Genomic DNA, 56,257 nt, shown 5'->3' with positions numbered 1-56,257 from the left:
CTGGGCCGAGAAGCCCATGGTGGAGGTCTGGGCGATGTCACGGGCGCCGATGTTGGACGTCATGATGATGACGGTGTTGGAGAAGTCGACGTGGCGACCCTGGCCGTCGGTGAGGCGACCTTCCTCCAGGATCTGGAGCAGGACGTTGAAGACGTCGGGGTGCGCCTTCTCCACCTCGTCGAAGAGGACGACCGAGTACGGGCGCCGGCGGACGGCCTTGGTGAGCTCGCCGCCCTCGTCGTAGCCCACGTAGCCCGGGGGCGCGCCGACGAGCTTGGAGACGGTGTGCTTCTCCATGAACTCGGACATGTCGAAGGAGATGAGCGCCTCCTCGGAACCAAAGAGGAACTCGGCGAGCGCCTTGGCGAGCTCGGTCTTGCCCACGCCCGAGGGGCCGAGGAAGATGAACGAGCCGCCGGGGCGACGCGGGTCCTTGAGCGGGCTGCGGCTGCGCCGGATGGCCTTGGCGACCTTGGTGACCGCCTCGTCCTGGCCGACGACGCGCTGGTGGAGCACGTCCTCGGAGCGCAGGAGCTTGGACGCCTCGGCCTCGGTGAGGTTGGAGACGGGCACGCCGGTCATGGCCGAGACCACGTCGGCGATGTCCTGCTCGTCCACGGTGACCACGTTGGCCGCGAGCTCCTCGCGCCAGGCGTGCTCGAGCTCGTCGCGGCGGGTGACGAGGGACTTCTCCTCGTCGCGCAGGCGCGCGGCGTCCTCGAACTCCTGGGCGGCCGCGGCAGCCGACTTCTCCTCGCGGACGCGGGCGAGGTCGGCGTCCACCTGGGCGATCTCGGGCGGGAGCGCCATCTTGTGGACGCGCGTGCGCGCGCCGGCCTCGTCGAGCACGTCGATGGCCTTGTCGGGTAGGAAACGGTCCTGCACGTAGCGGCTCGAGAGGGTGACGGCGGCATGGATGGCGGCATCGGTGTAGCGGACGTGATGGTGCTGCTCGTAGCGGTCCTTGAGGCCCTCGATGATGCTGACGGCGTCCTCGGGGCTCGGCTCGCCGATGTTGACCGGCTGGAAGCGGCGCTCGAAGGCGGAGTCCTTCTCGACGTGCTTGCGGTACTCCTCCGCCGTGGTGGCGCCGATGACCTGGATCTCGCCGCGAGAGAGCGGCGGCTTGAGGATCGAGGCCGCGTCGATGGAGCCCTCCGCGGAGCCGGCGCCGATGACGGTGTGGATCTCATCGATGAACAGGATGTCCTCGTCGGAGGCCTCGAGCTCCGAGACGACCTTCTTCATGCGCTCCTCGAACTCGCCGCGGTACTTGGACCCGGCGACGAGGCTCGCCAGGTCGAGCGTCCAAATCTGCTTGCCGCGCAGGATGTCCGGCACGTTGCCCGAGGCGATGAGCTGGGCGAGGCCCTCGACGATGGCGGTCTTGCCCACGCCGGGGTCGCCCAGGATGAGCGGGTTGTTCTTCTGGCGGCGGGCGAGGACCTGCATGACGCGCTCGATCTCGCGGTCGCGGCCGATCACGGGGTCCAGCTTGCCGTCGGAGGCGAGCTTGGTGAGGTTGCGACCGTACTGCTCGAGGACCGAGCCCTCCTCGCCCTGCGGGGAGGGGCCGCCGAACCCGGCCATGCGCACGTCGGCCGTGGCGGGGCCGGGGGCCGCCTCGGGGGTCTTGCCGGAGAGCTCGTTCACGGCGTTGCGCACCGCGTCGCCCGAGACGCCCATCTGGCGCAGGGCGTCCATGGCCCGGCCGTTGCCCTCGGCGACGATGCCGAGCAGCAGGTGCTCGGTTGCGATGTAGGTCTGGCCGTGGGTCATGGTCTCACGGTAGGCGCCCTCGAGCACGCGCTTGGCGCGCGGCGTGAACGGGATGTGCCCGCCGGGGACGGGCTCGTTCTCGCTGGCGGTGAGGCTGCGCACGGTGGCGAGCGTCTCGTCGTAGGTGACGTCGAGCTTGGCGAGCGCCTGGGCGGCCACGCCCTCGCCCTCCCTGATGAGGGCGAGCAGCAGGTGCTCCGTGCCCACGTACATCTGGCCGAGGTTGCGGGCCTCGTCCTGGGCGAGGCTCATCACCTTGCGCGCCTTGTCGGTGAACTTCTCGAACATGGGTGCGTCCTTCCGCACGGTGGATTCACGGTACTAGTTTGTACCCACGGCGCCGCGCGCGCAAACGCGCTAAGCGACGTCGCGTCTCTCGCGGGCCGCGCGTTCTTCTCGCCCGCACTCATGGGTGCCGGCTATTGAGCGTAACAGCGCCCGCACTCCGCGCAAAAGCGCGAGAGCATGCCGACACTCCCTCGGATAAGGCGTCAACTAAGCCGACACTCATATGTGCGGCAGGGAGGGACGAGGAGAACGACCGCCTGAGACTCACCCTACCAGTCGGGCTTCTCGCTTGGAACGGCGGGCAGCATCTGGCTGAGAAGAACGCGCCGCATGAAGCTCGCGCCCTCGTCCGCAAGCGTCCGACGCACCCGAGCCTCGAACTCCGCGCCCTCGGTCTGCGCCAGCGCATGCGCGACGCGCGCAAGGTAGGCGTTCAGCGCCGACAGGGTGCTCACGTTCTTGTAGCTCGCCGGAAAGACCGAGATCCCGCAGGTCTGGTAGTCCCGGACGCGCCGCTGGTCCTCCTCGAACGCCTCCTCGCTGACGTGTTCCTTGCCGTTGTACTCCGACGCGGTCCGGTGACGCGCCCAGTGAAAGTCGGGGCGCATCCGACGGTGCTCTATGAGGTGGAGCACGTCGCTCGGCCACTCGATTGGCTCGTTCTCCGAGAAGGGCGGCGCCTCTATGCCGCCGAGCTCGGGCGGGAGCTTGAAGGCGAACGAGAGGAGCGTCTCCTCCGGAGAGCCCGCCCCGTCCTGGACGAGCGTCGCCACGCGACGGGCCTGGCGGAGCCCCCTGATTCCCGTCGCCTCGCCAAGAAACGCGCTCAGGTCGTCGGCGCGACAGAGCGCCGGAAGCTCGAAGGCGCAGCTCCCGAACGCCGGGTCGCTCGGGTCGCGCGCGTAGGAGCCGCACGCCTCCATGGGGAAGGTGAGCAGCCGGAAGAACGCGGCATTGGGGGAGAGCGCACTGCGGCTGACCAGCGCGTCAAGCTGCTGGCACATTCTGATCAGGCTCAGCGCGGGAGACTCCACGAACAGGCGCAGCGCGCCCTCCCCCGCGTAGTCCCACGGGTTGCCGTCCGCGTGGACCACCTCGAGAAACGACGCGCTCGGCAGCCTCGAGAGCAGGCAGCGCGACCGCACGAGCGCAGACTCGCTTCTCGCCTCGCGCGAGAAGAACGTCATCTCGAGCGGCGCGCCCGGGGCGATCGGAAGGAGGATGTCGGGCAGCGACGACCGCAGCGACGGCAGGTCAATCGCGGTCTGGCCTGTTCGCAGATGCTCGTCGGGGGCGGGAACGAGCAGCAGGCCCGGATCGCGGCGAGCGGCGCGGGTGAGCCGGAGCGAGTGCTGTCCGGCGAGGAAGACGTCCTGTCCCATAGCACCCCTTTCGACGTGGTGTAACCAGAGGCTAGGCAGGGACGCTTTCACCAAAACTTCCGCTGGCGCGCAGCAAGCTGTCACCCGGCGGGCTCATTCGGTCTCCGAGGGGCGAGCCGCCTGCTCAGACGCCGCGCCGTCGCGCGCCACGCACGAAGGTCCCAAGGGGCGGGACGTGCCGACGGCACAAATTCTTCACGGTCGTACTATGCCGACACATATGAGTGCCCGCGCGGAGTGTCGGCTTGGTTGACGGATTATGGGAAGGAGTGCGGGCAGCCTCTCGCGTTTTGCGCGTAAGTGTCGGCTCAAGACAGGTCGACGGCCGGCACTCATGAGTGCCGGCCGCCACGGAGAGACGGGAATTGTCGAGCGAGAAGGACCTCGGTCGAGAGGCTACTTCCCAAACGTGTCGCGGTCGGGCGCGATGGCCTTCATCGCGTCGATCGTGCGCGAGAAGAGCTCGTCGAGCTCCCACCCGCAGAGCTCAGCGCCCTTGCGGATGATGTCGCGGTTGCAGCCGGCGGCGAAGCGCTTGTCCTTGAACTTCTTCTTGAGCGACTTCACCTCGAAGTCCATGACGGACTTGCTCGGGCGCATGATCACGGCCGCACCGATGAGGCCCGTGAGCTCGTCCACGGCGAAGAGGACCTTTTCCATGGGGAGCTCGGGCGCGGGCAGCTCGGGGTTGTTGTCGGAGTTGTGCGACTGGATGGCGCGCACGAGCTCGGCGCTGCCGCCCGCGGCCTCGAGAAGCTCCGCGGCGTAGACCGTGTGGTTCGCCGGATCGTCGGCGTGCTCCTCCCAGTCGAGGTCGTGCAGGATGCCCACGACCTCCCAGAAGTCGGCGTTGTCAGGGTCCATCTCCTCGGCGAAGACACGCATCACGCCGCCCACGGTCTCGCCGTGCTCGATGTGGAACTCCTCGTGGTTGTGCTCAGCGAGAAGTGCGAGCGCGGCGTCGCGGTCGATGCCGGCGACAAGCGCCGCCGGAGCTTCCGCCGCCGCAGCCGTGACCTTCTCGGAGTCCTCGGCGATCGCGTCCACGGAGGCGGCCGTGTTGTCGGTCACCACGCCCGCGACCTGCGCCTCGATGTCGGCCTTGGTGATGGTCTCCGGCTTCATGGCCGGGAAGAGCAGCACGTCGCGGATCGCGGGCTGGTCGCAGAACAGCATGACCATGCGGTCGATGCCGTAGCCGATGCCGCCCGCCGGCGGCATGCCGTACTCGAGGGCGCGCACGTAGTCGTAGTCGTAGCCCATGGCCTCGTCGTCGCCCAGCCCCTTGGCCGCCACCTGCTCGGCGAAGCGGCCGGCCTGGTCGACGGGATCGTTGAGCTCGGAGAAGGCGTTGGCGTACTCGTGGCCGGCGATGACCAGCTCAAAGCGGTCGGTGAGGCGCGGGTCCTCGGCCTTGCGCTTGGAGAGCGGGGAGACCTCCTCGGGATAGTCGCACACGAAGGTGGGATTCACGATGGTCTTCTCGCCCAGCTCGTCGTAGAGCTCAAAGAGGAGCTTGCCGGCACCCCAGCTGGGCTGGACCTCGATGCCGTTCTTCTCGCAGAGCTCGCGCAGGTGCTCGACGGGCGTGTCCATCGTGAGCTCCTCGCCCACGCACTCGGAGGCGATCTCGGACAGCGGGCGGCTCGCCCAGGTGCCGGACATGTCGATCTCCTGGCCCTGGTAGGTGATGACCTCGTGGCCCTCCGCGCAGCCGCAGACCTCGCGCGCGATCATCTTGAAGAGGCCCTCGGAGAGACGCTTCATGCCCTCGAGGTCGGAGTAGGCGCAGTAGGCCTCCATCGAGGTGAACTCGGGGTTGTGCGTGAGGTCCATGCCCTCGTTGCGGAAGTTGCGACCGATCTCGAAGACGCGCTCGAGGCCGCCCACGATGAGGCGCTTGAGCGGTAGCTCGGTGGCAATGCGCAGGTAGAAGTCGCGGTCGAGCGCGTTGAAGTGCGTCACGAACGGCTTGGCGTTGGCGCCGCCGAGGATGGCGTGCATCATCGGCGTCTCGACCTCCATGTAGCCGTCGGCCTCCATGTAGCGACGGATGAGGCTCACGATCTGGCTGCGCTTGCGGAAGACGTCGCGGACCTCGGGGTTCATGATGAGGTCGACGTAGCGCTGGCGGTAGCGGACCTCGCGGTCGGTGAGGCCGTGGAACTTCTCGGGCAAGGGGCGGAGGGACTTGGAGAGCACCGTGAGCGAGGTCGGCGAGACGGAGAGCTGGCCGCGCCTCGTGCGCAGCACCGCGCCCGTGGCGCCGAGGATGTCGCCCAGGTCGAGGTTGGCGAGAAGCGCCCAGCCCTCGTCGCCGAGCACGTCGTGGCGGCAGAAGAGCTGAATGGAGCCCGTCACGTCCTCGAGCACGATGAAGGCGGCCTTGCCCTGCTTGCGCAGCGCGCGGATGCGGCCGGCGACGCTCACCACGTCCTCGGTGTCGGTGCCGTCGGCGAGCTCGGCGTACTTTGCCTCGAGTTCGGCGGCGTGCGCCGTGACCTCGGAGGCGATGGGGTACGGGTTCACGCCCGCGTCGATCAGGGCCTGGCGGCGGGCGCGGCGCATGCTCCGCTCGTCGGTGGTGGTGGCGTTCTCGGCCATGGGGGTCCTTTCAGATAAGGCGCCCCGCACCTGCTTTTGCAGACACGGGGCGCCACGCTTGCTTGGGTGAGGAAGTAGCCTAGCGGGAGATCCCCGTGATGGTGTACTTCCGCGTCTTGCCGGACGGCGCGACGACCTCGATCTTGTCGCCCTTCTTATGGCCCACGAGGGCCTTGCCCACGGGGGACTCGACGGAGATGCGGTGCTCGAGCGAGTTGGTCTCGGTGGTGCCCACGATGCTGAACGTGGACTTCTTGCCCTTCTCGTCCTTGAGCTCCACGGTGGTGCCGATGGAGACGGTCAGCGCGTGACCGCTGTCCTCGACGACCGTGGCCACAGAGAGGATCTGGCGAATCTCGTTGATGCGGGACTCGTTCTTGGACTGCTCCTCCTTGGCGGCGTCGTACTCGGAGTTCTCCGAGAGGTCGCCAAAGCCGCGGGCCTCCTTGATGCGCTCGACGATCTCGTCGTGCTTCTCGCCCTCGCGATACGCGAGCTCGTCGACGAGCTTCTGACGGCCCTCGGCGGTGAGCTCGATCTTCTTGGCGTTGTCCATGTGCGCGCTCCTTCTACCTGCCGCTTGCCGCTAGTTGAGCTTGGCGCCGCACTTGGAGCAGAAGGCCGCGCCGGCGGCGTTCTTGGCGCCGCACTGGCTGCAGAAGACGGTCTCGTCGGCGACCTCGGGGGCGTCGGCGTCATCCTCGTCCTCGACGACCTCGACGTCGTGGGACTCGATCGGGGAGGCGTTGTCGTCGGACTTGTCCTCGGAGCCCTCCTCCATGCCCTCGCGGACGTTCTTCACGGTCTTGCCGAGCGCGGAGCCGATCTTGGGCAGGTTCTTGGGCCCAAAGATGACGAGCACGACGACGACGATAAGAACGAGCTCAAGGGGACCCATGCCGAAAATCATATGATGTCCTTCCAGTGTGTAGACGTGCGAGCGGGCCCTAGGCCCAATACAGCATCAGCTAGTATAACCGAGGTTACGCGCTACTCACAATCTCTAAACGCGAGAAATGCGGCGGCGCCCGCCCTTCTCGCCCCCTGGGAGGCCCCTTGAGAGAGATCCTCATCGCCCTGGCCGTGCTGACGGTCGTGTGCACGGCGTTTCTCGCCGCGATGCCGTGGCTGCTGCGCAAGCGCAACGTGGAGATGCGCCGGACCAAGTTTGGCATGACGCTGGTCTTTGACGCGGAGAACGCCGACGGCACCCCCGTGCGCCTGATCAACGTCAACGGCACCTTCCAGAGCGGCTGCTACGTGCCCGAGGACCTGCGCTTCCAGCTGGCGTGCGAGTACCACCGCGAGATGGCGCGCGTGATCGAGGACCTGGTCGCCAGGCGCGGGCGCACCCCCGACGAGCCGCTGAGCGTGCTGGTGATGGGCGGGGGCGGCTACTCGCTGCCCAAGTACCTCGCCGCGTACGTGCCCGAGGCCCACGTCGACGTGGTTGAGATCGACCCGGCGATGACCGCGCTGGCGCGCGAGTTCTTCTTCCTCGACGAGTGCCTGGAGAGGACGGGGGCCGAGAAGGACGGGCGCCTGCGCCTGGTGACGGGCGACGCCTGGGACTTCGTGCGCTCCGCGGAGGAGCCCTACGACGTGATCGTGAACGACGCCTTCTCGGGCAACCGCCCGCTCGGGCCGCTCACGAGCGACGAGGGGGCGCGCACGGTCCGCGGGCACCTCGCCGCGGACGGCGTCTATCTGGCCAACGTGCGCTGCGCCTGTGAGGGGCGCCGGGCGCGCGTGCTGGACGACGTCGCGGACGCCTTTGGGCACGAGTTCGACCACGTGGGCTACGTGCCCGAGTGGCCCGAGGAGCCCGGCAAGCCCGGCAACAACGTGCTGGTCGCGACGAGCGCCAGGGGCGTCATGCCCCGCGGCGCGCGCGTCGTACGGTAGCGGGCGCGAGGTTCTTCTCGGCTGCCCCGCCCTTCTTGCTCCGCGCCGCCCTGCCCCTGCCTCACTCGCCCCTCACTCACCGCTGCTGTTTTGGCCCTCCGCCGCCGACCTGTGGGCCCCTCACCCCCCCTGCCCCTCACCACTGCTGTTTTGGGGCAAAGGATTGATGCGGGGGGCAGGAAACGAGAGGTTTTGTATCAACTCTTTATCCACAACCCCGTAGAACGTGGAAAAGCGCGGATCTTGGAGTCGCAAATATAAAACGTTCGCCCCAAAACCGAAGAAAACGCCTGAGATTCGGCCACCCCGCAGACACGGGGTGGCCGTTTTTGCAAAACCACGGTTTTGTGCGCGTTCGGCTGGGGCATGACCGGCGTTCGGCGGGCGCTCCGCCAGCGTCGGGCCGGCGCCGGCCGAGAAGAACCTCAGCGCAGCGGACCCTCGCGGCGGACGGTCGCCAGCATGTGACGCGGCACCGCGTGCAGGGCGCAGCTGCCTATGACGTTTCCGGCGGCGCACTTGGCGGCGTCGCTCCCGTTGCTCGTGGCGTAGGCGTGGTCAAAGCGCTCGAGCATGGCCAGGTCGTTGCCGCCGTCGCCGTAGACCGCGACTTCGTCCTCCCCCAGCCCGAGCTCGCGCGCGAGCCACGCCACGGCCTCGCCCTTGTCGACGCGCGCGTCCGTGAGCTCGAAGAGATCGCCGTCAAACGAGGCGTTGACCACCGCGTCCGCATGCTCGGCGACAAACGCCTCCAGCTCCCGGCGCTCGCCGGGGTCGCTCACGCGGAAGTTCAGCTTGCAGACGTCCTGCGCGAGCACGTCGGCGTCCGTGCAGTCGAAGCGCTCCTCGTCCGTGGGGGCGGAGCGGCTCATGCGGTAGCGCAGGACAATGCCCTTGAGGCCGCGCGGCATGAGGTAGCCCGCCGCGTGGGCCTCGCGCGTGCCGCGCACGTAGGTGTGGTCACGTCCCACGCAGCTCACACAGACCTCGGGAAAGCCCGTGAGCAGCTCCTCTATGACGGCGGGGTCAATCGTCACGTGCCGAAGCACCTCGCCGCCGCTTCCCACTATGTGCGCGCCGTTGGCGCCGACGGACTCGATCGGCAGGTCCGCAAAGCCCAGGTCTGCGGGGCGTCGGACGCAGCGACCGGAGGCCAGCGCCACGTGGCGCCCCGCCTCGATCGCGCGCCGCAGTCGTCGGAGAATGCCGCCGTCGGTCTCGTGGAGCATGTTGAAGAGCGTACCGTCGAGGTCGCTCGCAAAGAGCTTGATCAAGGGTCCGTCCGTTCCTCTCGTCTGTCTCACGGCGACAGTATAGGGCGTGCGAGCACGTACAATGGGGGTGAACTCGTCCAGAGAGGGGGCCGCATGAGGAGCGCGCCGAGGTTCGTCTTCGCGTCCGACTCGCTCAAGGGCACGCTGTCGTCCGCGGACGCGGCGCGCCTGTTGGGAGCCGCCGCCGAGCGTCACTTCCCCGGCTGCTCGTGGGCTGCCGTCCCCATGGCCGACGGTGGCGAGGGCACGGTGGACGCCCTTCTCGCCGCATGCGGGGGCGAGCGGGTCCTCGCCGCCGCCTCCGACCCGCTGGGACGACCGGTCGAGGCTGCCTACGCGCTGCTCCCGGGCGGTCGCGCGGTCATCGAGATGGCCGCGGCGTCGGGCCTGCCCCTGCTCGCGCCCGACGAGCGCGACCCGCTCGCGACGAGCACCTACGGCACCGGGCAGCTGGTCATGGACGCGCTCGCGCGCGGGGCGCGCGACGTGACCGTCGCCCTGGGCGGCAGCGCCACCAACGACGGCGGCATGGGCCTCGCCCGCGCGCTCGGGGCGCGCCTGCTCGACGCGGACGGCCGCGAGCTCGCTGGATGCGGCGCCGACCTCGAGCGCGTCGCGCGCGTGGACCTCTCCGGCGTGAGCCCGCTCGTCGCGGGGGCGTCGTTCACCATGATGTGCGACGTGGACAACCCGCTCGTGGGGCCCGAGGGCGCGAGCTTCGTCTTTGGCCCCCAGAAGGGCGCCTCCCCCGAGGTCGTTCGCAGGCTCGACGACGGCATGGGGAACTGGGCGTGCGTGCTGCGGGAGACGTTCGGCCGCGACTTCGACGTGCCCGGCGCCGGTGCGGCGGGCGGCCTCGGCGCGGCGTGCCTCGCGTTCCTGGGCGCCGAGTCGGTCTCCGGCGTGAGGCGCGTGCTGGATCTTGTGGGCTTTGACGAGCTTCTCGCCGGCGCCGACCTCTGCGTCACGGGCGAGGGCCACGCCGACGCGCAGACCGCGCGCGGCAAGGTGGTCTCCGGAGTCGCCGCGGCGTGCGAGCGGGCAGGCGTGCCCTGCGTGGCGGTCGTGGGCGGAATGAGCGCCGACGCCGGTGCCGCGCCCGGCCTCTGCGCCATGGTGCCCACGGCGATCGACGCGATGCCGCTCGACGAGGCGCTCGCACGGGCCGAGGAGCTCTACGCCCTCGCCGCCGAGCGTCTCTTCTCGCTCATCGCCCTTGGCTGCGAGCTGGGAAAACGCCAGTAGCTCGCACATGACTTTCGGTTGTCTGCCCATCGTTTCCAAAATGCCTGATGACTCCGACTTTTGTGGCCTCAAATGACAGAACTTCTTGATTGACAAAAAATCGCGGCGCCTCAACCTGCGAAAATAGAGTTAGACGAGAAGAACTGTGCGATTTGGGGCCTCAAATCTCGCGCGAGAAAGCATGCCGGTGTCACAGCGCGCTCGCAGAGTCACGTCCGGGGACGTCCCGCACATGCTAGCCTCCGGACATGGAAGCCACCATCTGCGACACGTCCGCGTTCCTCTACTGGAGGACGCCGCCCCTCGTCCGCCTGCTCGCGTCCAAGCCCGAGGACAGCCCGCTCCTGCGCGAGCTTCTCTCCCCCTCCGAGGTCCGCGCGTTCCGGCAAGAGCTCGCCGCATCCTCGCCGCTCTGCGTCCTCGCGAGTCGGGCCGACGGCGGCCGCGCACATCCCGGCATAAGAGCTGGCGCGGTCGCGGCCTCTGCGAGGGCGCTCTCGGTCGCCCTCGAGCCGCCCGTCGACCTTCTGGTCTGTCACCCATCCGAGCGGAGCGCGTCCGCACTCGTACGGCCACGCCTCTGCTCGACGCCGGCCGAGCCGGGAGGCTGGCGCAGCGTCGCGCCGGGCGTCACAGCCGTCTCGCCGCTCTTCTCGCTCCAGCAGATCGCGGCGCGGGCATCGCTGCCCCGCGTCGTGATGCTGGCCTCCGAGCTCTGCGGGTCCTTCTCGGTCTACGTCGCGCCCGAGCCCGTGCGCGCCCTGCTCCAGCGGCTCATAGACGAGGGGCGTCTTCCCCGCATCTCGGGCTGGTCACCCACCCTTGACCGCGATGGACATCTCACGGAGCTCTGGTCACGGCCGCCGCTCTCGACACCCGAGCAGCTCGAGGAGTTCGCGCGTTGCTCGTTGACGGCGCGCGGACGGACCCGGCTGCTGCGCGCGGCCGAGCTCGTCGTCGCCGGTGCGGCGTCGCCGTTTGAGGTGAGGGCCGGCATGCTCCTGGGGCTCTCACGCCGGCTCGGCGGGGAGGGCTACGGCGCCTTCCGACACAACCAGCGCGTCCCCCTCACGCAAGGGGCGAGAAGCCTCGCGCGGCGCGCGTTTCTCGTCTGCGACATCTACTGGGACGCCGTCGAGGGGCGGCGCGCCCTCGACGTGGAGTGCCAGAGCCGATTGGCGCACGCCTTCGATGATGCCGCCCTATCCGACGCGGACCGCGCGACGGCGCTCGACCTCGTGGGCGTTGACGTGGTGAACGTCACCTACGGCCAGCTGACGTCCCTCGCGCGCTTTGATGCGCTCTCGCAGCTGATAGCCGAGAAGCTGGGCGTTCCCTATCGCAGGCGGACATCGAGCGAGACGGATGCCGCGATGCGCCTGCGCGAGGAGCTCTTTGCCGACTGGGCGACGCTGCCGCTCGCGTGAGAGGCGGCGCGGTCCTTATCGCCCGCGCAGCTTTTGCGGCCTCAAATCCATGCTGAACTTTGACGTTTGCCCAGTTGAGCAAAAAACTCGCGTGACTTTTGCGGCCTCAAAAGTGAGGCGGATAAGAAAGGGAGGTCACCGGAACACAAAAGGGACCGACGGCGCGATGCCGACGGCCCCCGATCGTACGTGGTCGGGTTGACTGGATTCGAACCAGCGACCTCTCGGTCCCGAACCGAGCGCTCTACCAAGCTGAGCCACAACCCGTAGCGAGGGGATATTTTAGCAGACTTCCGTCGAGGAACCAAGGACTTTTGTCGACCAGCTTCGCCATCCGCGGGAGACGGCGGCCGCGGCGATCGCGTCGGCTGCGGCGACGCTCTCGCAGAGCGCGAACGAGCAGGTGCCCGAGCCCGTGACCTGCGCGGCGAGCACGCCCGGCTGCGACCGCAGCCACGCTTCGACCTCGCCGGCCTCCGGGCAGAGGGCGCGGGCGGCGGGGGCGAGGTTGTTGGCCAGGCTCGTCTCCACTCCGCGAACGTCGCCGGCGAGCAGCGCGCCCACCATCTGCGCGGGGTCATCCGGCGCCGCGGGGGCGCGGTCGAACTCGGCGTAGGCCTCAGGGGTGGAGCCGCCCTCCGCGAGCGGCATCACCAGGACGGCGGGGATCTCCGGGCACGGCAGCGTGCGCTCGAGCACGTCCCCGGCGCCGCCGTAGAGCGCCGCGCGCGGGTCGAGGAAGAAGGGCACGTCGGCGCCGATGCCGCGGGCCACCTCCACGACGCGCGGGTCGAGCGGGCTCACACCCCAACGGATCGCGAGTGCCCGCAGCGTAGCGCCGGCGTCGGTCGACGAGCTGCCCAGGCCGGCGCTGCCGGGGACGCGCCGCGTCACGCTCACGCACACGCGGGGCTGCTCGCCCAGCGCCTCGGCGAGACGCGCCGCCGCGCGCCAGACGCCGCTCTTCTCGACCGGCACGGACAGCGCGGGCGAGAAGCGCACGCGAAGCTCGGGTGCGTCCTCCACGACGATGGTGTCGAACAGAGCGATGGGCGCCATGAGGGAGTCGACGCGGTGATAGCCGCGCTCGTCCTTCTGGGCGTGAACGCCGAGGTGCAGGTTGACCTTGCAGGGGGTCTCGACGACCGTGGGGGCGGCCATCGGGCGCTACTCCACGATGGTCTCGGCGAAGTCGAAGAGGCGCTCGCCGGACTCCACGTCGTAGAGCTCGACGGTGCCGGTGAGGACGTCAACGTACTGGTAGGACTGGCGCGCGGTGCGCCCGCGGCGCTCCTCGACCTCCACGACGAAGAGCGAGGGGTGGGCGTGCACGAGCGTGCCGGTGCGCTCGACGATGCGGGAGCGGCCCATGTTGGCCTTGACCTTGAGGCGCTTGCCCTCGAGGGCGGACAGCTCGTCGCGGATCTCGTCGACCCGGTTCACGGGAGGGATGTCGTTCTCCATGCGATCCTCCGTATGACAGAGGCGAAAGCCCAAAATACAGGAACTTCTATCATACGGCGCTCGCTGCGCAAGCGCAAACCCTCAACCCGAGGCGCAAAAAGGGGCGAGAAGACCGCGCTTCTCGCCCCCGGCACGCCGTTGCGGGCTGCCTAGACCTCCGGGCAGAGCGCGAGCGCCTCCTCGTCGGCGACGACCACGCAGTTGGTGTGGAGCTGCAGGATGGACGCCGGGCAGCTCGGGGTGACCGGGCCGTAGCACATGTCGTGCACGGCCTGGGCCTTGGCCGCACCGTTGGCCACGACGAGGATCATGCGCGCGTACATGATGGTCTGCACGCCCATGGTGTAGGCCTGGCGCGGGACGTCCTCCTCGCGCTCGAACAGGCGGCTGTTGGCCTTGATCGTGGACTCGGTGAGGTCGATGCAGTGGGTGCCCTTGGAGAAGCAGTCGGCGGGCTCGTTGAAGCCGATGTGACCGTTGTTGCCGATGCCTAGGAGCTGCAGGTCGGGGTAGCCGGCGGCGGCGACGATGCGGTCGTACTCGGCGCAGGCGGCCTCGGCGTCGGGGTTGGCGCCGTCGGGCACGTGGGTGTTGTTGATGTCGATGTTCACGTGGTTGAAGAAGTTCTCGCGCATGAAGTAGTGGTAGCTCTGCGGGTCGTCGTGGCTGAGGCCGCGGTACTCGTCAAGGTTGTAGGTCGAGACCTGCGAGAAGTCGCAGTCACCCTTGTCGCACCACTTGGCGAGCTGCTGGTAGGTCCCGATGGGGGTGGAGCCGGTGGCCAGGCCGAGCACGCTGTCGGGCTTGAGGATCACCTGCGCCGAGATTATGTTGGCGGCCTTGCGGCTCATGTCGGCGTAGTCCTTGGCGCGCAGAATTTTCATGGTGGTTCCCTTCCCTCGGGACGAACGACTCGTTAGGACAACCCCATCATGCACCAAGGCGTCCCGCGCCGCGCCGAGCGTTAGGCAGACGGCGAAATTGCGTACAAGAGCGTCGGGGCCTACAGCTTGGCCGACAGGTCCTCGAGCGCGTGGAAGCGGTGTGAGATCGCATTCTTCTCCGCCGGCGTGAGCTCGGCCATGGTCTTGCCCGGGGTGTCGTCGGGAAGGAAGAGGGGGTCGTAGCCAAAGCCGCCGTCGCCGCGGGGGACGTGGCCCACGCGACCCTCGCAGTCGCCGTCGCCGCGCAGGACCTCGTCGCCGCGGACCAGCACCACGCTGGAGTGGAAGCGGGCGGTGCGAGCCTCGTCGGGGACGTCGGCCATCTGCGCCATGAGCTTGTCGTTGTTGGCCGCGTCGTTGCCGTGCTCGCCGGCCCAGCGCGCGGAGAAGATGCCGGGCGCCCCGTCGAGGGCGTCCACGCAGAGACCCGAGTCGTCGGCGACCGCCATGGGCAGGCCGGTCTCGGACTGGGCGGCGCGGGCCTTGATCAGCGCGTTGTCGAAGAACGTCTCCCCGTCCTCCACGGGGTCGGGGAAGTCCCCCAGCTCGCCGAGGGCCACGAAGCGGACGCCCGGCATGACCGGCGCGAGGATCGCCTCTATCTCGGTGACCTTGTGGGCGTTGCCCGTGGCCACGACCACGGTGCGCTCGGGATCGAGCACGTTAACGTTGACGTTTTCCATGAAGGACCTCCCTGGGTGTTCAAAATGCGCGCTCGTGCGGCATTGGGGGCATCCCCGAACATAAAACCGTCGCTCGTGCGACGTAAGTATGGACCCTAGAGACGATTCTGAGGAACCGAATCGCGCCCTGGCCAAAGAAACCGCAGTTCGCAGAAATTTAACCATCTCCCAGACGAGAAAAGGACGCTGCACGAGCGACGGTTTTATGCGCGGAAGCGCCCTCCTTGCTACACGAAGGCGAGCTTTATGCAAAAGGGCCGGCGGCGACGCCCTACCGGGCCGGGCGGAAGCCCGTGACGTCCGCCTGCAGCTCCGTCAGGTGGGCGACGGCGCCCTGACAGAGGTCGAGGAGCGCGTCCAGCTGCGCACGGTCGAGCGTGGTTCGTTCGCCGGTACCCTGGACCTCCACGATGCGACCGTCGCCGGTGCCCACGAGGTTGAGGTCGACCTCGGCCCGCGAGTCCTCGGGGTAATCCAGGTCGAGCAGCACGCCCCCGTCCACAATGCCCGCCGACACCGCAGCGACCTGGTCAGTGAGCGGGAGACGCGGGAGCCTGCCGGCGTCCACGAGGCCCATGAGCGCCTGGTGCAGCGCCACCCAGGCGCCCGTGATCGACGCCGTCCGCGTGCCGCCGTCGGCCTGGATGACGTCGCAGTCCAGCGTGATCGTGACCTCTCCCAGGCGGTCGAGCCGCGTGACGGCACGCAGGCTGCGCCCGATGAGGCGCTCGATCTCCATGCTTCGTCCCTTGCGACCGCGGTACTCGCGCGGCGTGCGGCGGTTGCCCGCGGCGGGCAGCATCGCGTACTCGGCGGTGACCCAGCCGGCGTGCGCCGACTTGCGCCAGCCCGGAACCCCCTCCTCGACCGAGGCGGTGCAGAGCACGCGCGTGTCACCAAACTCCGCAAGGCACGAGCCGGCGGCGTTCTTCATGACGCCCGGGGTGAGCGTGACGGGGCGCATCTCGTTGAAGGGGCGGCCGTTGGCGCGGGCGAGGGTGGGGTCTGTCATGCGTCCTCCTGAAAGAGGCCCCCGCCGCAAAAGCGGGCGAGGGCCCATGTGAGCGGGTGGGCGATGACGGGTTCGAACCGCCGACCTTGTGCGTGTAAGGCACCTGCGCTAGCCGCTGCGCCAATCGCCCGATTGCTTGCAGTCTAGCATACGGCGCCCGGTGCCCTGCCCTATACTGGACGCATGGATACGACGACTCTTGCCTCGCTCGCCCTGCTCCTCGAGGAGCAGGGCCTGCTCGCAGGCACCACCAACCTCACGGCCGACGCGGGCGCCACGCCCGTCACCGGCGCCGACTGCGACTCCCGCGTTGCCCGCGCGGGGCACGTCTTTGTGTGCAAGGGTGCGGCGTTCAAGCCCGCCTACCTCACGAGCGCGCTCGAGGCTGGCGCGGTCGCCTACCTCTGCGACGAGGCCCACGCCGCCGAGCTCGCCGAGGTCGCGCCCGGGACCCCCGCCCTCGTGGCGAGCAACCTGCGCCGCGCGATGGCCCTCGTCTCGGCCGAGGCATACGGCCATCCCGACCGCGACGTGCGCGTCGTGGGAATCACCGGGACCAAGGGCAAGTCCACGGTCTCCTACATGCTGCGCGCCGTGCTCGACGGCGACGAGCCGGGCTCGGGAACGGGCGTCATCGGCTCGATCGACACCTACGACGGCATCGAGAACTTCGAGAGCCACAACACCACCCCCGAGTCCCCCGACCTCTGGCGCCATGTCGCCAACGCGCGCGAGGCGGGCCTCCCCTACCTTGACATGGAGGTCTCGAGCCAGGGACTCAAGTACGACCGCGTCCTCGGTCTCACGCTGGACGTCGCCTGCTTCCTCAACATCGGCCGCGATCACATCTCGCCGGTCGAGCACCCCAGCTTCGAGGACTACTTCGAGAGCAAGCTGCGCATCTTCGACCAGGCGAGAAGCGCCGTGGTGAACCTCGACGGCGACCAGGCCGACGTCGCGCTCGCACGCGCCGAGGCCGCCCTGGGCGACGGCCGCGTCCTGCGGTTCTCCGCCGAGGGTCGTGACGGCGCCGACGTCTGGGCGAGTGACGTCCGCTCCGAGCTAGGCCGTGTGAGCTTCGTCGCGCACACGCCGAGCTGGGAGGGGCCGGTCGCGCTGGCCATGCCCGGCCTCTTCAACGTTGACAACGCTCTGGCGACGATCGCCATCTGCGAGCTTTTGGGCGTGGGCGCCGAGAGGATCGTACCCGCGCTTGCCCGCGCAACGGTCCCCGGGCGCATGGAGCTGCTCGGCGAGCCGGGCTCGCGCGTGGTGGCACTCGTCGACTACGCACACAACAAGCTTTCCTACCAGCGCTTCTTCCCGTCCGTCAAGAAGGAGTTCCCGGGCTATAGGATCATCGCGCTGTTTGGCGCGCCCGGCGGCAAGGCCTACGAGCGGCGCACCGAGCTGCCGCAGGAGGCCGCCAAGTGGTCCGACTACCTCATCTACACCGAGGAGGACCCCGCGCACGACCCCGTGGAGGAGATCTGCGCCCAGATGGCCGACGCCACTCCCGAGGGCGTTCCCTACGAGGTGATCTGCGACCGCGAGGAGGCCGTGCGCCGCAGCGTCGAGCTCGCCTACGAGGGCGAGGGCCCGGCCATCGTGTGCCTGCTCGCCAAGGGCGACGAGACCCGCCAGCACGTGGGAGACGAGTTTGTCCCCTGCCGACCCGACGGGGAGATCTTCCTCGAGGCCGTCGCAGCCCGCGCGGAATCGTGACCCACGGCGATGGGCGCGCCCGTCGTCATAGGCGTCGCGGGCGGCCGACGCGACCGTGAGGTCGCCTCGGCGCTGCTCCGGACGGTGCTCGACGCGGACGAGCCCTACGGGCGCGCCGGAATCGTTGGGGCTCGCGAGCTCCACGACGGAGCGGAGTGGAAACGCCGCCCAAACCTAGCCCATGAGCTGGAGCGCATTGACTCGCACGTCCGAAACGCCGCCGACGCCGGACTCCCCTTCCTCGTGGTCGAGCTGGACGAGGCCGCCGAGCGCGGGACCAACCGGCTGGACGTCCTCTGCACGATCGGCACCGGCGGTGCCGGGACCGCGCGGGCGGGAGGGCGCGGCCTGAGCTTCTCCGCACGCGGCGCGATCGCCGACGTGGGCGCCAGCCACATGGAGTCCCATTACGGCTACGTGCAGTTCCAGGCGCACACGCCCGAATGGGAGGCGTGCCTCGCGCTCCCCGTGACGGGCCTCTTCAACCTCGGGCCCGCGCTCGGGGTCGTGGCGACGTCCGCGCTGCTGGGCATCGACGTCGCGCAGATCGCGTCGGGGCTGCTGCACGCCCGGGTCCCCGGCCACGGCGACCTGCTCTTCTCGCCCGACCACCGCGTGTTCGCGCTCGTGGAGGAGAGCCGCGCGCGCCGTGACGCCGAGCGCCTCGTCGCCGCCGCGAGGGAGGAGTACGGGAGCCTGCGACTCGAGGTCGTCCGCGGCGCCGGCGCGGTGCCCGACGCCGTCGCGCGCGCCTATGGGGCTCCCGGCGGCGAGCGCTCCATGCTCGTCCTTCTCGGCGACTCGTCAGAGGCGCTCGAGGACGCCTTCCAGGCCGCGGTCCGCGCGCACGCCCGCCTGGGCTAGCGAGACAAAAGAGGCCGGGGCCCAAAGGACCCCGGCCGCAGGTGAGGCTTCGAGCCGGATGGCTTAGAAGTCCACGTCCACGTCGTTGTAGACGCACTCGAGGAGCTTCTCCATCTCCTCGGGCGTGGGCTGGCGCGGGTTGGAGCCGGTGCAGGCGTCGCCGATGGCGTCGACGGCGATGCGGGACTTCTTCTCCTCGAACTCGGCGTAGTCGATGATGGACTCGTCGGCCTTGACGCCGCCCTTGCCGTAGTTCTTGATGCCCTGCGGGATGTCGATCTTGTCGTTGAGGTCGCGGATCATCTGGACCAGCGCGGCGACGAGCTCGTCCTCGGTCTCGCCGGCGAGGTGGAAGACCTCAGAGGCGATGTAGGCGTAGCGGCTCTTGGCGCGGGCGTCCTTGGCGTTGAACTGGATGACCTTGCCGAGGTACATGGCGTTGGCGCAACCGTGGATGATGTGGTCGCCGGTGAAGGCGGCGCCGGTCTTGTGCGCCATGGAGTGCACGATGCCGAGCAGGCCCGAGGAGAAGGCGATGCCGGCGATGCACTGGGCGTCGTGCATGTGCTGACGGGCCTCCTTGTCGCCCGCGTAGCTCTTGGGCAGCCACTCGACGATCTCGCGCATGGCGTAGAGGGCGTTGGCGTCGGTGTAGGCGGAGCCGGCGGTGGAGACGTAGGCCTCGATGGAGTGGGTCAGGGCGTCCATGCCGGTGTGAGCGCAGAGCTTGGCGGGCATGGTGTAGGTGAGCTCGGGGTCAACGATGGCCACGTCAGGCGTGATCTGGAAGTCGGCGATCGGGAACTTGATGCCCTTGGAGTAGTCCGTGATGATCGAGAAGGCCGTGACCTCGGTGGCGGTGCCGGAGGTGGAGGAGATGGCGCAGAAGTGAGCCTTGGTGCGCAGCTCGGGCAAGCCGAAGACCTTGCACATGTCCTCGAAGGTGGTCTCGGGGTACTCGTACTTGATCCACATGGCCTTGGCCGCGTCGATCGGCGAGCCGCCGCCGAGGGCGACGATCCAGTCGGGCTGGAACTCGGCCATGACCGCGGCGCCGTTCATGACGGTCTCGACGGAGGGGTCGGACTCGACGCCCTCGATCAGCTTGACCTCGAAGCCGGCCTCCTTGAGGTCGTTCTCGACGTCCTGCAGGAAGCCGCCGCGACGCATGGAGCCGCCGCCGGTGACGATGACCGCGCGCTCGCCCTTGAGGTTCTTGACCTCGTGGCGCGCGCCCTCGCCGAAGTACAGGTCACGCGGATTGGTGAAACGTCCCATAACACTCCTCCAATTCCTATGCCGCCGCCACCGCGACGGAATGTTTTGACGGTCGGGAAGACGTCCTTCTCGGCCGCGTCTCAGTATAGCGAAACCATGTGGCAACACTTCGTGTTTTCGGGCCGCTCCGCGAGCGGGCGAGAAGGACGGGCGACGCGCATCTCGGCTACGATTAGGCGGAGGGGAGGCGTGATGGCACACGATTCGAGACGCGAGGACTACCTGCGCATGAGCCTGCGCTTTGCGCTCTCCCTCGACGGCGGCGACCCGGCGGAGGCGGCGCGCGAGTTCGCGTCCTTTGGCCGGCGGCTGGCGCGCGACCGCGACTCGCTGCCGCAGTCCGACGCTGACCGCGCCTTCCACCTGGTCTCGCTCGCAACCGAGCTCGTCGACTACCGGCTGCCGTTCGCCGGCGACGCCCTCGCCGAGACGCTGGTTGCGCGCGGGCGGTCCCTGCTCGACGAGGCCCTCTCGCTCGACCCCGGCTGCCACGACGCCGCCCGCATGCGCTTCTCGCTGGGCACGGCCTCCCCCGAGGAGCGCGGCCGCTTCCTCGCGGAGCGCGCCGACGCCGTCCGCGGCGCCTGCGAGGCGGAGCGCGACCGCCTCTGCGAGACCCTGGACGAGGCGCGCCGCCCGCTCGGGGCGAACGTGGCGATGCGGCCCTGGTGGCGCTGGCTCGCCGACCAGGCCGAGTGCGCGCTCATCTGCGGGCGAAACCACGAGGCGGTCGACGCCGCCGAGCGCCTGCTCGCCTCCGACCAGCACGACCTTTCCGACGCCCGCTTCACGCTCGCCTACGCGCTCGCCAAGCTCGAGGACGAGCCCGCGCTCGAGCGGCTCTCCGCGCGCTATCCCGCGCTCGCCGCGCCGCGCGCCGATGACGACGCCTGGATCCTGCTCGCGCGCATCGCGCTCGCGCACAAGGCCTACCGCCTCGCCGACGCGCGCCGCCTGGTCGAGCGCCTGCTCGCCTCCTACCCCGGCTGCGCGGCCGTCCTGATCCGCCAGATGGAGATCGCCGACGGGCGCTTTGCCCGCATCCGCGTGCCCGCCTACGGCGAGGACGAGCTGATCGTGGCGGTGAGCGAGGGTGTCGTGCTGCTCCAGGAGGGCATGGAGCGCACCGGCAAGGGGGTGTTCGGCGCGTGGCTCGCCCGCACGGTCTCCGAGCTGGACCCCGAGGCGGCCCGGGCGGTCGCCGCGACGACGGGCGAGAAGGACGGCGGCGCCGAGGGGGCGATCGGACGATGAACGCCTGGGACGAGCTGGTGGCGCGCTGCGCCCGCCGCAGGAACGAGAAGATCGGCCCGCTCTCCGACGAGGCCTACGCCGAGCTGGTGCTCGCCGTGCGCCAGAACCCCGTCGACTTTGTCGACGCCGCGCCCGAGCAGGCGCTGCTCCTGCTCGCCCGCGCCCTCGACGCCTACCGGGCGAGCCTCGGGCACGACGACCTCCTCGACGACGAGGCGTTCGAGGCCGAGCGCTCCCGCCGGCTCGCGGCCCTGCGCGCAGAGTGCGAGCGCGCGGCCGCCGTCGACCCCGGGTGCCTGGACGCGCGGCTCACCACCCTTCTCGCCTCCGAGCTCGACCCCGACCCGCTGCTCGATGCCCTGCTCGAGCTCGAGCGCGACGGGTCCCTCAGGGAGCTCCCCGAGGGCGACGCCTGGGACGACGTCCTCTGCCGCCCCCGCCTGCGCCTGCGCGCGGCCGTGGCCCGGGCCTGCCTCGACGGGGCGCGCTTCCGCATGGCGGCGTCGGCCGCCGCCTCGGTCGTCGACGCGACCCTCGACGACCCGCTCGGCGCGCGGCACACGCACATGCTCGCGTGCGCCCGGCTCGAGGACGAGGCGGCGCTCGGCGCGCTCGAGGCGCGCTGGTCGGGCAGGGAGAGCGCCTGGTCGCACCTCGCGCGCGTGCTGCTCCTCTACAAGCTGGGGCGCCTCACCGCCGCGCGGCGCGCGCTGCGCGGGTACGACCAGCTCGTCTCCGGCGGCGCCTACGCGCTGCTGCGCCCCGTCATGGTGGAGCCCTACCTGCCCGACCGGCCGGACGTCCCGGCCTGCGGCTTCGAGGAGGCCATGATGGCCGTGCGCGAGGCGGAGCCCATCATCACCGACGTGCCCGAGTTCATCGCCTGGTGCCAGGGGCACGACTGGCTGGAGGCGTCCGCCCGCGCGTTCGCCGAGAAGAGCGACCTGGACTGGTAGCGACGGGGCGGGTTCTTCTCGCCAAAGAAGCGGGCCCGTCCGGATGTCGGACGAGCCCGCCGCAGGTACGTGGTGCCCCCAACGGGAGTCGAACCCGTGTCGTCGCCTTGAAAGGGCGATGTCCTAGGCCACTAGACGATGGGGACGCGCGGCTAAGTATACCAAAGGGCCGTCGCCGCGCCGGGGCGGGCGCTGGCCCCTTGCCGTACAATTGCGTCGGCGCGTCGCGCCGAGACAGCCCCTGACGACGGGAGGACCCATGTTCTGCCCCAACTGCGGCACCGAGATACCCGAGGAGGCGAGGTTCTGCCCCAACTGCGGAGCCTCGGTCAGCACGTCCGGACCGGAGGGGGCCGGCGCCTCCGAGCCCGAGCCGACGCCCGCGTCCGAGCCCGCGTCCGAGCCCGAGCCCTGGACGCCGCCCGCCCCCGGCGCCGAGCCGGTCGACAACCACCCCGTCCCCGCGGACGCCGCCCAGGCCGTCCCGCCGATGAACTGGTTCAAGTTCATCATCTGGGTGCAGCTCTTCCTCTCCGCGGCAGTGCTCGCGTTCACGGCCTACACGCTGTTCACGGGCGGGCACTACATGACCGACTACGGCAGCGCCAAGGACCTCGTCTACCTGGTCTACGGCGGGCTGCAGGCCGTCGACGTCATCTTTGCCGTCATCTATGTCGCGCTGGCGGTCTGCTGCGTGGTCGTGCGCATGAACCTCGCCGGGTTCAAGAAGGGCGCGCCGACGCAGTACCTCGTCCTTCTCGGCACGGTCATCGCGGCCTCGATCCTGTACGCGGTCGCTTTCTCCGTGGTCACGCAGGTGAGCCTCCTTGAGGCGATGGGCCTGTCCTCCATGGGCCAGACCGTCACGAGCATCGTGATGATCTTCGTGAACAAGATTTACTTCGACAAGCGCGCGTTCATGTTCACCAACTAGCGGGGCCGACAAGAACATCGAGGCCGCGGGTCCCTTGGACTCGCGGCCTCGTCTTGTTGCTGGTGAGGGCGGTGGGACTCGAACCCACAATCCTTGCGGCGAGAGATTTTAAGTCTCCTGCGTATGCCAGTTCCGCCACGCCCCCGGCACGCCGCCCGGCGGCGCGTGTCTATCCTAGCGCAGCATGCGCATCGTGGGGCCCCAGCCGACCGGCGACTCCTTCCCGGCGAGGGTGGTCTCGGCGGCGACGGCGAGACCGAAGAGCAGGTCGGACTCGCTGACGGTGAGCTGGGTGAAGCCGGTCTGTCGCATGAGCTCGAGCACGGCGGCGACGCCGCCCAGGATCACGGGCGCGCGCTTGGGGGCCAGGCCCGGCAGCGCGGCGCGCTCGTCCACCGTGAGGGAGGCGAGGCGTCGCTCGAGCTCCTCGAGGTCCTCCCGGGAGAGCGTGGCCAGGTGGACCTGCGCCGGATCGTAGGGCTCGAGCTCCTTCTTCACCGCGACGAGGCTCGTCACCGTGCCGCCCGTCACCACGAGCGTGGCGGGCGCGTCCGCGGCGGCGCCCTCGGTCCCGGCCGCGAGGAGGCCGCCCTCGCGCACCGCCGGGCCAAACGCGGCGGCGGCGAACTCGTGGGCGCGGGCGACGGCGGACTCGTCGTCGGGGCCGTCCGCAGAGAGGAACTTCTCGGTCACGCGACGGCATCCCACGTCGACGGAGCGAACGAAGCGCAGGTCAAGGCTACCGTCCTCGCGAGTGCGACCGCAGGCGAGCTCGGTCGAGCCGCCGCCGTTGTCGGCGACGAGGACGTTCTGGCCGGGGAAGTCGTGCGTCACGCCGAGGAAGGTGAGCGCGCCCTCCACCTGGCCGGGGATGATGAGCGGGTCCAGGCCCAGGGCGTCGAGCTCCGCGCCCAGCACGGGAGCGTTCTCGGCGTCGCGCGCCGCGCTCGTGAGGGTGCAGCAGGCCGCGACGGCGCCCGCCTCGCGCGCGGACTCCACGTAGCTGCGCACGCAGGCGAGCACGCGGCCCATGGCCTCGTCGTTCAGGCGGCCCGTGGCGTCCACGTCCTGGCCGAGGTTGCAGATCTCGGAGTGCTTGGCGAGACGGACCACACGGCCCCCCTCGACGTCCGCGACCGCCAGGCGCGCGGTCACGGTCCCGATGTCGATGCAGGCAAGGCGCGTCACTTCTCCCCCTCCTCGCTTGGGTGGTACTGGAACAGGAAGTCGCCCACGCTCAGGTACCAGGGCGTCTCCTCGGTCTCGTTCTCGTCCGCCGAGGCGTCGTCCTCGGACTCGGCGCCCTCCACGACGATGCGGGTCTCGCCCTCCTCCACGTAGCCGCGGCGGCGGGCCTCGTCCTTGATGCCGTCCTCGGTCATGAGGGTGGAGATGTCGCCCTCCAGCTCCTCGCTCTCGGCGCTCGCGCGCTCCTGCTCCGCGAGGAGCACGCCGTTCTCGCGCCATGCCTGGTAGAGGCCGCAGGCGGGACCGTAGAGCGCCACAAAGAGGACGAGGGCGGCCGCGATCGCGATGGCCGCGACGCGGTGGCCGGCCACGAGGGCGCGCGGGTCGCGCACGGCCTCCCCGGCCGCACCGAGCTTCCCGCGAACGCTGTCGAGGGCGCTCGAGCGCGCGGGCGCATCCGCGCGGGACGGGGCTCCGCGGCGGGCGGCGGGCGCCTTCGCCGCGGCCTTGGGCTTGGGCTTGGCCGCAGGCTTGGTCTTGGCTGCGGCCTTGGGCCTTGTCGCCGACTTGGCCTTGGCGCGCCTCGTGGGGCGCGCGGCGTCGCGGCTCTTGGGCTTGGGGTTCTGTTCGCTCATGCCGTGCTTCGTTTCGGACTGGTGTGGCAGGGCCGGCGCGCGGGGCGCCTCATCCCTTTATAGCAGAGGCGCGGACCGCCGAGCGGGGCTTCAGCGATTCTCCTCCGCCTTCGCACGGTCCCAGAGCTCGTTCAGCCGGACGGTGTCCAGCTCGTCGAGCGGCTCGCCCTCGGCCCGAGCCAGGTCCTCCATCCGGGACCAGCGGGTCCTGAACTTGCGGTTGGAGGCGGCGAGCGCCTCCTCGGCGTCGATCCCCTCGCGCCGCGCGACGTTGACCAGCGCGAAGAGCAGGTCGCCAAACTCGAGGACGCGGGCGTCGGAGCCGGGTGCCTCGCGCTCGAACTCGGCGCGCTCCTCGGCGACCTTGTCCCAGACGTCGGCGACGGTCTCCCACTCGAAGCCTGCCTTGGCGGCGCGCTTGGAGATCTTCTGCGCCTGCATGAGGGCGGGCAGGCTGCGCGGGACGGAGTCGAGGAGGCCCTGCGGCGCGTCCTTCTCGCCCGAGGCGGCGCGCTCCGCGGCCTTGACGTCATCCCAGATGTCCTGGACCTCGCCGCCGTCCCCGGCGGCCGCGTGCGCGCCAAAGACGTGCGGGTGGCGGCGCACGAGCTTCTCGTTCAGGCCGCGGACCACGTCGTCGATCGTGAAGGCGCCCTCGTCGGCGGCGATCTGCGCGTGCAGGACCACCTGCTCCAGGACGTCGCCGAGCTCCTCCACGAGGTGGGCGCGGTCATCCGCCTCGATGGCCTCCACGGCCTCGTAGGCCTCCTCGACCATGTGCTTGGTGATCGAGCGGTGCGTCTGCTCGCGGTCCCAGGGGCAGCCGTCCGGCTGGCGCAGGCGCCACATTGTGCGCACGAGGCGGTCGAACTCCGGGTGCGTGGTCGGCGCGCCGGGACGGGCGGCGGTCTCGGCGTCCACGCGATCGGCTGCTTGCGACATGGCGGCTCCTTTGGCGAGGCGTTCTTCTCGCCTGCGATTCTACCGCTCGGACGGTTCGCGGGCGCCTCCCCGTCCCGGAATCGACGGGGTTGTCCGGAGCGCGTCTAGGATTTGCGGCCCTTGTCCTGGCCGCATCTAGAAATCGCCGCCCTTGTCCGGGGCGAGTCTAAAAAACGCCGCCCTTGTCCGGGAGGCTTCTAGAGAATGCGGCCCTTGTCCGCCACGGAGGCTGCGAAGCCGTACAACCCCTCGCATTCCTAGACGCAGCGCGGACAAGGGCCGGCTTTCCTAGAGGGGCAGGCGACAAGGGCGGCGATTCCTGGGGCCGCAGACGACAAGGGCGGCGATTCCGAGAAGGACGCGCCGCCGCATCTACGCCAGCGAGGCGACTCGCCGCTCTCCGACCAGGTCGACCAGCTCGAAGAGGTCGTCCATCACGAGGTCCGCCTCGCGCTGGTCGAGAAGAACCCCGTCCGGCTGGCGCAGCGCGCACACGAGCGCGCCCGCCGCCTTGCCGGCGCGGATGCCGGTCGGCGAGTCCTCGACCACGACGGACTCCTCGGGAGACACGCGCAGGTGTCGCATGGCGCGCAGGTAGATCTCTGGGTCGGGCTTGTGGGCGACGCACTCGTCGCCGCTGATCACGTAGTCCGTGAGGTCGCCGAGGTCGAGCGCCTCCATGCACTCCTCGATGAGGAAGCGCGGCGACGACGAGCAGATGGCGATCCTCACGCCCCGGCCGCGCAGGGCGACGAACGTGGCGTGCGCACGCCTGTTGCCCAGCTCGCCCCAGGGCGTAGGGTGCTCGTCGGCGAAGCGGTTGTACCCGGCGCGCAGGCGCTCCCGCAGCGCGGCGTCGCCGGGGACGCAGCGCTCCCAGGACTCGTCGTCGTGGACGCCGGTCCAGTCGTCGACGTCGCCCAGCTCGAACCCCTGGCCGCGCAGGTACTCGACGCGACGCCGGTTGTAGTAGCGCTCGGTGAACGCAAGCACCCCGTCCATGTCGAACAGCGCCGCCTTGACCACTTCCACTCCTTCCGTGAGACGACGCGCCGCCGCGGCCGCGGGGGGCGGGCGCGGCGGCGCGAGAGAGGGACGTTGCGCAGGGTCCTACACGAGCCCGAGGGCGGCGAGGACGATGCCCAGGATGAGCAGGCCGAACATGACCATCGTGCCCGAGCGTCCGCTCTTGAGCAGCTTGTAGCAGCCGCCGACGAGGCCGAGCGGGAGGATGTACGGGCAGATCTGGTCGAGGACCTCCTGGAGCACGACCGTGGCTCCGTTGATGTCGACCGTGGCGTTGAGCGTGAGCAGGACCATCGAGGGAATCATGGCGCCGATGACCATGAGGCCCATGATGCGCGCGGCCTCGGTGACCTTCTGGAGCGTGCCGTCGCTCGAGATGCGCTCGAGGAACTTGGAGCCGCCGCTGTAGCCGATCTTGAAGCCCCAGCGACGCACGATCTCGGACGGGATCACGTTGAGGATCGCGTAGATGATCGGGCCGAGGACGTTGCCCGCCACGGCGAGCGGCGCGCCGATGCCGGCGCCGATGACGCGGAAGGTGCCCCAGAAGAACGAGTCGCCGATGCCGGCGAGCGGGCCCATGAGCGCCGCCTTGACCGAGGTGATGGAGCTGGTGTCGTAGCTTCCGGGCTCGGAGGCGTTCTGCTCCTCCATCGCGCAGGTCAGGCCGATGATGAACGGGGAGGTGGACGTCGCGCAGTTGAAGAACTCGAGGTGACGCTTCACGGCCTCCTGCATGGCCTTCGGGTCGTCCTTGTAGAGCTCCTTCAGGGCGGGCATCATCGTGTAGCCGTAGCCCGTGGACATCTGCCGCTCGTAGTTGAAGCAGCCGAGCAGCTGGTAGTGACGCCAGAAGACGCGGCGGAGGGTCTTGGCGCTGATCTTCTTCTCTTCTGCCATGATTAGAGCTCCTCACTGTCGTCATCGTCGACGACGGTCTCACCGGACGTGGCGGCAAGGACGGACCCGGAGGCCTTGTTGCCGCTCAGCATGTAGTAGACGACGGCCGCGATGGCTCCGAAGAATGCGGCGCCGAGGGTGCTCACGCCGAGGAACGCGGCGAGCGCGAAGCCGAGGAACAGGAACACGCCGAACTTCTTGTCCCAGGTGAGCTGGATCAGCATGGCCACGCCGAGGGCGGGCAGGATGTTGCCGGACTGGTTGAGGCCGTTCTGGATGACGTCGGGGATCTGGTCCACGAAGGCGGTGATGACGCCGGAGCCAAGAACGAAGCCCAGGAAGATGGGCACGAACTTGAACAGGAAGTACACGATGCCGCCGCCCCAGACGCACCAGTCGATGAGGTCGTACTTCTCCTTGTCGGCGAGGCGGTCGGCCTGGTGGGCGAAGAAGGTGTTCACGATCGGCGCCGCGATGTCGCAGATCTGGGCGACGACGGCGATGGGCACCGCGAGGGCGAGCGTGGTCTCGTAGGACGCGCCGGTGCTGATGGCGAGCGCGGTCGCGAGCGCGGAGCCCACGACGACGTTGGGCGGGGTGGTGGTGCCGATGCCGTTGAGGCCCATCCACACGAGCTCGAGCTCGCCGCCGATCACGAGGCCCTTCATCGGGTCGCCCATGATGAGGCCCACGATCGGGCCGATGATGATCGGGCGGTCGAGCATGTGCTGACCACCGAGACGGGACTCGAGGTAGATCAGCGACGCCACGAGGGCGACCAAGAATCCTTGCAGCATGTCGTTCCTCTCTCTTGCTGACTTGCGGCGGGCGCGCCGGACGACGCGCCCGCTCCGTTCCTACTTGAAGGCCCGCTCGATGGCCGCGAAGTCGGCGCTCTCGAGCGTGGGGTTGGCCTGGCCGAAGACCGTGACGCCGGCGGCGTTCAGGGCGCGCGCAGCCTCGAGCTCCTCGGCGGTGGTGTAGACCTGCGGGATGATGGCCACGTAGGTCTCGCCGGGCTTCTTGTTCACGCCGGCGGTGCCGATGTTGAGGCGCGTGAACTTGTGCGCGTCGTCCAGCAGGTCATAGACCCGCTTGGCGTCCTCCACCGTCTGCGTGACCAGGAAGATCTTCTTGTTGTCGTTGACGGGGTTGTTGAGCGCGGCCGCCGCCTTCTCGACGGACTTCACGAACAGCTTCACACCGGCGGGCTTGGCCAGCTTGAGCGAGTTCTTCTTGAACTCGTCGGCCGCCGCGGCGTCATTGGCCACCAGAATGGTCTCCGGCGCGAGGTGCGACGTCCAGGCAACGGCTACGAGTCCGTGGATGAGGCGGTCGTCTGCCCTGGTGAGCACGATCATGTCTACTCCCTTCCCTGTTCTTCTCGGCTGCTCGCCCGCGGCGAGCCTCTTGGCTAGAGCTCCTCCTCGTCCTCGTCTCCCTCCTCCTCGGCGCTCGGCTCCTCGGGAGCGGGGATGTCCGCGAGGGGGAGCATGAGCTGGGCGCGTGCGCTCGCCACCGTCTGCGCGAGCGTCTCGTACGTGGGGTCATCCTCGAACGCGAGCTCGAGGAGCAGCGGCATGTTGATGCCGCTCACCAGCAGGAATCCGTACTCGCCCGCCAGCCTCATCGCCACCTGGTTGACGGAGCCGCCGGGGATGTCGGTGCACACGACGACGGGGCCGCCCGCGGGCAGCGCCTCGAGCGCCTCTCGCAGCTCGCGCTCGAACTCGGTCGTCGCCACGTAGCCGTTGAGGAAGTGGACGTTGTCGGCGTCCGCCTTGAAGAAGCGGATCGCGCTGGCAAAGCCCTCGGCGAGCGTGGAGTGCGTGGCGATAAGAACCTGGCTCATGGCGCGCTCCTAGTTGAGGTGGGCGAACGAGGTGCGGTTGGCCGGGCGGTAGCGCGTGTCGATCTTGGCGTTGATGCAGTTGCGGCAGGCCATGATCTGCAGGGGGATCACCATGACCAGCGGGGTGAGCTCGTCGGGGACCTCCTGCTCGAAGCAGATGGACTTCTCGCCAAACTCCCCGGCGTGGTCGCCGTTGGTGATGACGAAGACGTGGTCGGTGACCTTGTTGTCCTCGTACCACTTGAGGAAGCTCGGGACGCGCTCGATGCCGGGGCCGTCCGGCGCGACGAAGAAGGAGTAGTTGTTCTCGTCGAGCGCGTAGTGCGGGCCGTGGATCATCTCCTCGAGCTCGTAGCCGCGCACCGGCTTGTGGTAGGTCTCGTTGAGCTTGAGCTCGGCCTCCTCGGCGGTGCAGGCGTTGATGCCGTAGGTGCAGACGTAGCCGCGCGTGATGGCCATGAGCTCGAAGACGTTCGCGTCGTACCAGGCGTCGGCCTGAGCGACGAAGCTGTCATAGTCGTTCGCGAGGCGCTCGGCGTCGGCGAGCTTCTGCGCGTAGGCGGCGGCGTCGAGGGTGCCCAGGGCGTGGCCGGCCGCGATGGCGAGCAGGTAGCCCTCGAAGAGCGAGACCTGGTAGCCGCGCGTCTCCACGTGGACCTCCTCCTTGCCCGTGAGCAGGCGGATGGCGGAGTCGACGCTCTCGGTGACGGGGCTGTCCATGACGTCGGTGAGCGCGAGCGCGTAGAAGCCGGCCTCGTGCGCGCGGCGCATGACGTCGATGGTGGAGACGCTCGTGCCGGACTGCGAGACGCCCACGACGAGCACCTGGTCGGGACGGTAGGCGCCGCTCGTGGCGATGTCGTTCTCGTCGAAGCGCGTGGGGAAGCCGGCGCTGGCCTCGACGCGCGCGTAGCGCTGCATGAGCGTGGAGATGTAGATCGATGCGTTGTAGCTCGTGCCCGAGCCCACGAAGTAGACGCGCTTGAAGTCGTGCGTCGTCATGAGCTCGACGAACGGGTCGCAGAACACCGCGCGCTCCGCGAAGGCGTTGCGCAGCGCGTGGCCGGTGTCCTTAATGTAGCCGTACATGCTGGGGTCTTCGAGCTTGGTGATCATGTCCGCTCCTTCGGTCGGCTTGTCCCTAGCAACTTTGTATATACATATTGTCTCTTTGTAATGACATTGTGGGCCGAATGGTATCTATCCGTCGGTAACTGGCTGATGGCGAGGTGAACATATGTACAGACAAACCTGAAAACAGCAGCTCCCGGAGGCGACGTCGCTGGCGGGAGCCGCCGGAACCCGACGTGTTTCGACCGTTGGAATAATTCATGTCTAGACAATTACAAACAGTTTGTTACCCTCCTTGGTAGAGACGGGAGGAGGCGTCATGGCGCGAGAGCCCAAGTACCGGTTGGTCGAGAAGACCGTCCACGAGATGATCGAGGACGGGACGCTCAAGGTGGGAGACCAGGTCCCCACCGAGGAGGAGCTCTGCGAGCAGTTTGGCTTCTCGCGCATGACCGTGAGCAAGGCCCTCAACAACCTCTCCGCCGACGGCTACATCGAGCGCGTCCCCGGGCGCGGCAGCTTCGTGACCCGCCGCCACGTGAACAAGAGCCTCGCCGGCGGGGCGAGCTTCACCGAGGACATGGCCGCCATCGGCCTGAAGGCCGGCGCGCGCCTCATCTCCTACGAGGTCGTCAGCGCGGCCGACGCGCCGGTGGCCGCCGAGAAGCTCGGGCTCTCGGGCACCGACCTCATTCACCACTTCGTGCGCCTTCGCACCGGCGACGACATGCCCATAGCCATCAGCGACACCTACATCTCCGCCTCCGTGATCCCCGCGATCAGCGTGGAGTGCCTGAACGGCTCGCTCTACGACTACGTCCACTCGCTCGGCATCAGCACCTCGCACGTCGACCAGGAGCTTCGTGCGCTGCTGCCCACCGAGGAGCAAAAGCGCCTGCTCGAGGCCGACGACATTGCCCTGCTCTGCTCGTCGCACGTGACCTACACCACGATCGACGGTGTCTCGGTGCCGTTCGAGTACATCAACACCTACTACAACGGGAGCGTCTACACCTACCGCCACACCACGTAGGTCTTCAACAACGGAGGAACGCATGCGTCACGACGACCCTGGGCGGCTCGCCGCCGAGGAGGAGCTCTCTCATGCCGGAGTGAGACCGGAGCAGGCCTCGCCCGCATACGAGGGGGCGCCCGTCATCCAGGCCGAGCGCCTGCTCACGCCCGAGGAGGAGCGCATGAGCGACCGCCTGCTGCTGCGTCGCGACCGCCCGAGCATGGTGCGGACCGCCGTGGCGGTGAACGTCGGGGCGATCCTGTGCGCGCTGGCCTATGTGCTGTTCCAGGCCCCCAACAACCTCGCCACCGGCGGTGCGTCGGGCATGGCCATCGTCATCTCCACGCTCGTCCCCGCCCTGCCGAGCGACGTGGCGCTCTGGGCCGTGAACGTGGTGCTCGTGGTGGTCGGCCTGATCTTCGTCGAGCGACGCGCCGTGGCCTGGAGCGTCGTGGCGTCGATCCTGCTCTCGGCCTACGTGAGCGTGCTCCAGGCGTTGGTTCCCGTGAGCGGGTCCGTGACGGGGGACCTCTGGATCGACCTCGTCTGCTCGCTGGTGCTCGTCGCCGCGGGCACCGGCATCGCCTACAACGCCGGCGCCTCCACGGGCGGGACCGACATCCTCGTGATGGCGCTCTCCCGGCACACGAGCCTGCCCACCGGCCACGCGATCACCGTGGTCAACGCCGTGACCGCCTGCTCGGGCGTGGCGCTCTACGGGGTGCGCACGGGCGTCTACTGCATCGTGGGCCTGCTGCTGGAGACGGTCATCGTGAACGGCGTGCTCGACGACCTCAAGCAGCACAAGGTGTGCACCGTCGTCTGCCGCCGGCCCGCACGCGTCCAGGAGTTCGTGGTGCGCCGCCTTGCGCGCACCGCCACGGTCTGGCTGGGCTACGGCGCGTACACGGGCAGGGAGCTCTCGGTCGTGATGACCGTGCTCACGCGCTCGGAGGCCCTCAAGCTCGAGAAGTACCTGCGGGGGATCGACCCGGACGCCTTCGTGACCTACGTCAACACGTCGCAGATCACGGGCCACGGCTTCCGCTGGGTGTAGGGCCGCGGCCCAACCATCGGCTATGCGCTCAGCGGCTCCCCGTATTCCCTGTACATGGCCTCGGACGTGACGACCCACTGTTTGCCAAACTTCCGGGCATCCACGCCGGCGACGATCTTCCCATATGAGACGGCCTTGCGAAGCGTGGACTCGCTGAGCCCCCAGAGGGCGCTTGCGTCGGCGAAGGACATCAGGCCGTCAAACTCCGTCTTTATCGGCTCGCCATGCTCCCAGAGCTCGTCGCAGGAGAGGTCAAGGTCGTCGTTCCACGAGACGCCGTACCCACCAGCATCGACCTCGACGTCTTCGAATAGTTGACCCTTCTCGAGCTCTTTAAAGGCATCGAATCGCTCTGCGAGCGGCGTTGCGTCATAGAGCTTGGTTGTTCCGTTGGCAAACTGGACGCGCAGACGGAGCTCCGGAAGAGGCGTCACGTCCTTGACCTTATGAAACATCGGCGCGCTCCTCTCAATCCAGCGGGTCGAGCCTCTTGAACTCCTGCGTTTCCCACATTGTAACGAGGTCGTCCCGATGGAGCCCAATCCATTCGCGCACCATCGCAGCCGCCCTTGCGGGAAGCTCCCCGTCGAGCACGCAGCCGCTCCGAATGTCAAAGGCGGCGGTACTGTCCCCATAGATCGCATGAATGTGCGGCGGGTTGTGCTCCGAGCCAAGAAAGTACATGCGAATAACGATTCCATAGAAACGCGCGAGGACAGGCATCCGCTACTCCCTTCTTCGTCAAACGCAGTATATCACGGTATCGTGATTTCTGGCGGGGAATTTGCTTCTTTTGCCATGGTTTATTGCGAACGCGTCTAGGAAACGCCGCCCTTGTCGGCCACGGCTCCAGGAATTGCCGGGGTTGTCCGGGGCGCGTCTAAGAAACGCCGCCCTTGTCGCCCGCCCTTCTAGGAATCGCCGCCCTTGTCCGGGAGGCTTCTAAAGAACGCGGCCCTTGTCCGCCGCACGTCTAAAAAATCGAGGGGTTGTACGCCCTGGCGCCTCCCAGGGCGGACAAGGGCGGCGATTCCTAGACGCGGCGCGGACAAGGGCCGACATTCCTAGAAGGGCGGGCGACAAGGGCGGAGATTCCTGGGGCCGCCGCCGACAAGGGCAGCGATTCCGAGAAGGACCCGCGGCGCCGCTACTCCTCCTCGACCTCGTCGTCGCCGCCGATCTCCTCGAGGACGCCGAGCGCGGCCGGCATGACCTCCTCCTGCGTGCGGTGGAACGGATAGGCCACCTTCTTGGTCTTGGGGTAGACCACGCCGCCGCGCTCCTTGAGGCGAAGCGCCGTCTGACGCGAGACCTCCACGCCCTGGTAGACCAGGCGCCCGTTGGCCAGGCTCACGCTTGCGCACCCCAGGCGCTGCGCGCGGATGCGCACGCGGGCGCGGTCGAAGAGGTTGCGCCCGGCGAGCGGCAGCGCGCCAAAGTCCTTCTCGCACTCCTGCTGCAGCGCATCGACCTCGGAAAGGTCCGCGGCCGCCGCCAGGCGGCGGTACACGAGCACGCGCTTGTCCACGTCGGGCAGGTACTCCTCGGCCAGGAAGAAGTCAGCCGGCAGGTTGATCGTGACCTCGGCCTGCTCCACGTCGCGTGTCTCGCCGCGCGCCTCGGCCACGGCCTCGCCGAGCATCTGCGTGAAGAGGTCAAAGCCCACGCTGGAGAGGTTGCCGTGCTGCTCGGCGCCCATGAGCGAGCCCGCGCCGCGAATCTCCAGGTCGCGCATCGCGATCTTCATGCCGCTGCCCAGGTCCTGGTACTCGTTGATCGCCGTGAGGCGGTCGGTGGCCTCGGGCGTAAGGGGCTGCTCCGCCGGGAACATGAAGTAGGCAAAGGCCTGCATGCGCCCGCGGCCCACGCGACCCTTGAGCTGGTAGAGCTGCGCCAGGCCCAGCCGCTGGGAGTCCTCGATGATGAGCGTGTTGGTGTGCGGGTTGTCGATGCCGCTCTCGATGATCGTGGTGGCCACCAGCACGTCGACCTCGTGCTCCTGGAACTGCAGCATCACGTCCTCGACCTCGCGGGCGCTCATCTTGCCGTGCGCCACGCCGATGCGGGCCTCCGGCGCCGCCTCGCGCACGCGCCCCACCGCGTCGTCGATCGTGTGGACGCGGTTGGACACGTAGTAGACCTGGCCGTGCCGCGCGAGCTCGTCGCGGATCGCCGCGCTCACCACGTCGGGGTCCCACTCCCCCACCGTCACCTTGACCGGCAGGCGGCCGGGCGGCGGCGTCATGATGAGGCTCATGTCGCGCACCCCGCTCATGGCCATCTGCATGGTGCGCGGGATGGGCGTGGCCGAGAGCGTGAGCACGTCCACCTGCTCGCGCATGTTCTTGAGCTGCTCCTTGTGCTGCACGCCAAAGCGCTGCTCCTCGTCGATGATAACGAGCCCCAGGTCATAGGGGTTGACGTCGGCCGAGAGCAGCCGGTGCGTGCCGATGAGCACGTCCACCGAGCCGTCCGCGAAGCCCTCGAGCGCCTTGCGCTGCCGGGCCGGCGTCACAAAGCGGGAGAGCACGGCCACCTTGAGGTCAAAGGGCGAGAAGCGCGAGAAGAACGTCTCGAAGTGCTGCTGCGCCAGGATCGTGGTGGGGCAGAGCACCATGACCTGCTTGGCGTCCTGGCAGCACTTGAACGCCGCACGCAGGGCGACCTCCGTCTTGCCAAAGCCCACGTCGCCGCAGAGCAGGCGGTCCATGGGACGGCGCGCCTCCATGTCGGCCTTGATGTCGGCGATCGAGGAGCGCTGGTCGGCGGTGAGCTCGTAGGGGAAGCTCGCCTCCATCTCCTCCTGGACGGGGGTGTCCTGCGAGAAGGCGTAGCCGGGCACGGAGCTGCGGCGCGTGTAGAGGTCCACCAGGTCGAAGGCGAGCTTCTTGGCGGAGCGGCGCGCACGCCCCGTGGCGCGGGACCAGTCGGCGGTGTTGAGGCGCGTGAGCCGCGGCGAGCTGCCGTCGGGACCCACGTAGCGCGTGATGCGGTCCACCTGCTCGAGCGGCACGAAGAGCTTGTCCTCGCCGGCATACTCCAGCAGGAAGTAGTCGCGCTCGCGGCCGGCCACCTCCTGACGCACGATGTCGGAGAAGAGGGCGATGCCGTGCGTGGCGTGGACGACGTAGTCGCCGGGCTTGAACGGGAAGGTCACGCTCGTGGGGTCCACGCGGCGGGCGCGGCGGCGCGACTTGGCCGTGCGGGACGCGAGGTCGGAGACCGACAGCACGGCCAGATGCGCGCCCGGGATCACGATGCCGGCCGGCACGGGCGCGTCGGTGAAGGTCACACAACCGCGGTCCAAGGGCTCCACCTGCGGCGCGTTGTTCTCGGCCGCCGTTCCCAGCGACTCGACGAAGGGAATGTTCTCGTCGGAGAGGCGCAGCTCCAGCGACTCGCGCGCGCCGCGGTCCGGCACGGCGAAGAGCACGGCGCAGCGGTCGGCCACGAGCTGGCGAACGCGGCCCATGAGCTTGGCGTCGGAGCCGGCGATGCCGGGCTGGCGCACCTCGAGGTCCGCCGTGGACGTCCCGGCGCCGGCGCGCAGCATGGACGAGAAGGACAGGCGCTGCTGACTGCCAAAGTCCATCTCGCGCGGGGAGGCGTAGAGGCCGTCGAGGCTCGCACGGGTGGCGTTCGCGGCGGCGGTGAGCTCGTCGAACGCGCGCATGCAGTCGTCGAAGAGGGCACGCGGCTCGGCGAGGACCACGAGCGCGCTCTGCGCGACGTGCTCGAGCGGGCTCGCCGTGGTGCCGTAGAGCTGCGGGAGGTAGCGCTCCAGCGCGGGGGCGGCGGCCCGCTGGCGAATGAGCTCCAGGTCGGCGGCCACCTTCGTGTTGTCCTGGGCGGCCTTGAAGAGGGCGCGCTCGGCGCGGGCGACCGTCTCGTCCGTGAGCGCGAGCTCGCGGCAGGGCGAGACCGTGACCTCCGTCAGCTCGCCGATCGTCTGGCCCGTGGAGGGGACCATGCGGCGAACGCGGTCGATCTCGTCGCCAAAGAACTCGATGCGCACCGGGCTCGTGGCCTGCGCGGGAAAGACGTCGACCGTGTCGCCGTGCACATGGAAGGTGCCGGGGGCGTCCACGTCGCCGGCGTCGTTGTAGCCCATGCCCACGAGCAGCGCCGGCACGTCCTCAAAGGGGACCTCGTCGCCCACCGCAAAGGTGCTCGAGGCGAAGTAGCCCGAGCCCACGGGCGGCACGCGTCGCAGGAGCGCGTGGGCGGACGCCACGATCACGCAGCTCTCGCCGGCGGCGAGGCGCGCGACGGAGCGGCAGCGCGCACCGACGACGGCGTCGTCGGGGGCGGTGTCGGCCCAGGGCCGGTCGCGGCGCTCAGGGTAGCGGCCCACGACGTCCTGGCCGAGCCAGGCAGCCAGCGCACGCGCTGTGCGGTCCGCGGCCTCCTCGCCGGAGACGACGAGCAGGCAGGGGCGCGGGCTTCTCGCCCAGAGCGCGGCGAGCACGAGCGGGCGTGCGGACTGGGCCACGGACAGGCTGGCGTCCTCGCCGGCGTCGAGCGCGCGCACGAGCGGCGCGAGCTCCGGGGCTGCAGTCAACTGGCGGGAAACGCGGTCGATCAGCATGGGCTACCTCTACAGCAGGGCGCGCCGGCCCCGGCATCCGGGGTCGGTCGCGACGGGTGGTTCTTCTCGCCCATTGTAGCGATGACGCCCCGAGGTTCCGAGCCTTCCCCATCGGATGTCCTTAAAAACGAGGCAGCGGCACGCAGGAGGGCCAAATTTGTGCCGCAGCCCTGATTTTCAGGACGTTTGGACGCCCTTCCGTGCCGCAGGCCCATTTTTCAGGACGCCCGTGACGCGGATGGTCGACTAACATTCAATGCAAGGCTATCCGTTGTGTTACTAAATTATTAGTTTATAATCGTCACATGGAACTGATGCTTTCTCATCTTACCGCCCTAGAGGTGATCCGCCGACAAGAGCTGCGCCTGAGCCTGGAGTGGCGCCAGCGCTGCGACGCGCCCGTCCCCGGCCGCGGCCCAAGCGACGCCGAGCTTGCGAGCCTGATTGCGCAGACGCCGCTGCTCGGCCGGCTCGCGCAGCCGATAGAGGCCCTCGTCGCCGACGAGGCGGGGCGCAGGAGGTCCAAGCGCGTCAAGACGCACACCGTGTCCCGCCCGCTGCCCGCCGGCTCCGCCTTTCTCGTGGCGCCCGGCGTCCGGTGCGTCTCCCCGGAGCACCTTGCCGTCCAGATGGCGCCGCGCCTCACGGAGCTCGAGCTCATCGTGCTGCTCTCCGAGCTCATGGGCACCTACGCCATCGCGCCGGAGCTCGAGGGCGGCATGTGGCAGCGCTGGTCCGCGCCCACCACGCGCGACATGGTCCTGGCGCACCTCGACGCCCTGGGCTCGTTCCCCGGCGCCGCCAAGGTGCGACGCGCCCTGGGACGTGCCTGCGTGAACTCCGGATCCCCGCGAGAGACCAAGCTCTCCCTGCGCCTGGGACTCAACCCTGCGCGCGGCGGCTACGGCCTCGACGTGCTCTCGATGAACGCGCCGCTGGAGGTCACCCGCATCCGCGACAGGATGCGCGCCGGCATCCGCAAGCCCGACATCCTTCTGCGCGCGCCCGCCGACGCGATGCGCAACGGGAGGGCGCTGCTCGGCGCGGCGGTGGAGTACGACGGCAGAGACCACGCCAGCGAGGAGGCGCATGCGCGAGACGCGGAGCGGCATAACGAGCTCACCGCCATCGGAATCGTGGAGTACCTCGTCACCAGGAGGCAGTACCGCGACCTCGCCTACATGGACGGTCTCGTGGACCTCATCAGGCGCGACCTCGGCACCCCGGCAAAGCGACGCACCCACCGGGAGAGCGAGCGGCTCAGGCGGCTGAGGCTGCGCCTTTACCTGGAGCTAGAGCGCATCGACGGCGTCCGCTGGGGCGACCACGGGCGAGGGCGGGACCGGGCGGACGCCGAGGTCCGGGACGTCGTCCCCGTGGAAGCGTACGGCATCGGCTGACGACGTGGGCGTCGCGCCTCGCTCGTTCTTCTCGGCAAGCTGTCCTTAAAAACGAGGCTGCGGCACGTCGGAGGACCCGATTTGTGCCGCAGCCTTGATTTTAAGGACGTTTGGGCGCCCTTCCGTGCCGCAGGTCCGATTTTCAGGACGCGGCAAGCGGCCGAGAAGAACAGGCGAGAAGAACCGTGCGCCCGTCGCGCTAGCCCAGGATCCTCCCGCTCTCCTCGGCGAGCTCGGCCAGGCGCGACGCCGCGGCCGCGACGTCGGCGTCGGACGCACGCCAGCTCCAGTTGCCGTCGGCCACGCCGGGCACGTTCATGCGCGCCTCGTCGCCGAGGCCGAGCACGTCCTGCAGCGGGACGATCGCCACGTCCGCGTCGCTCGCGAGCACGCGGCGCATGATGCCGTCCGCGACCTCGACCGCCTCCTCGCGCTCGAGCCCGTAGCGCTGCTCGCAGAAGCCCACCAGCGTCTGGTTGTCGTGCGTGCCGGTGTAGGCCACGGTCTCGGGGCGCGGGGCGTAGCCCTCGCGCACGTCGTCGTCGGAGAACTGCGCCACGTCCATGCCCAGAAAGCCCGTCGCGGCCACCAGCGCGCGGACGGCCGGCGTGATCGCGCCCAGGTCCTCGGCGATGAACGGCAGCGGCCCAAACTGGCGCTCGGCCGCCTTGAAGAGCTCCGCACCGGGGCCGAAGGCGTACGCGCCGTCGCGCGCCGTCTTGCCATCGGGGATCCCGAAGTACGAGGAGAAGCCGATGAAGTGGTCGAGGCGCACCACGTCGTAGAGGGCGAGCATCCGGCTGAATCGGCGCAGCCACCAGCCAAAGTTTTGCTCGCGGAGGATGTCCCAGCGGAACGTGGGATTGCCCCAGTTCTGGCCGTCGGGCGCGAAGGCGTCACCGGGGGCGCCGGCCTGGCGGCGCGGATAGCCGCGCTCGTCCAGGTCGAAGATGTCGGGCTCGCTCCACACGTCGGCGGAGTCGGCCGAGACGAACATCGGCATGTCGCCGATGATCTTGATGCCGCGCGCGTGCGCGTACTCGAGCAGGTCGTCCCACTCGCGCTGGAACTCGAACTGCAGGCGGCGGTGCGCCTCGATCGCGTGGCGCAGCTTGGGGTCGGACGCCAGGCGCGGCGAGTAGGTGTGATAGGGCTCCGGCCACTCCTGCCAGGGCTTCTCGCCCAGGAGCTCCTTGCACGCGCGGAAGGTGGCGTACGGCGTGAGCCAGTAGTCGTTCTCGTCGCAGAAGCGGAGGTACTCGGGGTCGTTGCCGATCCGCTCGAGGCGCGCCAGCGCGGCCGGCGCCGGCAGCTCGAGCAGGCCCAGGTTGCCCGCGAACGCGCCCAGGCCCGCGTACGGGGACCCAAAGCGGTCCGTGGGGTTGACGGGCAGGACCTGCCAGTACTTCTGACCGCCGGCGGCGAGCCAGTCCACGAAGCGGCGCGCCGGGGCGCCGAGGGTGCCGGGCCAGCCGCCGTTGGGCACGGAGGTGATGTGGCAGAGCACGCCCATGCCGCGCTCGAGCGGGGCCTGGAGGCGCTGCTCGTCGTGGAAGTGCAGCACGGAGGTGCCGAGCGGCCAGAGGAAGACCTCGGCCTGGCCGTGGCTCACGCGCGGGACCTTGCCCGAGACCACGTCGGAGACCTGCTTGTCGCCCACGGGGACCTTGACGGTGTGGGCCTCGGAGAGGCTGGCGTTGACGAGCACGCACACGCGCTCGCCCTCGCCGCGACGCCAGAAGCCAAAGACGTCCTCGCCAGACGAGAAGGGCTCGAACTCGCCGTCCACCAGCAGCTCCGGCAGCATCTTGCGCACCGCGATCGCGTTGCGGTAGATGTCGGTGCAGTCGCGCCTGCCGCCGTCCCACGGGAAGCTCGCGCGGTTGTACGGGTCGCGGAAGCCCTCGACCCCGCGCTCGTCGCCGTAGTAGACGCACGGGACGCCGGGCAGGGTCATCTGCAGCAGCGCCATGACCCACAGGCGCGCCTTCGCGAGGCCCACCTGGTCGTCGGAGAGGCGCCAGCCGGCGCGCTCGCCCTCGGGGACCGAGTCCGGGTCGGGCGCGCCGCCGAGCACCGTGAACAGGCGCTCGCGATCGTGGCTGCCCAGCAGGTTGAGCGCCGAGTAGAAGTTGTCGCGCGGGTAGTTCTCGCGCAGCTCCTCCAGGCGTGCGGCGAGCTCGCTCGCGCCCATGTCGCCCCGGATGTAGGCGAGAAGGGCGGTGCGCACCGGGTAGTTCATCGTGGCGTCGAGCTCGGCGCCCTGGAAGTACTGGCGGAGCTTGCCGTAGGCCATCTTGTGGGAGGCGTCCTCCCAGACCTCGCCGATCAGCACGCCGTCGGGCCTCTCGGACAGCAGGGCGCGCTTGATCTGGACGATGAACTCGTCGGTGAGCTCGTCGGCGACGTCGAGGCGCCAGCCGCGCGCGCCCTGGCGCAGCCAGTGGCGGATCACGCCGGCACGCCCGCACACGAGGTCGTGGAAGTCCTCGCAGTCGGCGCGCACGGAGGGGAGGTTCTGGTCTCCCCACCAGCCGGCGTAGGTGCCGTCCTCGTGGAAGGTGAACCAGTCGCGGTACGGCGAGCGCTCGCCCTGCCACGCACCCGGCTCGGGGTAGGTGCCAAAGCGGTTGAAGTAGCGCGAGTCCGCGCCCACGTGGTTGAAGACGCCGTCCAGGATGACGGAGATGCCGTGCTCCTCGGCGTCGACGCAGAGGGACCGGAAGCTCTGCTCGTCGCCGAGCATCGGGTCTATGCGCAGGTAGTCGGCCGTGTCGTAGCGGTGGTTGCTCGCCGCCTCAAAGACGGGGTTGAGGTAGAGCGCCGTGACGCCCAGGTCCTCCAGATAGCCCAGCCGCTCGCGGATGCCCTCGAGCGTGCCGCCGTAGAAGTCCCAGCACGCCACGCTGCCGTCCTCGCGGCGCTCGTAGGTCGGCGGCGTGTCCCAGTCCTCGAGCACCTTGCGGTCGGGACCGCCCCTGCGGCGCACGGCCAGCGTGTCCGCGGCGCGCTCGCGCCAGTCCTCCCCGCGCGCAAAGCGGTCGGGGAAGATCTGGTAGACGATTCCCTCGCGGTACCAGAGGGGCTGGCGAGCCCGGGGCGAGAAGACCGTGATCTGGAACGACGGGGGGTCGCCGTAGGCGAAGGCGCCCTCGCCGGTGGTCCACCCCTCGCGCGCGCCGTAGCGCCACACCGCGCCGTCGTTCGCCTCGATGTCGAAGTTGTACCAGACCACGCCGGTCTCGGCGGGCTTGTACGTGGCGGTGAAGCGCAGGCCGCCGGCGTGCTCGGCGCCGCGCATCTCGATGAGCTCCTCGCCGTGGGCGTCGGTCCACACGCGCAGGGTGCAGAAGGTGACGTCGTCCTCCCACACGTCTATGCTCAGCGAAACGGTGCCGCCCAGTTGGACGGCACCGAATGGAGACCTGTACTCACGCTCTGAGGTTACGTGGCGTGCTCTCAAACGCTAGTCTCTCCTCTTGTTGTACCTGATGATCTCCGGGTGGAGGTCATGGTAGATGTCCATGTAGTCGTTCGCGGCTCGACGCCAGCTGAAGTCCGCGTCCATAGCCTGGAGCTGAATCTTACGCCAGGTCTCGGGCTCGGTCCAGAAGATCTCGCAGGCGCCCAGGAGCGTGTCGGCCATCTCGTCGGCGTTCATGTTGGCGAACGAGAAGCCCGTGCCCTCGCCGGTGTACTTGTTGTACGGCATGACGGAGTCGCGCAGGCCGCCGGTCTCGCGCACCACGGGCAGGGTGCCGTAGCGCATGGCGATCATCTGCGACAGGCCGCACGGCTCGAACTCGGACGGCATGAGGAGCATGTCACCGCCCGCGTACATGCGGTGCGAGAGCGCGTTGTCAAAGGCGATGCGCGCGCACATCTGGTCGCCGTACTTGGCGTCGAAGTAACGGAAGGCGTCCTCGTGGTCCTTGTCGCCGGTGCCCAGGATCGCAACCTGCACGCCGCGCTGCATGAGGTGGTCCATCGCGTAGCGCACCAGGCCCAGGCCCTTCTGGTCCGTGAGGCGGCCGATGGAGACGACGAGCGGGCGCGTGGGGTCCTGCGCCAGGCCCAGCTCCTCCTGGAGGGCGCGCTTGCACTCCGCCTTGTTCTCCAGCTCCTTGGCCGTGTAGTTGGCCGGGATCATGGGGTCGGTCGCGGGGTCCCAGATGGTCTGGTCGATGCCGTTGAGGATGCCGCGCAGCACGTTCTGGCGACGGCGGAAGATGTCGTCGAGGCCCTCGCCGTAGAAGGGCATCTGCAGCTCGTAGGCGTAGCTCGGGCTCACCGTGGTGAGGAAGTCCGTGTAGCAGAGGGCGCCCTTCATGTAGTTGATGGAGTCGCGGTCGCAGTAGAGCTGGTCGCGCGCGGCGGGGATGTGGGCGAGGCCCAGCACCTCCTCGAGAACCTTGTCGCTGTACTGGCCCTGGAACTTCACGTTGTGGATCGTGAAGACGGTCTTGACGTTGGCGCACTGCGGGACCTGCTGATAGAACTCGCGCAGGAACACGCAGCACAGGGCCGTCTGCCAGTCGTTGCAGTGCAGGACGTCGCACTCGAGCTCGGGCACCTTGGCGATGGCCTCGCAGATGGCCTTCGAGAAGAACGCGAAGCGCTCGCCGTCGTCGAAGTAGCCGTAGAGGCCGTCGCGCTTGAAGTAGGCCTCGTTGTCCACGAAGTAGAAGTCAAGATCCTGGAGCGTGAGCTTCTCGATGCCGCAGTACTCGTTGCGCCAGGCGAGCGGCACGTAGAAGTCGGCTACGTGCTTCATCTGGTCCTTGTACTCCTGCGGGATGCTCGCGTACTTGGGCAGGATCACGGCGACGCGGGCGCCGGCGTGCTTGAGAGCGCGGGGCAGCGAGCCCGCCACGTCACCCAGGCCGCCCGTCTTGGCGAAGGGCACGGCCTCGGAGGACGCGAAGAGCACGCGCAGCTTCCTGCGCTTGGCTGATGTTGCCATTGAGACTCCCCCTCGCCTACTCGTGGGCCTTCTCGGTGATGAGGACGTCCTCGGGGGTGCCGCGCAGCTCGGTGCCGGCCGGGACCACGTTGCCGCGGTCCACGATGGCGTTCTCGACGCGCGCGCCGCTCTTGACGACGCAGCCCTGCATCACGATGGAGTTGCGCACCGTGGCGCCCGCCTCGACGATGACGTTGCGGCCCAGGATGGAGTCGCTCACGCTGCCGTAGATGCGGTCGCCCGAGGACGCCGCGGAGTTGAGCACGCGGGAGCCGATCTCAAACTTGGCGGGCGGCGTGTCGTGCGTCTTGGTCTTGATGGAGCGGTCCGCGGGGAAGAGCTCGGCGGTGATGCGCGGGTCGAGCAGGTCCATGTTGGCGCGGAAGTAGGAGCGCTTGTTGAAGATCGGCGCGACGTAGCCGCCGAAGTCGTGGGTGCGCACGTCGACGCGGCCAAAGTCGCCCGTCATCGCCTCGAAGAGGTCGAGGTAGTCCGTCGGCGCGTACCAGTCGAACATGTCGAGCAGCAGCTGGCGGTTGATGACGAAGCAGTCGAGGAACATCGTGTCGCCAAAGTTGACGCCCTGGCGCACGCCCTGGACGCGGCCGTCGATGACGTCGAACGCCGTCACGTCGGCGTCCTTCTCGGACGCCGTCTTGGTGAGGACGGTGATGTCGGCGCCGGAGGCCTTGTGGGCCTCGTAGACCTCGTCGAGGTCGATGTTGTAGACGAAGTTGGCCGTCGAGCAGATCACGGCGTCGGCGTTGCTGCGCTTGAAGTAGGTCTTGTTGTGAATGAGGTCACGAAGCAGGAAGCGCGCGCCGGTGCGCGAGGTGCCGAACGCGGAGCCGGGGAGGATGAACAGGCCGCCGTTCTTGCGGTCGAGGTCCCAGTCCTTGCCGGAGCCGGTGTGGTCGATGATCGAGCGGTAGTTGTACGGCATGACCATGCCCACCGTGCGGATCCCGCAGTTCACGAGGTTCGACAGGGCAAAGTCGACGAGGCGATAGCGGCCGAAGTACGGCAGCGACGCCACGGGACGGCTCTCGGTGAGCGCGCTGGACTCCTTGGCGGAGTAGTTGCAGGTGATGAGGCCGATGACCTTCTCCATGACTAGTTCTCCCCCTTTCCGACGACCACGTCGTTGCCGATGACGGCGGTGTCCTTCGTGGTGTCGACGCTGCCGACGCTGACGTTCTCCTCGACCACGGAGTTCTCGCCGAGGATCGCGCGCACGACGTTGGCGCCGTCCTTGACCACGGCGCCCGGGAGCAGCACCGAGTCGATGACGGTGGCGCGCTCGCCGACGTAGGCGTCGGTCGAGAGAATCGAGTGCTTCACGGTGCCGTAGACCTGGCAGCCGTTGGCGACGAGGCAGTCGTCGATGGTGCCGTCCTTGCCCACGAACGCGGGCGGGCGCGTGGAGGCGTTGCTCATGATCGGGAAGTCGGTGCTGAAGATGTCGAAGGCGGGGTTGGACCCGAGCAGGTCCATGCTCGTCTCGTGGTAGCTCGAGATGGTGCCGACGTCACGCCAGAAGCCCTCGAACTTGTAGGTGAACAGGCGCTTGCCGTCCGCCAGCAGCTTGGGGATGATGTCGCCGCCGAAGTCGTGCGAGGAGTTCTGGTCGTTGGCGTCCTCCCTCAGCGTGTTGACGAGAAGGTCGGCGTTGAAGATGTAGATGCCCATGGAGGCAAGGTTGCTGTCGGGCTTCTTGGGCTTCTCGGAGAACTTGGTGATGCGGCCGTCGGGGTCGGCGGTCAGGATGCCAAAGCGGGAGGCCTCCTCCCACGGCACCGGCATGACGGCGATCGTGAGGTCGGCGTTGTTGGCCTTGTGCGTGGCCAGCATGTCGGAGTAGTCCATGCGATAGAGCTGGTCGCCGGAGAGGATGAGCACGTACTCGGGGTCGTTCTGCTCGATGTAGCCGAGGTTCTGCGTCACGGCGTCAGCGGTGCCCTCGTACCAGGCGCCGCCGGTCTGCGTCGCGAACGGCGGCAGGATGGCGACGCCGCCCCCGCGCTCGTCGAGGTTCCACGCCTCGCCGGTCCCGATGTAGCTGTGCAGCAGGTACGGACGGTACTGGGTGAGCACGCCGACCGTGTTGATGCCCGAGTTCGCACAGTTTGACAGGGCGAAGTCGATGATGCGGAACTTGCCACCGAACGAGACGGCGGGCTTTGCCACGTTGCTCGTCAGCGCACCGAGACGACTTCCCTGCCCTCCGGCGAGGAGCATTGCGATGCACTCTTTCTTGCTCATACCCCCACTCCTTTCGACAACCAACTCACGCGGGGGCGCGGGGCCCCCGAAGTGTCCTAGCCCTAAATGTGCCAGATGTCTTCCATGTACTCACGGATCGTTCGGTCTGAGGAGAAGTATCCGGCCTTGGCGGTATTGTGGAGCGCCGACTTGTTCCACGCGCGGCGGTCGCCGTAGGCTCCGGTGAGCTCGTCGAAGGCCTGGACGTAGGAGTGGAAGTCGCGCAGGACCAGATCCGGGTCGTTGTCGACCATGAGGTAGTCGTGAATGCTGTCGAAGTTGCCCGAGAGGCGCGCGAGCGTGCCGTCGGTGAGCATGTCCACGATGCGGCCGATGTGGTCGCGGTCGCCGTTGTACATGTCCCAGGCGTAGTAGCGGCCCGAGGCGCGCAGCTCGTCGACCTCGTTGGCGCGCAGGCCGAAGATCTTGATGTTCTCGGGGCCCACGAGCTCGGAGATCTCGATGTTGGCGCCGTCGAGCGTGCCGAGGGTGATGGCCGCGTTCATCATGAGCTTCATGTTGGAGGTGCCGGAGGCCTCGGCGCCGGCCACGCTGATCTGCTCCGAGATCTCTGCCGCGGAGTAGATGAGCTGGGCGTTGGAGACCGCGAAGTTGGGCACGAAGGCCACCTTGATCTTGTCGTTCGCGCGCTCGTCGTTGTTGATGACGTCGGCGACCGAGTTGATGAGGCGGATGACCTCCTTGGCGAAGGTGTAGCTCTGGGCGGCTTTGCCGGAGAAGATGAACGCCGTGGGGCGCGGGCTGTAGCTCGGGTCGGCCAGGATGCGGTTGTAGACGTCGAGGACCTTGAAGACGTTGAGGAGCTGGCGTTTGTAGGCGTGGAAGCGCTTGACCTGGACGTCGAAGACCATGTTGGTGTCGAGCTCGACTCCCGAGGTCTCCTTGATGTAGGCGGCGAGGCGCTCCTTGTCGGCCTTCTTGGCGAGCTCCATGGCGTCGAGGAAGCTGGCGTCCTGCTCGAAGGGGATGAGCTTCTCGAGCTCCATGGCGTCGTCCATCCAGCCGTCGCCGATGGCCTCGGTGATGAGCTTGGAGTAGCTCGGGTTGGCCTCGGCGAGGAAGCGACGGTGCGTGACGCCGTTGGTCTTGTTGTTGAAGCGGTGCGGCATCATCTCGTAGAACTCGTGGAAGACGCTGTCCTTGAGGATCTGCGTGTGCAGCGCCGAGACGCCGTTGATCGAGTGCGAGAAGATGATCGAGAGGTTGGCCATGCGGACCTGGCCGTCCCACAGGATCGCCGTCTCCTGGAGCACCTTGGTCCAGTTGCCCTCGTTGGGCGAGAGGTGGTTGGCGAGGCTGTCGCGGTAGCGGCGGTCGATCTCGTCGATGAACATGTAGAGACGCGGCAGGAGGTTGCGGAAGGTGTTGATCGGCCACTTCTCGAGCGCCTCGGGCATGACCGTGTGGTTGGTGAAGGAGATGGTCTCCCTGGCGATCTTGTAGGCGAGGTCGAAGTCAACGCCCTTCTCGTCGACGAGCAGGCGCATGAGCTCGGGGCCGCACATGGCGGGGTGCGTGTCGTTGGTGTGGATGCAGACGTGCTCGCCGAGGTGCTCCCAGTCGGGGCCAAACTCGCGTTCGTAGGTGCGCAGGATGGTCTGCAGGCCCGCGGAGACGAAGAGGTACTCCTGCTTGAGGCGCAGCATGCGGCCGTGCTCGCCGGCGTCGTTGGGGTAGAGGATCGTGGAGATGGCCTCGACGTCGGAGCGGAACTTGTTGGCGCGGGCGTAGTCGCCGGCGTTGAAGGCGTCGAGGTCGAAGTCCTCGGTGTAGGGCTCGGCCGACCACAGGCGCAGCTTGTTCACGACCTTGCCGCCGTAGCCGATGATGGGCACGTCGTAGGGTACGGCGCGGACGATCTCGCCGCCCTCCTGCGTGAACCAGAACTTGCCGTCCTGCTCGTGGCGGACGACCTGGCCGCCAAAGCGCACCAGCACGGCGCTGCCGTCCTTGCGGGTCTCCCAGGGGAAGCCGCCCGCGAGCCAGTTGTCGGTGCGCTCGACCTGACGGCCGCCCTCGATGTACTGGCGGAAGAGGCCGTAGCGGTAGCGCATGCCGTTGCCGTAGCCGGCCATGCCCTCGTGGGCCATGGAGTCGAGGAAGCACGCCGCAAGACGGCCGAGGCCGCCGTTGCCGAGGCCCGGGTCGACCTCCTGGCGGCAGAGGGTCTCGAGGTCGGAGCCCATGGACTTGACGCCGTCGGCGACCACGTCGCGGATGCCAAAGTTGATCAGGTAGTTGTCGAGCAGGGGGCCGAGAAGGAACTCGAGGGAGAAGTAGTACACCTTCTTGGTGCCCTTGGGGTGGGACTCGGGGAAGATGGCGCGGCCCTTGTTGGCGATGAGCTCGGCGAGGGCGAAGTAGCGCTCGTGGTCGGCGAGCTCCTCGAAGGGGGTGCCGTAGCGGGTCAGGCAGGCCTCACGGTACTGCTCGACGAAGTCCTGCTGGTTCTCGAAGATCTTGGCGTTGTCAGTCAAAACTACTCCTTGCATCGTGGCGACGAACACTCGGGGGCGCGGACGAGTCCGCACAGGGAGGCGTCGCGTGACCTCCCGGTTGGAGGCCGCCCGCGGGCGGCCTCGCTTAAGCTTACTCCGTCGAAGGCTATTTCTTCGCGGCAGGCTTCTTTTCTGACTTTCCCTTTGCAGGGGTGGCCTTCTTGGCAGCCGGCTTCTTCTCGGCCGCCTTCTTGGGGGCGGCCTTCTTGGCCGTGGCCTTGGCAGCCGGCTTGACGTCCTTCTCGTCCGCCTTCTTGGCGGCCGGCTTCTTGGCCGCGGCGCCGCCGTCCGTCTTCTTGGCCGGGCGACGCAGGGTGCCGGTGCGCTTGAGGATCATGCCGCCCAGCGGCGGGACGCGCACGACGATCGACTGCTCGCGACCGTTCCAGGGCTCGTCCTGGCACTTGAGCTTGCCGGTGTTGAGGACGCCGGAGCCGCCGAAGCGCTCGTTGTCGGTGTTGAAGACCTCCTCGTAGACGCCCCACTCCGGCACGCCCATGCGGAAGTCCTCGCGCGCGTTGACGTCGAAGTTGATGAGGATGACCAGGTCCTCCTTGGGGTCGTCGCCCCTGCGGATGAAGCTGATGATGGACTGGTCGGCGTTGTCGGCGTCGATCCACTCGAAGCCCTCGGAGTCGAAGGCGCGCTGCCACAGCGTGGGGTGCTCGTTGTAGAAGCGGTTGAGGTGGCGGATGAAGCGCTGCTGGTGACGGTGGGTGTCGTACTGCTCGGAGAGGAAGTACTGGATGCCCTCGTAGTAGCGCCACTCGATGAACTGGGCGATCTCGTTGCCCATGAAGTTGAGCTTGCCGCCGGGGTGCATCATCTGATAGAAGGCGAGCGTCCTCATGCCGGCGAACTGACGCCAGTAGTCGCCGGGCATGCGCGTGATGAGCGAGCACTTTCCGTTGACGACCTCGTCGTGGGAGAGCGGCAGGATGAAGTTCTCGTTGAACTGGTACATGGAGGAGAACGTGAGCATGCGGTAGTTGCCCGGGCGCCAGGGGAAGTCGGTCTGCATGTAGTGCAGCGTGTCGTTCATCCAGCCCATGTCCCACTTGAAGTGGAAGCCCAGGCCGCCGTCCTCGGGCGGGTAGGTCACGAGCGGCCACGCGGTGGACTCCTCGGCGATCATCATGACGTCGGGGTGCTCCTTGCCCATGACCGAGTTGGTCTGGCGGATGAACGCGGAGGCGTCGAGGTCCTCCTCGGTGCCCTTCTCGTTGAAGCGCTTCTGGCCCGGGTCGTCGATGCCGAAGTTCATGTAGAGCATCGAGGAGACGCCGTCCATGCGGATGCCGTCGGCGTGGAAGAGGTTCGCCCAGAACAGGGCGTTGGACACGAGGAAGGAGCGAACCTCGCCGCGGCCGTAGTGGAACTGGTGGGTGTTCCAGTTGGGATGGATCTTGTGCTCGTAGAGCATGCCGCCGTTGAAGTTGGCCAGGCCCTCGGCGTTGGCGCAGAAGCCGCCGCACACCCAGTCGAAGATCACGCCGATGCCGGCCTCGTGGCAGGCATCGATGAAGTGCATGAACTGGCGCGGGTTGCCGTAGCGGGACGTGGCGGCGTAGTAGCCGGTGGGCTGGTAGCCCCAGGAGCCGTCGAACGGGTGCTCGTTGACGGGCATGATCTCGATGTGGGAGTAGCCCATCTCCTTGACGTACTCGACGAGCTCGTCGGCGAGGTCATCGTAGGAGTACACGACGCCGCGCTGCGCGGGGAACGGGTCGCCGGGGCCGGGATAGGTGCCGTCCTCGCGGGGCTCGCCCTGGGGCTCGTCACCGTGGCGGCGCCAGCTGCCCAGGTGCACCTCGAAGATGTTGAGCGGCTCGGCGAACATGTCCCGATGGGAGCGCTGCTCGAGGTAGTGGGCGTCCTTCCAGGCGTAGCCGTCGAGGTCGAAGGTGCGCGAGGCGGTGCCGGGGACCTTCTCGGCGTAGAAGCCGTACGGGTCGGCCTTGTAGAGCTTGCGCCCGTCGTTGCACTCGATGAGGTACTTGTAGAGCGCGCCCTCCTCGATGCCGGCAACAAAGCCCTGCCAGATGCCACCGGTCTCGGTCGGGTAGAGCGGCGTGGCCGTCTCGTCCCAGCCGTTGAAGTCACCGATGACGTGGACGCTCCTCACGTCGGGGGCCCAGACGGCGAAGTGGTAGCCGTGGGTTCCGTCGTCGGTGACGGCGGGGTGGGCGCCCATCTTCTCGTAGCTCCTGTACCACTCGCCGCGAGCAAAGAGGAACAGGTCATCGTTGCTCAGGTAGAGAGTGCTGTCGAGAGATTCCATGTCACGCTCCTCGAAGGTCTGTGCACAGGACAACACTCATTGTGGGCCTCGCGTCAACCGACTGTCCACGAAAAGGCGGTGAGTGCGGGCAACGGGGCGGCGAGCAGGGCCGCGCGGGCGGGAACCTTCCCGCACGACGTGACGGTCCTTCTCGCCCGACCGTCTCGTCCCGCGCGCACACGAAAGGCCCGCCGGGGCCGAGGGGCGCCGACGGGCCGGACGTGCGATGCGGTCGTGCCTAGTAGTTGATCTTCTGCTCCTCGAAGTAGGCGCGCGGGTGGTTGCACACCGGGCAGACCTCGGGGGCCTCGGCGCCCACGTGCAGGTGGCCGCAGTTGAGGCACTTCCAGACCTTGACGCCCTCGCGCGCGAAGACCTCGCCCTTCTCGACGCGCTCGGCGAGCTTGAGGTAGCGCTCCTCGTGGTGCTTCTCGATCTCTCCGACCATGCGGAACTTGGCGGCGATCTCGGTGAAGCCCTCGGCCTCGGCAGTCTCGGCGAAGCCCTTGTACATGTCTGTCCACTCGTAGTTCTCGCCTGCGGCGGCGTCCTTGATGTTGGTCAGGGTGTCGGGCACCTCGCCGCCGTGGAGGTACTTGAACCAGAGCTTGGCGTGCTCGCGCTCGTTGCCGGAGGTCTCCGTGAAGATGTCGGAGATCTGGACGTAGCCCTCCTTCTTGGCCTTGCTCGCGTAGTAGGCGTACTTGTTGGTGGCCTGGGACTCGCCGGCGAAGGCGGCCTCGAGGTTCTTCTTCGTCTGCGAGTTCTCAAAGTCGACGGCCATTGGAGGCTCCTCTCAGTCCCCCGGGAGGGACACGTTTCCTGCGCCGGGCCCCTGCCCGACGGCTCAACCGATGTCAGACGTGCCACGCCCCGTCGCCCGGCCGGCAGAAGCCCTCGCGGGACAGCTCGCCCAGGAGGGCCTCGACCTCGGAGGCGCTTATCGACCTTCTACCCGCTTTCTCCTCCACGCTTGCAAGCTCCTCGCAAATGGTCTTAAGGCCAACGCCGCGCGGCTCGCCGCGGTGGGCGAGAAGGACGCGCAGCAGCTCGGCGCGCTTCTGGCGGTGCGACCCCTCGAAGCGCGACTGGCGCGCGTGGCCGGCGGAGCGGCGCGACGGGTTGGGCACGGTGCGCTTGAGGTAGGCGCCGTAGTCGAGCAGGGCGTAGTACCAGGTGCGCGGGTCGTCCGCGGGATCGCTCGCGTCGGGCGGGCAGGTCGCGCGCAGGATCGGCACCAGCGCGCGGTCGCTCACGCGCTCCTCGCCCGGGAAGAGCTCGTGGAGCAGGACCGTGCGCACGTTGGTCTCCAGGTAAACGGAGGGCAGGTCAAAGGCGAAGGCGCGGATGCCCGCGGCCGTGGCGGGACCCACGCCGGGCAGCGCCTCGAGGGCCGCGGTCTCGGCCGGCAGCTCGCCGCCGAGCGCGGCCACCGCCTGCGCCGCGCGGTGCAGCGCGAGGGCGCGCCGGTTGTAGCCGAGGCCCTGCCACTCCTCGAGGACGTCGGCGGGCTCGGCGGCCGCGAGCGCCACGGGCGTGGGGAAGCGCTCCAGCCAGCGCTGCCAGCGGCCGTCCACGCGCGTGGTCTGCGTCTGCTGGAGCATGACCTCGGAGATCCAGATCTGGTACGGGTCGCGCGTGCGGCGCCAGGGGAGGTCGCGGTAGAGCTCCTTGCCGCGCCCCAGGACGAGGGAGCGGAAGGCCGCGAGGTCCCTCTCGCCCGACGGCTCGGCGGCCGCCCTCACGCCCCGTCCCCGAGGTCGCGCCTGGCCTCGTCCTCGGGGACGAGCTCGAAGGTGGCGTGCGGGACGGGCGAGCGGCGCTCGACGATGAGCTGGTGGAGGGTCACGCTCGCGAAGAGGTCTCGCAGCAGGCGCTCGGCGTGGCACCACACCGAGGTGTAGCGGCATCCCTCCCGGTTGGGGCACACGCCGCCCGCGGGGTCGGCGGAATGGCAGCACGAGAGGGAGACCGGGCCCTGCACCGCCTCGACGACCTGCAGAAGCGTCGTCTTGGTCGGGTCCACGGCGAGTCGCATCCCGCCGCTCGCGCCGCGCGTGTTGGTGACGATGCCGGCGGCCGCGAGGTCGCGCTGGATCGAGCGGGCAAAGGAGTAGGGCACCCCGCTCTCCTGCGCGGCGCTGCGGACCGAGAGGATCCCGTCCGGGCTCTCGACGAGCTCGCTGATCATGCGCAGCGCGTAGTCGGTCTTTCTCGATACGTCCATGGCCTACCTCCGACCCGGTTCCTTCCCCTCGCCCCAGTCCAGGACGGGCCAGCCCCGCCGACGGGCGCTAATCGCGAGCGTCTTGCCGGGGCAGACCGCGCGCGCCTCGCGGGCGGCGTCCAGGAGGGGCGCGTCGGTGTGGTGGTCCGCGTAGGCGCGCTCGAGCACCCAGGCCCCCGCGCCGAGGTGCGCGTCGCACCAGCGCTCGACCGCGCGGCACTTCTCGGCCCCCGCCACGACCGGGCCGTCGACTCGTCCCGTGTAGCGGCCCCGCTCGTCGCGCTCCATGCGCGTGGCGACGAACCCGTCCACGCCCATGCGGCTCGCGGCGACTTCGGCGATCGGCTCGAAGGTGGCCGAGACGAGCAGGACGACCATGCCCTTCCCGTGGCACCAGGCGACCTCGTCGAGCGCCTGCGGACGGTAGAGCGGAGCGAGGACCTCGTCGTGGAAGCGCGTCATGAGGGCGTCGACCTCCTCGGAGGTGCGGCCGCCGAGCGCGCCGAAGACCAGCTCGCGGGCCTCGCCCTGGCGAAACGGCAGGTGCAGCTTGTAGCGGACGCCCCACCAGCCGAGGCGCAGCAGGCGCAGCGGAGACATCATGCCCTGAGCGAGGAGGTAGCGCGTGAACAGCGAGCCCGACTGGCCGTCGATCGCGGTTCCGTCGAAGTCAAAGACCGCGACCCGTCGCGGCTGTGTGTGAGCGCTGGTTGCCATGGGCGCCCCGTTCTCGCTCGTGTCCGACGCCCAATATGATAGCGCGACACACGCATTAGCGGGACTGCGGCGCGGGGCCCTTGTCGCCGAGCGGCGTGCGGCGCGGGGCCCGGGGGGGCGTCTCGGCATGAAAAAAGGGGTCCCTCGCGGGACCCCCGAACGTGCAATGGCGGGATGTAAGGGACTCGAACCCTCGACCTCCGACGTGACAGGCCGGCGCTCTAACCAGCTGAGCTAACACCCCGTGCGCCTTGCGCGGGAGCTATTCTCTCATACCCCCCAGAGCGTGGCAAGGCCCAATCTCAAAAAAGTTGCGGGCGCCGCCGCGCACACAAAACCTACGCGAGTGCGACGTCGGTGGTGGTCCCACCAACGGTCACGCGCAGCGTGGTCCCGTCGAGCTCCACGGACTCGATCTCCCCGGAGCCGCCCGCGGGGTTGCCCTCGGCGTCCACGACGTAGGTGATGCCACTGGAGTGGCCGCCGATCACGTAGCAGGCGACGTTCCAGCCGCCGTCGACGTTCTCGGGGACGAGCAGCGTGTCGGCCGTGCGCACGAGCGCGACGGGCATGCCCGGCAGCTCGAAGACCGGCTCGCCGGAGGAGTAGACCAGGCTCCAGACCCCGTCCTCCCCCTGGGAGAGGGCGTACGTCTGGCCGGCGTAGCTCACCGTGCCGTCGACGCCCACCTGCTCCTGGCCGGCGTCGTGCTCGCGCTGCTGCTCCTGCGCCTCGATCTCGGACTCGGTGAGGTGGAGCGTCTGGTCGTGGGTGGTCTCCTCCTCGGCGGGCGGGAACACGAGCGAGGTGACGAGGGTGCCCACGGCAAAGATCACCGCCAGGGCCAGTATCGCGGCGACCACGAGAAGGACGACGTTGAGCACGCTCCTCTTGGGGCCGGACTGCGGGGCCCGGTCCTCCGGGTGGCGCTCGGCGTAGCGGCGCTCCGCGTTCTTGCGGGCACGCCCCGCCGCCTCGGCGGCGTTCTTGCGCGTGGTGACGCGGGCGCCCTGGCCGGCGCCGATGGTGGAGATCTGGTCGGAGTCGCTCGCGAGCGCGGTCGACTGCTGGCGGGCGCGGCGCCCCGACGGGCGCGCGTGGCTCGCGGCGTGGGTCGCGCGATGTGCCGGGCGCGTGTTCTTCTCGTCCTTGAAAGGCATGGAAAGTCCCCCGATCGCTCTCTCCTAGACCTCGCGGCGCTCCTCGATGGCGCGCCCGAGGGTCACCTCGTCAGCGTACTCCAAGTCGCCGCCCACGGGCAGGCCGCTCGCCAGACGCGAGACGCGCACGCCCAGCGGGCGGATCGTGCGCGCGAGGTAGGTCGCCGTGGTCTCGCCCTCCACGTCCGGGTTGGTGGCGAGAATGACCTCGGTCACCTCGCCGTCAGCCAGGCGCGCCAGCAGCTCGCGCACGTGGAGCTGCTCCGGGCCGATCTTGTCCATCGGGCTGATGACGCCGCCGAGGACGTGGTAGAGGCCATGGTAGCTGCCTGTGCGCTCAATCGCCGCGACGTCGCGCGGCTCCGAGACGACGCAGACCGACGTGCGGTCGCGCGAGGCGTCAGCGCAGACGTCGCAGGTGTCGCGCGTGGCGTAGGAGAAGCAGACCGGGCAGAAGTGCACCTGCTGCTTCACCTCCAGGATCGCCTGCGCGAGGCGACGCGCCTGGTCGGCGTCGGCCTCGAGCAGGTAGTAAGCGATGCGCTGGGCCGACTTGGGGCCGATGCCCGGGAGGCGTCCCAGCTCGTCGAGCAGCCGCTGGAGCGCGCGGCCGTCGCTGATGGCCGTGTCCATGCGCGTGGGCCGCCTAGAAGAGGCCCGGGATGCTCATGCCGCCGGTCACGGCGCCGAGCTGCTGGCTGGCCATCTGCTCGGCGGACTCCAGGACGTCGTTCACGGCCGCGAGGATCATGTCCTGCAGCATCTCCACATCCTCCGGGTCCACGGCGGCGGGGTCGATCGCGAGCGAGGTGAGGCGCAGGTCGCCCGTCGCGGTGACCTTGACGGCACCGCCGCCGGCGCTCGCGGAGACCTCCGTGGCCGCGGCCTTCTGCTGCGCGGCCAGGAGCTGCTCCTGCATCTTGCGGGCCTGGGCCATCATCTGGTCGCGGTTCATGCCGCCCATGTTGAATCCCTTGGACATGTGCTTCCTTTCGTCGTCGTGCTGTCTCGTGGCGAGAAGTGCGTGCGGTCGTGCTAGTCGTCCGTGTCGTCGTCTTCGCTGTCGTCGACCGGCTCGTCGATGAAGCCGGGGTCCTCCTCCGGGGCGTCGTCGTAGGAGAGCTCCTCGGCGGCGTCCTCGTCGGACGTCGTGGCGGCGGACTCCACGCTCACCGAGAGGGGCTGGCCAAACGCGGCGCTGAGCTGGGCCGCGATGTCGGCGAACTCGGGCGTGAGGTCCTGCGCGGCCCGGACGGCGGGGTCTCCCCCGCTCGCTCCGCGCTCGGCTGACGCCTCGCTCACTTCGTGAGTCGCGGCGGGGGAGACCCCGCCGTCCGGGCCGCACGTAGCCTTCTCGGCCGAGTTCGCCGACATCGCGGCCCAGCTCAGCGCCGCGTTTGGCCAGCCCCTCTCGGTGAGCGTGGAGTCCGCCGCCA

Annotated in this window: 49 protein-coding genes and 5 tRNA genes (1 of these 54 cut by a window edge); 11 read left to right on the top strand and 43 right to left on the bottom strand. The window is 68.8% G+C overall.

Annotated features, from left to right (window positions below):
* The 5 genes from B5F73_RS05555 to tatA all read right to left on the bottom strand — a co-directional run.
* Positions 1-2,067: the 5' portion of an ATP-dependent Clp protease ATP-binding subunit gene (locus B5F73_RS05555; RefSeq protein ID WP_087227275.1), read on the bottom strand. The gene continues 516 nt to the left of window position 1, outside the view; the window shows 2,067 of its 2,583 coding nt (coding positions 1-2,067); it begins with the start codon at positions 2,065-2,067; its stop codon lies off the left edge, out of view.
* Positions 2,068-2,336: 269 nt separating this feature from the next.
* Positions 2,337-3,449, bottom strand: a complete 1,113-nt coding sequence (locus B5F73_RS05550) for a hypothetical protein (RefSeq protein WP_087227274.1) — start codon at positions 3,447-3,449, stop codon at positions 2,337-2,339.
* A gap of 396 nt (positions 3,450-3,845) precedes the next feature.
* On the bottom strand, positions 3,846-6,053 hold the full coding sequence (gene lysS / locus B5F73_RS05545) for a lysine--tRNA ligase (RefSeq protein WP_087227273.1): 2,208 nt from the start codon (positions 6,051-6,053) through the stop codon (positions 3,846-3,848).
* 79 nt (positions 6,054-6,132) lie between these two features.
* Positions 6,133-6,609, bottom strand: a complete 477-nt coding sequence (gene greA, locus B5F73_RS05540; RefSeq protein WP_087227272.1) for a transcription elongation factor GreA — start codon at positions 6,607-6,609, stop codon at positions 6,133-6,135.
* 30 nt (positions 6,610-6,639) lie between these two features.
* Complete coding sequence (gene tatA, locus B5F73_RS05535) at positions 6,640-6,963, bottom strand: twin-arginine translocase TatA/TatE family subunit (protein ID WP_087227271.1); 324 nt, start codon at positions 6,961-6,963, stop codon at positions 6,640-6,642.
* Positions 6,964-7,109: 146 nt separating this feature from the next.
* Between tatA and B5F73_RS05530 the strand changes: the two genes are divergently transcribed.
* A complete protein-coding gene (locus B5F73_RS05530) occupies positions 7,110-7,958 on the top strand; it encodes a fused MFS/spermidine synthase (protein WP_087227270.1) in 849 nt (282 codons plus the stop codon).
* 425 nt (positions 7,959-8,383) lie between these two features.
* Here B5F73_RS05530 and B5F73_RS05525 read toward each other — a convergent pair whose 3' ends face one another.
* On the bottom strand, positions 8,384-9,232 hold the full coding sequence (locus B5F73_RS05525) for an HAD family hydrolase (RefSeq protein WP_087227269.1): 849 nt from the start codon (positions 9,230-9,232) through the stop codon (positions 8,384-8,386).
* Between the two features lie 93 nt (positions 9,233-9,325).
* Here B5F73_RS05525 and B5F73_RS05520 point away from each other — a divergent pair, with 93 nt between their 5' ends.
* The gene (locus tag B5F73_RS05520; RefSeq protein ID WP_087227268.1) at positions 9,326-10,477 is read left to right on the top strand and encodes a glycerate kinase; all 1,152 of its coding nucleotides are present in this window, start codon (positions 9,326-9,328) and stop codon (positions 10,475-10,477) included.
* Positions 10,478-10,725: 248 nt separating this feature from the next.
* Positions 10,726-11,904, top strand: a complete 1,179-nt coding sequence (locus tag B5F73_RS05515; RefSeq protein ID WP_087227267.1) for a hypothetical protein — start codon at positions 10,726-10,728, stop codon at positions 11,902-11,904.
* 190 nt (positions 11,905-12,094) lie between these two features.
* Here B5F73_RS05515 and B5F73_RS05510 read toward each other — a convergent pair.
* The 7 genes from B5F73_RS05510 to B5F73_RS05480 all read right to left on the bottom strand — a co-directional run bounded on the left by B5F73_RS05510 (position 12,095) and on the right by B5F73_RS05480 (position 16,137).
* Positions 12,095-12,171 (bottom strand) — tRNA-Pro (locus B5F73_RS05510).
* 15 nt (positions 12,172-12,186) lie between these two features.
* Positions 12,187-13,065 (bottom strand): hypothetical protein, encoded by an 879-nt coding sequence (locus B5F73_RS05505; RefSeq protein WP_087227266.1) that lies wholly within the window; start codon positions 13,063-13,065, stop codon positions 12,187-12,189.
* Positions 13,066-13,071: 6 nt separating this feature from the next.
* Positions 13,072-13,368, bottom strand: a complete 297-nt coding sequence (locus B5F73_RS05500; protein ID WP_087227265.1) for a Veg family protein — start codon at positions 13,366-13,368, stop codon at positions 13,072-13,074.
* A 149-nt stretch (positions 13,369-13,517) separates the two neighbouring features.
* Positions 13,518-14,252 carry a glucosamine-6-phosphate deaminase gene (gene nagB / locus B5F73_RS05495; protein ID WP_087227264.1) on the bottom strand — a complete coding sequence of 245 codons (735 nt, stop codon included), beginning with the start codon at positions 14,250-14,252 and terminating at the stop codon, positions 13,518-13,520.
* A gap of 119 nt (positions 14,253-14,371) precedes the next feature.
* Positions 14,372-14,995, bottom strand: coding sequence for an RdgB/HAM1 family non-canonical purine NTP pyrophosphatase (gene rdgB, locus B5F73_RS05490; RefSeq protein ID WP_087227263.1), 624 nt, complete (start codon positions 14,993-14,995; stop codon positions 14,372-14,374).
* Positions 14,996-15,266: 271 nt separating this feature from the next.
* Positions 15,267-16,007, bottom strand: a complete 741-nt coding sequence (gene rph / locus B5F73_RS05485) for a ribonuclease PH (protein WP_087227262.1) — start codon at positions 16,005-16,007, stop codon at positions 15,267-15,269.
* A gap of 57 nt (positions 16,008-16,064) precedes the next feature.
* Positions 16,065-16,137, bottom strand: a tRNA-Val gene (locus B5F73_RS05480).
* A 53-nt stretch (positions 16,138-16,190) separates the two neighbouring features.
* On the opposite strand from B5F73_RS05480, the gene B5F73_RS05475 reads away from it, so the two are divergent.
* A complete protein-coding gene (locus B5F73_RS05475) occupies positions 16,191-17,732 on the top strand; it encodes a UDP-N-acetylmuramoyl-L-alanyl-D-glutamate--2,6-diaminopimelate ligase (RefSeq protein ID WP_087227261.1) in 1,542 nt (513 codons plus the stop codon).
* A gap of 9 nt (positions 17,733-17,741) precedes the next feature.
* The gene (locus tag B5F73_RS05470) at positions 17,742-18,596 is read left to right on the top strand and encodes a hypothetical protein (protein WP_087227260.1); all 855 of its coding nucleotides are present in this window, start codon (positions 17,742-17,744) and stop codon (positions 18,594-18,596) included.
* 63 nt (positions 18,597-18,659) lie between these two features.
* On the opposite strand, the gene B5F73_RS05465 is transcribed toward B5F73_RS05470, so the two are convergent.
* The gene (locus B5F73_RS05465) at positions 18,660-19,874 is read right to left on the bottom strand and encodes an iron-containing alcohol dehydrogenase (RefSeq protein ID WP_087227259.1); all 1,215 of its coding nucleotides are present in this window, start codon (positions 19,872-19,874) and stop codon (positions 18,660-18,662) included.
* A 192-nt stretch (positions 19,875-20,066) separates the two neighbouring features.
* Between B5F73_RS05465 and B5F73_RS05460 the strand changes: the two genes are divergently transcribed.
* Both B5F73_RS05460 and B5F73_RS05455 read left to right on the top strand, forming a co-directional pair.
* A complete protein-coding gene (locus B5F73_RS05460; protein WP_087227258.1) occupies positions 20,067-21,128 on the top strand; it encodes a hypothetical protein in 1,062 nt (353 codons plus the stop codon).
* A complete protein-coding gene (locus B5F73_RS05455) occupies positions 21,125-22,084 on the top strand; it encodes a hypothetical protein (protein WP_087227257.1) in 960 nt (319 codons plus the stop codon). The genes B5F73_RS05460 and B5F73_RS05455 overlap by 4 nt, the downstream gene beginning before the upstream one ends.
* Positions 22,085-22,154: 70 nt before the next feature.
* On the opposite strand, the gene B5F73_RS05450 is transcribed toward B5F73_RS05455, so the two are convergent.
* A tRNA-Glu gene (locus tag B5F73_RS05450) sits at positions 22,155-22,230 on the bottom strand.
* A gap of 113 nt (positions 22,231-22,343) precedes the next feature.
* Between B5F73_RS05450 and B5F73_RS05445 the strand changes: the two genes are divergently transcribed.
* Positions 22,344-23,018 (top strand): zinc-ribbon domain-containing protein, encoded by a 675-nt coding sequence (locus B5F73_RS05445; protein ID WP_087227256.1) that lies wholly within the window; start codon positions 22,344-22,346, stop codon positions 23,016-23,018.
* Between the two features lie 60 nt (positions 23,019-23,078).
* Here the strand turns inward: B5F73_RS05445 and B5F73_RS05440 are convergent.
* The 10 genes from B5F73_RS05440 to B5F73_RS05400 form a co-directional block, all read right to left on the bottom strand.
* Positions 23,079-23,163: transfer RNA gene (locus B5F73_RS05440), tRNA-Leu, on the bottom strand.
* A gap of 29 nt (positions 23,164-23,192) precedes the next feature.
* Positions 23,193-24,206 (bottom strand): phosphatase, encoded by a 1,014-nt coding sequence (locus tag B5F73_RS05435; protein ID WP_143803147.1) that lies wholly within the window; start codon positions 24,204-24,206, stop codon positions 23,193-23,195.
* A complete protein-coding gene (locus B5F73_RS09510) occupies positions 24,203-24,841 on the bottom strand; it encodes a hypothetical protein (protein WP_158094771.1) in 639 nt (212 codons plus the stop codon). The genes B5F73_RS05435 and B5F73_RS09510 overlap by 4 nt, the downstream gene beginning before the upstream one ends.
* Positions 24,842-24,931: 90 nt before the next feature.
* Positions 24,932-25,783, bottom strand: coding sequence for a nucleoside triphosphate pyrophosphohydrolase (gene mazG, locus B5F73_RS05430; RefSeq protein ID WP_087227254.1), 852 nt, complete (start codon positions 25,781-25,783; stop codon positions 24,932-24,934).
* A 372-nt stretch (positions 25,784-26,155) separates the two neighbouring features.
* Complete coding sequence (locus B5F73_RS05425; protein WP_087227253.1) at positions 26,156-26,809, bottom strand: HAD family phosphatase; 654 nt, start codon at positions 26,807-26,809, stop codon at positions 26,156-26,158.
* A gap of 84 nt (positions 26,810-26,893) precedes the next feature.
* Positions 26,894-27,709 (bottom strand): PTS system mannose/fructose/sorbose family transporter subunit IID, encoded by an 816-nt coding sequence (locus tag B5F73_RS05420; RefSeq protein ID WP_087227252.1) that lies wholly within the window; start codon positions 27,707-27,709, stop codon positions 26,894-26,896.
* Positions 27,710-27,711: 2 nt separating this feature from the next.
* Positions 27,712-28,506: a PTS sugar transporter subunit IIC gene (locus tag B5F73_RS05415; protein ID WP_075278996.1), complete on the bottom strand. Its 795-nt coding sequence runs from the start codon at positions 28,504-28,506 to the stop codon at positions 27,712-27,714.
* A 60-nt stretch (positions 28,507-28,566) separates the two neighbouring features.
* Entirely contained in the window at positions 28,567-29,070 is a 504-nt protein-coding gene (locus tag B5F73_RS05410) for a PTS sugar transporter subunit IIB (protein ID WP_087227251.1), read from the bottom strand.
* Positions 29,071-29,123: 53 nt separating this feature from the next.
* Positions 29,124-29,561, bottom strand: coding sequence for a hypothetical protein (locus B5F73_RS05405; RefSeq protein ID WP_087227250.1), 438 nt, complete (start codon positions 29,559-29,561; stop codon positions 29,124-29,126).
* Positions 29,562-29,570: 9 nt separating this feature from the next.
* On the bottom strand, positions 29,571-30,677 hold the full coding sequence (locus tag B5F73_RS05400) for an SIS domain-containing protein (RefSeq protein WP_087227249.1): 1,107 nt from the start codon (positions 30,675-30,677) through the stop codon (positions 29,571-29,573).
* A 274-nt stretch (positions 30,678-30,951) separates the two neighbouring features.
* Here B5F73_RS05400 and B5F73_RS05395 point away from each other — a divergent pair, with 274 nt between their 5' ends.
* A complete protein-coding gene (locus B5F73_RS05395) occupies positions 30,952-31,665 on the top strand; it encodes a GntR family transcriptional regulator (RefSeq protein ID WP_087227248.1) in 714 nt (237 codons plus the stop codon).
* A 22-nt stretch (positions 31,666-31,687) separates the two neighbouring features.
* The gene (locus tag B5F73_RS05390; protein WP_087227247.1) at positions 31,688-32,704 is read left to right on the top strand and encodes a YitT family protein; all 1,017 of its coding nucleotides are present in this window, start codon (positions 31,688-31,690) and stop codon (positions 32,702-32,704) included.
* Positions 32,705-32,724: 20 nt separating this feature from the next.
* Here B5F73_RS05390 and B5F73_RS05385 read toward each other — a convergent pair whose 3' ends face one another.
* The 3 genes from B5F73_RS05385 to mfd all read right to left on the bottom strand — a co-directional run bounded on the left by B5F73_RS05385 (position 32,725) and on the right by mfd (position 37,292).
* Positions 32,725-33,159: a DUF2442 domain-containing protein gene (locus tag B5F73_RS05385; protein WP_087227246.1), complete on the bottom strand. Its 435-nt coding sequence runs from the start codon at positions 33,157-33,159 to the stop codon at positions 32,725-32,727.
* A 13-nt stretch (positions 33,160-33,172) separates the two neighbouring features.
* Entirely contained in the window at positions 33,173-33,427 is a 255-nt protein-coding gene (locus B5F73_RS05380; protein ID WP_087227245.1) for a DUF4160 domain-containing protein, read from the bottom strand.
* A 424-nt stretch (positions 33,428-33,851) separates the two neighbouring features.
* The gene (gene mfd / locus B5F73_RS05375; protein ID WP_087227244.1) at positions 33,852-37,292 is read right to left on the bottom strand and encodes a transcription-repair coupling factor; all 3,441 of its coding nucleotides are present in this window, start codon (positions 37,290-37,292) and stop codon (positions 33,852-33,854) included.
* A 314-nt stretch (positions 37,293-37,606) separates the two neighbouring features.
* On the opposite strand from mfd, the gene B5F73_RS05370 reads away from it, so the two are divergent.
* Positions 37,607-38,692 (top strand): hypothetical protein, encoded by a 1,086-nt coding sequence (locus tag B5F73_RS05370; protein ID WP_143803145.1) that lies wholly within the window; start codon positions 37,607-37,609, stop codon positions 38,690-38,692.
* A gap of 199 nt (positions 38,693-38,891) precedes the next feature.
* Here the strand turns inward: B5F73_RS05370 and B5F73_RS05365 are convergent, their stop codons facing one another.
* From B5F73_RS05365 to B5F73_RS09380, 15 genes are all read right to left on the bottom strand, one after another.
* On the bottom strand, positions 38,892-42,065 hold the full coding sequence (locus B5F73_RS05365) for a 4-alpha-glucanotransferase (protein ID WP_343225002.1): 3,174 nt from the start codon (positions 42,063-42,065) through the stop codon (positions 38,892-38,894).
* Positions 42,066-42,158: 93 nt separating this feature from the next.
* Positions 42,159-43,655, bottom strand: a complete 1,497-nt coding sequence (gene glgA / locus B5F73_RS05360) for a glycogen synthase GlgA (protein ID WP_087227241.1) — start codon at positions 43,653-43,655, stop codon at positions 42,159-42,161.
* Positions 43,656-43,671: 16 nt separating this feature from the next.
* A complete protein-coding gene (gene glgD / locus B5F73_RS05355) occupies positions 43,672-44,766 on the bottom strand; it encodes a glucose-1-phosphate adenylyltransferase subunit GlgD (RefSeq protein WP_087227240.1) in 1,095 nt (364 codons plus the stop codon).
* 2 nt (positions 44,767-44,768) lie between these two features.
* Positions 44,769-45,917, bottom strand: a complete 1,149-nt coding sequence (locus B5F73_RS05350; protein ID WP_087227239.1) for a glucose-1-phosphate adenylyltransferase — start codon at positions 45,915-45,917, stop codon at positions 44,769-44,771.
* Between the two features lie 62 nt (positions 45,918-45,979).
* Positions 45,980-48,415, bottom strand: a complete 2,436-nt coding sequence (locus B5F73_RS05345; RefSeq protein WP_239379815.1) for a glycogen/starch/alpha-glucan phosphorylase — start codon at positions 48,413-48,415, stop codon at positions 45,980-45,982.
* A 127-nt stretch (positions 48,416-48,542) separates the two neighbouring features.
* The gene (gene glgB / locus B5F73_RS05340; protein WP_087227238.1) at positions 48,543-50,717 is read right to left on the bottom strand and encodes a 1,4-alpha-glucan branching protein GlgB; all 2,175 of its coding nucleotides are present in this window, start codon (positions 50,715-50,717) and stop codon (positions 48,543-48,545) included.
* 238 nt (positions 50,718-50,955) lie between these two features.
* Complete coding sequence (gene rbr, locus B5F73_RS05335) at positions 50,956-51,501, bottom strand: rubrerythrin (RefSeq protein WP_087227237.1); 546 nt, start codon at positions 51,499-51,501, stop codon at positions 50,956-50,958.
* 73 nt (positions 51,502-51,574) lie between these two features.
* Positions 51,575-52,462 carry an adenine glycosylase gene (locus B5F73_RS05330; protein WP_239379814.1) on the bottom strand — a complete coding sequence of 296 codons (888 nt, stop codon included), beginning with the start codon at positions 52,460-52,462 and terminating at the stop codon, positions 51,575-51,577.
* Entirely contained in the window at positions 52,459-52,944 is a 486-nt protein-coding gene (locus B5F73_RS09505) for an Rrf2 family transcriptional regulator (RefSeq protein WP_087227409.1), read from the bottom strand. Before B5F73_RS09505 ends, B5F73_RS05330 begins: the two co-directional genes overlap by 4 nt.
* Positions 52,945-52,947: 3 nt before the next feature.
* On the bottom strand, positions 52,948-53,661 hold the full coding sequence (locus B5F73_RS05320; protein ID WP_087227235.1) for an HAD family hydrolase: 714 nt from the start codon (positions 53,659-53,661) through the stop codon (positions 52,948-52,950).
* A 167-nt stretch (positions 53,662-53,828) separates the two neighbouring features.
* A tRNA-Asp gene (locus tag B5F73_RS05315) sits at positions 53,829-53,905 on the bottom strand.
* Positions 53,906-53,999: 94 nt separating this feature from the next.
* A complete protein-coding gene (locus B5F73_RS05310; RefSeq protein WP_087227234.1) occupies positions 54,000-54,821 on the bottom strand; it encodes a hypothetical protein in 822 nt (273 codons plus the stop codon).
* Between the two features lie 24 nt (positions 54,822-54,845).
* Positions 54,846-55,454 (bottom strand): recombination mediator RecR, encoded by a 609-nt coding sequence (gene recR, locus B5F73_RS05305; protein WP_087227233.1) that lies wholly within the window; start codon positions 55,452-55,454, stop codon positions 54,846-54,848.
* Between the two features lie 13 nt (positions 55,455-55,467).
* Positions 55,468-55,803, bottom strand: a complete 336-nt coding sequence (locus tag B5F73_RS05300) for a YbaB/EbfC family nucleoid-associated protein (protein WP_204206268.1) — start codon at positions 55,801-55,803, stop codon at positions 55,468-55,470.
* A gap of 53 nt (positions 55,804-55,856) precedes the next feature.
* On the bottom strand, positions 55,857-56,257 hold a 401-nt coding region (locus B5F73_RS09380; RefSeq protein WP_204206267.1), incomplete at its 5' end, for a hypothetical protein.

The sequence above is a fragment of the Olsenella sp. An270 genome, assembly GCF_002159735.1.
Taxonomy (GTDB): Bacteria; Actinomycetota; Coriobacteriia; order Coriobacteriales; family Atopobiaceae; genus Thermophilibacter.
This window is presented reverse-complemented; position numbering and strand designations above follow the sequence as displayed.

Excerpts from the sequence above, each read along its gene's own strand:
- tatA (WP_087227271.1), bottom strand. The coding sequence starts at position 6,963 with ATGATTTTCGGCATGGGTCCCCTTGAGCTCGTTCTTATCGTCGTCGTC.
- B5F73_RS05400 (WP_087227249.1), bottom strand. The coding sequence starts at position 30,677 with ATGATCACCAAGCTCGAAGACCCCAGCATGTACGGCTACATTAAGGAC.
- mfd (WP_087227244.1), bottom strand. The coding sequence starts at position 37,292 with ATGCTGATCGACCGCGTTTCCCGCCAGTTGACTGCAGCCCCGGAGCTC.
- B5F73_RS05445 (WP_087227256.1), top strand. The coding sequence starts at position 22,344 with ATGTTCTGCCCCAACTGCGGCACCGAGATACCCGAGGAGGCGAGGTTC.
- B5F73_RS09505 (WP_087227409.1), bottom strand. The coding sequence starts at position 52,944 with ATGGACGTATCGAGAAAGACCGACTACGCGCTGCGCATGATCAGCGAG.
- B5F73_RS05500 (WP_087227265.1), bottom strand. The coding sequence starts at position 13,368 with ATGGAGAACGACATCCCTCCCGTGAACCGGGTCGACGAGATCCGCGAC.
- B5F73_RS05385 (WP_087227246.1), bottom strand. The coding sequence starts at position 33,159 with ATGTTTCATAAGGTCAAGGACGTGACGCCTCTTCCGGAGCTCCGTCTG.
- B5F73_RS05300 (WP_204206268.1), bottom strand. The coding sequence starts at position 55,803 with ATGTCCAAGGGATTCAACATGGGCGGCATGAACCGCGACCAGATGATG.
- rdgB (WP_087227263.1), bottom strand. The coding sequence starts at position 14,995 with ATGGAAAACGTCAACGTTAACGTGCTCGATCCCGAGCGCACCGTGGTC.
- glgB (WP_087227238.1), bottom strand. The coding sequence starts at position 50,717 with ATGGAATCTCTCGACAGCACTCTCTACCTGAGCAACGATGACCTGTTC.
- recR (WP_087227233.1), bottom strand. The coding sequence starts at position 55,454 with ATGGACACGGCCATCAGCGACGGCCGCGCGCTCCAGCGGCTGCTCGAC.
- B5F73_RS05320 (WP_087227235.1), bottom strand. The coding sequence starts at position 53,661 with ATGGCAACCAGCGCTCACACACAGCCGCGACGGGTCGCGGTCTTTGAC.
- B5F73_RS05515 (WP_087227267.1), top strand. The coding sequence starts at position 10,726 with ATGGAAGCCACCATCTGCGACACGTCCGCGTTCCTCTACTGGAGGACG.
- B5F73_RS05390 (WP_087227247.1), top strand. The coding sequence starts at position 31,688 with ATGCGTCACGACGACCCTGGGCGGCTCGCCGCCGAGGAGGAGCTCTCT.
- B5F73_RS05410 (WP_087227251.1), bottom strand. The coding sequence starts at position 29,070 with ATGATCGTGCTCACCAGGGCAGACGACCGCCTCATCCACGGACTCGTA.
- glgD (WP_087227240.1), bottom strand. The coding sequence starts at position 44,766 with ATGGAGAAGGTCATCGGCCTCATCACCTGCAACTACTCCGCCAAGGAG.
- B5F73_RS05395 (WP_087227248.1), top strand. The coding sequence starts at position 30,952 with ATGGCGCGAGAGCCCAAGTACCGGTTGGTCGAGAAGACCGTCCACGAG.
- B5F73_RS05465 (WP_087227259.1), bottom strand. The coding sequence starts at position 19,874 with ATGGGACGTTTCACCAATCCGCGTGACCTGTACTTCGGCGAGGGCGCG.
- B5F73_RS09510 (WP_158094771.1), bottom strand. The coding sequence starts at position 24,841 with ATGAGCGAACAGAACCCCAAGCCCAAGAGCCGCGACGCCGCGCGCCCC.
- glgA (WP_087227241.1), bottom strand. The coding sequence starts at position 43,655 with ATGGCAACATCAGCCAAGCGCAGGAAGCTGCGCGTGCTCTTCGCGTCC.
- B5F73_RS05405 (WP_087227250.1), bottom strand. The coding sequence starts at position 29,561 with ATGAGCCAGGTTCTTATCGCCACGCACTCCACGCTCGCCGAGGGCTTT.
- B5F73_RS05470 (WP_087227260.1), top strand. The coding sequence starts at position 17,742 with ATGGGCGCGCCCGTCGTCATAGGCGTCGCGGGCGGCCGACGCGACCGT.
- B5F73_RS05460 (WP_087227258.1), top strand. The coding sequence starts at position 20,067 with ATGGCACACGATTCGAGACGCGAGGACTACCTGCGCATGAGCCTGCGC.
- B5F73_RS05475 (WP_087227261.1), top strand. The coding sequence starts at position 16,191 with ATGGATACGACGACTCTTGCCTCGCTCGCCCTGCTCCTCGAGGAGCAG.
- B5F73_RS05370 (WP_143803145.1), top strand. The coding sequence starts at position 37,607 with ATGCTTTCTCATCTTACCGCCCTAGAGGTGATCCGCCGACAAGAGCTG.
- lysS (WP_087227273.1), bottom strand. The coding sequence starts at position 6,053 with ATGGCCGAGAACGCCACCACCACCGACGAGCGGAGCATGCGCCGCGCC.
- greA (WP_087227272.1), bottom strand. The coding sequence starts at position 6,609 with ATGGACAACGCCAAGAAGATCGAGCTCACCGCCGAGGGCCGTCAGAAG.
- nagB (WP_087227264.1), bottom strand. The coding sequence starts at position 14,252 with ATGAAAATTCTGCGCGCCAAGGACTACGCCGACATGAGCCGCAAGGCC.
- B5F73_RS05455 (WP_087227257.1), top strand. The coding sequence starts at position 21,125 with ATGAACGCCTGGGACGAGCTGGTGGCGCGCTGCGCCCGCCGCAGGAAC.
- B5F73_RS05505 (WP_087227266.1), bottom strand. The coding sequence starts at position 13,065 with ATGGCCGCCCCCACGGTCGTCGAGACCCCCTGCAAGGTCAACCTGCAC.
- B5F73_RS05415 (WP_075278996.1), bottom strand. The coding sequence starts at position 28,506 with ATGCTGCAAGGATTCTTGGTCGCCCTCGTGGCGTCGCTGATCTACCTC.
- B5F73_RS05310 (WP_087227234.1), bottom strand. The coding sequence starts at position 54,821 with ATGCCTTTCAAGGACGAGAAGAACACGCGCCCGGCACATCGCGCGACC.
- B5F73_RS05420 (WP_087227252.1), bottom strand. The coding sequence starts at position 27,709 with ATGGCAGAAGAGAAGAAGATCAGCGCCAAGACCCTCCGCCGCGTCTTC.
- B5F73_RS05550 (WP_087227274.1), bottom strand. The coding sequence starts at position 3,449 with ATGGGACAGGACGTCTTCCTCGCCGGACAGCACTCGCTCCGGCTCACC.
- mazG (WP_087227254.1), bottom strand. The coding sequence starts at position 25,783 with ATGTCGCAAGCAGCCGATCGCGTGGACGCCGAGACCGCCGCCCGTCCC.
- rbr (WP_087227237.1), bottom strand. The coding sequence starts at position 51,501 with ATGGCCGTCGACTTTGAGAACTCGCAGACGAAGAAGAACCTCGAGGCC.
- B5F73_RS05380 (WP_087227245.1), bottom strand. The coding sequence starts at position 33,427 with ATGCCTGTCCTCGCGCGTTTCTATGGAATCGTTATTCGCATGTACTTT.
- B5F73_RS05520 (WP_087227268.1), top strand. The coding sequence starts at position 9,326 with ATGAGGAGCGCGCCGAGGTTCGTCTTCGCGTCCGACTCGCTCAAGGGC.
- B5F73_RS05350 (WP_087227239.1), bottom strand. The coding sequence starts at position 45,917 with ATGAGCAAGAAAGAGTGCATCGCAATGCTCCTCGCCGGAGGGCAGGGA.
- rph (WP_087227262.1), bottom strand. The coding sequence starts at position 16,007 with ATGACAGACCCCACCCTCGCCCGCGCCAACGGCCGCCCCTTCAACGAG.